This is a genomic window from Enterobacter cloacae complex sp. 2022EL-00981, assembly GCF_028737495.1.
GTDB lineage: Bacteria > Pseudomonadota > Gammaproteobacteria > Enterobacterales > Enterobacteriaceae > Enterobacter > Enterobacter cloacae.
Genome location: NZ_JAQZRK010000011.1, coordinates 57,672 through 115,342 on the forward strand (window position 1 = coordinate 57,672; position 57,671 = coordinate 115,342).

Sequence of the window (57,671 nt, forward strand, 5' to 3'; positions counted from 1 at the left end):
CGTCTTTGTGGCACGCAAATGTGGCTTCAACAAAGCAGACGAAATCACCATTGTGTTCTGCGGCTCGAAGAAAAGCCTGGCAAACGGCATCCCGATGGCCAACATTCTGTTCCCGACCTCGGTGATTGGGATGATGGTACTGCCGCTGATGATTTTCCATCAGATCCAGCTGATGGTCTGTGCAGTACTGGCGCGTCGTTATAAACGTCAGACGGAAAAACTGGCGCAGGAAGAGACCCGCGCCGCGAAGGCTTAAGGACGTTTCAGGGGCTGAACCAGCTGGGTCAGCCCCTCGGTTTTAATCAATAGCGTGATGGCCATCAGCTCGCCCAGTCGTCCCGCCGGGAATTCATCCTTTCGGGCAAACCACAGAAGGTACTCTTCCGGCAAATCAATCAGCCTGCGGCCCTTATATTTACCGAACGGCATCTCTGTATTGGCGATCTCGACGAGCTGCTCTTTTTCCACGTTACTCTCCCAGCAGACGCATCATTTCTGCTTCATCGATTACCTCAATCCCGAGCTCCTGCGCTTTTGCAAGCTTAGAACCGGCGGCTTCCCCGGCGATCACCAGATCCGTTTTCTTCGACACGCTGCCCGCCACTTTTGCCCCCAGCGCCACCAGACGCGCCTTCGCATCATCCCGTGAAAGCTGGCTGAGACTGCCGGTCAGTACTACCGTTTTACCGGCAAACGGGCTGTCGATCTCTTCGGCATTGACGACGACCGGCGCAGGCCATTTAATGCCCTGCTCCAGCAGTTTGCCGATGACGTCGCGGTTACTCTCTTCGGCAAAGAAGTTAAAGACGTGCGTGGCCACCACAATGCCGACATCAGGCACTTTTTGCAGCTCCTCGATGCTCGCTTTCTCCAGCGCGTCCAGCGTGCCAAAGTACGCCGCCAGACCTGCTGCGGTGGCTTCACCCACCTCACGAATACCAAGCGCATAGAGGAAACGGGCAAACGTGGTCTCTTTGGCGGCTTCCAGCGCATTCACTACATTCTGAGCCGACTTCGGCCCCATGCGGTCAAGACCGGTCAGCTTACCCGCCGTCAGTTTGAAAAGATCCGCAGGCGTATGGACATACTCTTTCTCAACCAGCTGGTCGATAATTTTGTCGCCCATGCCGTCAACGTCCATTGCCCGTCGGGAAACGAAGTGCTTGAGTGACTCTTTACGCTGCGCACCACAGATTAATCCCCCGGTACAGCGAGCCACCGCTTCGCCTTCCACACGCTCTACGTCTGAGCCACATACCGGGCAATGCGTCGGAAACACGATGGCGCGCGTATCATCAGGGCGTTCTGACTGAACCACGTTGACGACCTGCGGGATCACATCTCCCGCCCGGCGAATCACCACTTTGTCACCAATACGCAGGCCAAGACGATCGATTTCATCCGCGTTATGCAGCGTGGCGTTGCTCACCAGCACACCGGCCACGTGCACCGGCTCCAGACGCGCAACCGGCGTGATGGCTCCGGTACGGCCCACCTGGAACTCCACATCGCGAACAAAGGTCATCTGCTCCTGGGCCGGGAATTTAAACGCCACAGCCCAGCGCGGTGCTCGCGCCACAAAGCCTAGCTGCTCCTGAAGCGCAAGCGAGTTAACCTTGATCACCACACCATCGATATCAAAACCGAGCGTCGGGCGGTCTTCTTCAACCTTGCGATAAAACGCAAGAACCGCCTCCGGTGAGTCGCAAAGCTGCACGCGGTTGCTGACCGGCAAGCCCCACGCTTTAAACTGCAGCAAACGCCCGAGGTGGGTGTCCGGCAGCTCCCCTCCTTCCAGAATACCGACGCCATAGCAGAAGAAAGTAAGCGGTCGCTTCGCGGTAATACGCGGGTCCAGCTGGCGTAAAGAGCCTGCCGCCGCGTTGCGCGGGTTCGCAAACACCTTCCCACCGGTGCGACGCGCCTCTTCGTTGATTTTCTCGAAACCCGCCTGCGGCAGGAAAACTTCACCGCGCACTTCCAGACGAGCAGGAATATTGTCGCCGTGCAACTTCAGCGGGATCGCGCGGATGGTACGCACGTTGGTGGTGATGTCTTCCCCGGTGGTGCCATCACCGCGCGTTGCGGCACGGACCAGCACGCCGTTTTCGTAGAGGATGCTGACGGCCAGGCCATCCAGCTTCAGCTCACAGCACCAGGTCAGGGCGTCGCTGCTTTTGAGTCGATCCTGCACACGCTTATTAAAGGCGAGAAAGCTCTCTTCATCGAAGACGTTATCCAGAGAGAGCATCGGCACTTCATGACGTACCTGGCTGAACGCACCTAGCGGTTCAGCGCCGACACGTTGGGTTGGCGAGTCCGGGGTGATCAACTCCGGGTGCTGCGCCTCTAAATCGCGCAGTTCACGCATCAGGCGATCGTACTCCGCATCCGGCACTTCCGGTGCGTCCATCACATGATAAAGATATTCATGATGGCGAAGCGTGGTTCGCAGTTCAGTGATTTGTTGTTCGATTGAGTCCATATCGCACCATCAATGAGAAAAAACCCCCGACAGGCGGGGGTTGAGGAGGAGTTGAAGAAAACGCGTCGATTACGCGTTGGCTTCCTTAACTTCGCGGATGCGGTCCTGATACTCGCGCAGTTTCTGCGGCGTCATCATGCGACGCTGGTCGTCGAGTACCACACCACCCACTTCGTCAGCGATGTGCTGAGCGGACTGCAGCATCAGCTTAAAGTTTTGCAGTTCGTCACCGTAAGATGGAACCTGCATAAAGATCGTCACGCCCGGCGTTACGAAATCGCCCGTCATTTCAGGGTCGAAGGTACCAGGGTTAACCATGTTGGCCAGGCTAAACAACGCCGGGCCGCTACCGTCCGGGCTCAGGTGGCGATGGAAAATATTCATGTCGCCAAACTTGAAGCCAGCCTGTTGAATACTGTTAAGCAGCACGTCACCGTTCAGATGGCTGCCGTGATGTGCGGCCACGTTCATGATGATCACCGCTTCTTTACGCTGCGGTTTTTCAACAACCGGTTCTGGCTCTACAACGGGCTCTGGCTCAACCTGCGGTGCCGGGGCTGGCTGTGGTGCAGGCTGCGCCTGAACAGGCTGTTGCGGCGGTTGCTGTACCGGCTGAGCAGGCTGCGGTTGTACAGACTGCTGCACGGGTTGCTGTGGAACCGGCTGCGGCGCAGCTGGCTGCTGTTGAACAGGCTGCTGCGGCGGCTGACGCACCGGCTCTTCCACAGGCTGCGGCGCAGGCTGGCGCGGCTGTGCAGAAGCATACGGCGGTTGATACTGGTGCTGCGCAGTACGGGGGGCTTCATGCTCCCCATGAGCCGCGCCGGGCGCAGTATTGACCCGATGAACACGAACTTCACCCACGCCGTCGTCATCACGATCGTCGATGTCATATTCACTGTCATCGTCGTCACGACTGGACTTCATGCGCTTCAGTGGGCGATCGCGAAACATAGAAGAACGCTCTTTACGGCTGGTCCAGAAACCATGTACCAGTAAAGCGATTATGGCGATCGCGCCAACAATGATTAATATCAGACGCAAATCCTGCATCATTATATTCTCTGTTGTTCTAACACCTTGCCACCACGGCAAACATTTACTCACTAAGAGTATTTGCCGTTTACGTCAAGTGCAAGTGTGTGCAGAGCATTCACAGCATAAAGATGAACTAAATCGTGCTTTTTGCTGTTTTTTCGAACATTTCCGAACTGGTCATTGGTCCGTAACTGGATAATATAGGCGGGCAATTCCACTGGTTGTGAAAAAAGGAGTACAGCCTGGTTATGGTTTCAACATCATCTTCTCCCCCACGCAGCGGCGTCTGGTATTTTTCTCAGGGCTGGAAACTGGTCTCCCTGCCGGGTATTCGACGTTTCGTCATTCTGCCCTTGCTGATCAACATTATTCTTATGGGCGGCGCCTTCTGGTGGCTTTTCACGAAGCTTGAAAGCTGGGTCCCGGCCATGATGAGTTATGTACCTGACTGGCTGCAGTGGCTGAGCTATCTGCTGTGGCCACTCGCGGTGATTTCTGTGCTGTTGGTGTTCGGCTATTTCTTCTCAACGATTGCCAACTGGATTGCGGCGCCGTTTAACGGCCTGCTGGCGGAACAGCTCGAAGCGCGTCTGACCGGTGCCACACCACCGGACACGGGCGTACTGGGGATCATGAAAGATATTCCGCGCATCATGAAGCGCGAATGGCAAAAATTCGCCTGGTATCTCCCCCGTGCAATTGTACTGCTTCTCCTTTATCTGGTGCCCGGTATCGGCCAGACGGTGGCACCTGTGCTGTGGTTCCTGTTCAGCGCCTGGATGCTGGCTATTCAGTACTGTGACTACCCGTTTGATAACCACAAGGTGCCCTTCAAAGAGATGCGAACCGCTCTGCGTACGCAGAAAGTGGCCAATATGCAGTTTGGCGCGCTTACCAGCCTGTTCACCTTGATCCCCTTCCTTAATCTTTTCATCATGCCCGTTGCGGTGTGCGGCGCAACGGCAATGTGGGTCGACTGCTACCGTGCTAAGCACGCGTTATGGAAGTAATGCAAAAATGTGTAAACAAGGGATGGCTTATGCTATCCCTTATTCCATACTGATCCCCATTATTTCCTTGCAGTATATAGATATGCGAATTCCTTACTTCCCCCTACCTGCTTAGCAGGTATGCTGGGTCGGTATCCCAATTTCATACAGTTAAGGACAGGCCATGAGTAAGATTTATGAAGACAACTCGCTGACTATCGGTCATACGCCCCTGGTTCGACTGAACCGTATCGGTAATGGACGCATTCTGGCGAAGGTCGAATCCCGCAACCCGAGCTTCAGCGTAAAATGCCGTATCGGTGCAAATATGATTTGGGATGCCGAAAAACGTGGCGTGCTCAAGCCAGGCGTTGAGCTGGTGGAGCCTACCAGCGGCAACACCGGTATTGCGCTGGCCTATGTGGCTGCGGCGCGTGGCTATAAGCTGACGCTGACCATGCCTGAAACCATGAGCATCGAACGCCGCAAGCTGCTCAAAGCGCTGGGCGCAAACCTGGTGTTGACCGAAGGCGCGAAAGGCATGAAAGGTGCCATTCAGAAAGCCGAAGAGATTGTTGCCAGCGATCCGGCGAAATACCTGCTGCTTCAGCAGTTCAGCAACCCGGCAAACCCGGAAATCCACGAGAAAACCACCGGGCCTGAAATCTGGGAAGATACCGATGGCCAGGTTGATGTGTTTATCTCCGGCGTGGGTACCGGCGGTACGCTGACCGGTGTGTCACGCTATATTAAAGGCACGAAAGGTAAAAAAGACCTGATCACCGTGGCCGTTGAGCCGACCGACTCGCCGGTTATCACCCAGGCGCTGGCGGGTGAAGAGCTCAAACCGGGCCCGCACAAGATTCAGGGTATCGGCGCAGGCTTTATTCCGGGTAACCTGGATCTGAAGCTTATCGATAAAGTCGTCACGATCACGAACGAAGAAGCCATCTCGACGGCACGCCGCCTGATGGATGAAGAAGGTATTCTGGCCGGTATCTCTTCCGGTGCGGCCGTTGCGGCGGCGCTCAAACTTCAGGAAGATGAGTCCTTTACCAACAAGAATATTGTGGTTATCCTACCTTCGTCAGGTGAGCGTTACTTAAGCACTGCACTGTTTGCCGATCTGTTTACCGAGAAAGAACTGCAACAGTAATGCCAGCATGTTAATAACGCGTAAAAAAGCACCTTTTTAGGTGCTTTTTTGTGGCCTGCTTCAAAGTTTTACCCCTCCTGGCATTGATTCACCCCGTTGGGTCTGGTATTTAAACCAGCAATTATTTTGATGCGTGAAATTAATCAGCGAACGAAATACCCTTGCTGAATCGATTTTATGATTTGGTTCAAGTCTTGCTTTCGCTGCATAATGTTTAATGACGATCGAAACGTCAGCGCTAACAATACAGGCTAAAGTTCAGTCGCCAGGCTAGACTTTAGTTCCACAACACTAAACCTATAAGTTGGGGAAATACAATGTTCCAGCAAGAAGTTACCATTACCGCTCCGAACGGTCTGCACACCCGCCCTGCTGCTCAGTTTGTTAAAGAAGCGAAAGGCTTCACTTCTGAAATCACTGTGACTTCCAACGGCAAAAGCGCTAGCGCAAAAAGCCTGTTCAAACTGCAGACTCTGGGCCTGACTCAGGGCACCGTTGTCACTATCTCTGCTGAAGGTGAAGACGAGCAGAAAGCAGTTGAGCATCTGGTAAAACTGATGGCTGAGCTCGAGTAAGTTTCCGGGTTCTTTTAAATATCAGTCACAAGTAAGGTAGGGTTATGATTTCAGGCATTTTAGCATCCCCGGGTATCGCTTTCGGCAAAGCATTGCTGCTGAAAGAAGACGAGATCGTCATCGACCGGAAAAAAATTTCTGCCGACAAGGTTGATCAGGAAGTTGAACGTTTTCTGAGCGGTCGTGCCAAGGCATCTGCGCAACTGGAAGCAATCAAAACTAAAGCTGGCGAAACTTTCGGTGAAGAAAAAGAAGCTATCTTCGAAGGGCACATCATGCTGCTCGAAGATGAGGAGCTGGAGCAGGAAATCATAGCCCTGATTAAAGATAAAGGCATGACGGCCGACGCGGCTGCGCATGAAGTTATCGAAGGTCAGGCATCTGCCCTGGAAGAGCTGGACGATGAATACCTGAAAGAGCGTGCGGCTGACGTACGTGACATCGGTAAGCGCCTGCTGCGCAACATCCTGGGTCTGGCCATCATCGATCTGAGCGCGATTCAGGATGAAGTGATCCTGGTTGCCGCTGATCTGACCCCGTCTGAAACCGCACAGCTGAACCTGAACAAAGTGCTGGGTTTCATCACCGACGCCGGTGGCCGTACCTCCCACACCTCAATCATGGCGCGTTCTCTGGAACTGCCTGCCATCGTGGGTACCGGTAACGTCACCACTCAGGTGAAAAACGACGACTATCTGATTCTGGATGCCGTAAACAACGTGGTTTACGTCAACCCAACTAACGATGTGATCGAGCAACTGCGTACCGTTCAGGAGCAGGTTGCCACCGAGAAAGCGGAACTCGCTAAACTGAAAGACCTGCCAGCCATCACGCTGGACGGCCATCAGGTAGAAGTGTGCGCTAACATCGGTACCGTACGCGACGTCGATGGCGCTGAGCGCAACGGCGCGGAAGGTGTGGGTCTGTATCGTACTGAATTCCTGTTCATGGACCGTGACGCCCTGCCAACTGAAGAAGAGCAGTTTGCGGCGTACAAAGCGGTGGCTGAAGCCTGTGGCTCTCAGGCCGTTATCGTCCGTACCATGGACATCGGTGGCGACAAAGAGCTGCCGTACATGAACTTCCCGAAAGAAGAGAACCCATTCCTGGGCTGGCGTGCAGTGCGTATCGCTATGGATCGTAAAGAGATCCTGCGTGACCAGGTGCGTGCGATTCTGCGTGCCTCTGCTTTCGGTAAGCTGCGCATTATGTTCCCGATGATCATCTCTGTTGAAGAAGTGCGTGCACTGAAGAAAGAGATCGAGATCTACAAACAGGAACTGCGTGACGAAGGTAAAGCATTTGACGAGTCAATTGAGATCGGCGTAATGGTGGAAACACCAGCAGCCGCGACCATTGCGCGTCATTTAGCCAAAGAAGTTGATTTCTTTAGTATCGGCACCAATGATTTAACGCAGTACACCCTGGCAGTTGACCGTGGTAATGATATGATTTCACATCTCTACCAGCCAATGTCACCGTCCGTACTGAACTTGATCAAGCAAGTTATTGATGCTTCTCATGCAGAAGGTAAATGGACTGGCATGTGTGGTGAGCTTGCAGGCGACGAACGTGCTACACTTCTGTTGCTGGGTATGGGTCTGGACGAATTCTCTATGAGCGCCATTTCCATCCCGCGCATTAAGAAGATTATCCGTAACACGAACTTCGAAGATGCGAAGGTGTTAGCAGAGCAGGCTCTTGCTCAACCGACAACGGACGAGTTAATGACGCTGGTTAACAAGTTCATTGAAGAAAAAACAATCTGCTAATCCACGAGATGCGGCCCAAATTACTGCTTAGGAGAAGATCATGGGTTTGTTCGATAAACTGAAATCTCTGGTTTCTGATGATAAGAAAGACTCCGGAACTATTGAGATTGTTGCTCCGCTCTCCGGCGAGATCGTCAACATCGAAGACGTGCCGGATGTAGTGTTTGCTGAGAAAATCGTTGGTGATGGCATTGCTATCAAACCAACTGGCAACAAAATGGTTGCTCCAGTTGACGGCACCATCGGTAAAATTTTTGAAACCAACCATGCGTTCTCTATCGAATCTGATAGCGGTATCGAACTGTTCGTTCACTTCGGTATCGACACCGTTGAACTGAAAGGCGAAGGCTTCAAACGTATCGCAGAAGAAGGCCAGCGTGTTAAAGTTGGCGACCCGGTGATTGAATTCGATCTGCCACTGCTGGAAGAAAAAGCCAAGTCTACCCTGACGCCGGTTGTTATCTCCAACATGGACGAAATCAAAGAGCTGATCAAACTGTCTGGCAGCGTCACCGTGGGTGAAACCCCGGTTATCCGCATCAAGAAGTAATTCTTGCCGCACAGAAAAATGGCGCCTTCGGGCGCCATTTTTGTTTATGCGGGGAGGATAAGCTCGTCGTAACCTTTCGACTGCGTATAGATCATGACGTCAGTCACCCGATCGCCTGCCATGCGTATGGCGTCAGCAACGGTTTTCCCCCCCACGATACCGCTGACCAGTTCTGAACAGAACAGATCGCCCGTTCCTTTCAGATCCGTCTCGACGCGCGGGTGCGCGCTTACGGTAACGCCCTCTTTACTCACCAGCACGACGTGAATATTCTGCGGGTCGTCGGCCACTGGCGCACTGGTTATCGCCACCCATTTCAGCGTATCGGAAAGCAGCCCCTGCGCGGCGGCGATGGCACTCTCTGGCGTGCGGCACGGTTTACCGCTTAACACTTCCAGTTCGAATACGTTGGGCGTAATGCCCTGCGCCAGCGGCAGCAGATGCTCACGATACGCCTCAGGAATATCAGGTTTTACGTACATACCGCTGTCGATATCCCCGATCACCGGGTCAACCAGCACCAGCAGCTCCGGGTGTTGCACTTTGATCGTCTTCAGCCACTGCGCCAGCAGAACAATCTGGCTGGCGCTGCCCATGTAGCCCGTGGTGACCGCCTTAAGCTCGCGCAGGATCTCGCGCTCTTCCAGCGCCTTCAGGTAGCCGCTGAACCACTCATCGGGGATCACCCCGCCGTAAAAGGTGTCATAGTGCGGCGTGTTGCTGAACAGCACCGTCGGCACGGCGGTCACGTTAAGCCGGTGGGTACGAATATTGGGTACCGCAATGCTGTTCCCCACGCTGCCGTACACCACCTGCGACTGCACCGCGACAATATCGGTTTGCTGCGCCCGGGTCTTATCCCGGAATAAAATCATCTCCATGACGCTTAAATCCCCGCCCCCTGCGAATAACTCTCTTCGCCAAAGACGCCGGTAGACAGATAACGATCGCCGCGGTCGCAGATAATCGCCACCACCACTGCACCAGGGTTCTCCTGCGCCACACGCATCGCACCTGCTACCGCGCCACCCGAGCTAACCCCGCAGAAGATGCCTTCGCGTACCGCCAGCTCGCGCATGGTATTTTCCGCCTCGCGCTGATGAATATCCAGCACCTGATCCACCAGTTGAGCATTAAAAATGCCCGGCATGTATTCCGCAGGCCAGCGACGAATACCCGGAATGCTGCTCCCCTCTTCCGGCTGCAGGCCAACAATGGCGACCGGTTTTTCCTGCTCGCGCAGAAAACGCGACACGCCGGTGATGGTGCCGGTGGTGCCCATGCTGGAGACAAAATGGGTGATACGCCCGTCGGTTTGTTGCCAGATTTCCGGGCCAGTGGTCGTGTAGTGGGCGTAGGGATTATCCGGATTATTGAACTGATCCAGCAGTTTGCCTTCACCGCGCTCAGCCATCGCCAGCGCCAGGTCGCGCGCCCCTTCCATTCCCTGCTCTTTGGTCACCAGTATCAGTTCAGCACCGTAAGCCCGCATCGCGGCGCGGCGCTCCTGACTCATGTTGTCCGGCATCAGCAGCTTCATGCGGTAGCCTTTCAGCGCGGCAATCATCGCCAGCGCAATGCCGGTATTCCCGCTTGTGGCCTCAATGAGCACGTCGCCTGGCTTAATTTCACCGCGCTTCTCAGCCTGGACAATCATCGACAGCGCCGCGCGGTCTTTGACTGACCCCGCCGGGTTATTGCCTTCGAGTTTGACCCAGATTTCGCTGCCGTTGTCAGGCCCCATGCGCTGAAGCTTGACCAGTGGAGTGTTGCCGATGGTGTGTTCGAGTGTATTCACGATTTTTACTCAATAAAAAAGCCGGGTGGCGCTTCGCTTACCCGGCCTACAAGACGCAGTTTTAGCTGTAGGCCCGGTCAGCGCAGCGCCACCGGGCGATAAACATCCTAATAACCTATCAGGCTGACTCCGCCAGAGCAATATCCTCGCGCGTCTCGATGCGCTGGTTACCGTGATAAATACGGGCATGCTGCAGCCCCACAAACAGGCGTTCACCCCGGTGTGGCGCCTCTTCATCGCGCATTACCACCGTCAGCGGCTCGGTATACCAGCCCAGCGGTTGTACCACCATTTGTGTGTAGTGACCTTTAGGGCTAGCTTCCAGTACCTGCACCGGAAGCGGTGAATCCAGGCTGGTACGACGGCTGACATCCACTTCCCACGGGCGCAGGAACAGATCCACCGGCCCCTGATGGGCAGGCGTGTATCCCAGCGGCCAGCGGTGTGCCCCGACGTGGAATTGTCCGCCGCGTACGGTGCCCTGCAGACGGTTAACTTCGCCCATAAACTCCAGGACAAAACGGGTGGCAGGTTCACGCCAGAGCTGCTCTGGCTCGTCCACCTGCTCGATGTTCCCCTGGCTCATGACCACCACGCGGTCCGCAACTTCCATCGCCTCTTCCTGGTCGTGGGTGACGAAGACGCTGGTGAATTTCAGCTCTTCATGCAGCTGACGCAGCCAGCGGCGCAGCTCTTTACGCACCTGCGCATCCAGCGCGCCAAACGGCTCATCAAGCAGCAGTATTTGTGGCTCCACGGCCAGCGCGCGCGCCAGTGCGACACGCTGTTTCTGGCCGCCCGAAAGCTGCGCCGGGAAACGGTCAGCCAGGTGGGCCAGCTGCACCATTTCCAGCAGTTTGGTCACTTTCGCTTTGATGGTAGCCGCATCCGGGCGTTCGCGACGCGGCAGCACGGTCAGGCCAAACGCAATGTTGTCGAACACCGTCATGTGGCGAAACAGCGCGTAATGCTGGAACACGAAGCCGACTTTACGATCGCGGGCATGCAGGCGGCTCACGTCGGTGCCGTGAAAACGGATATGTCCGCTGGTCTGATGTTCAAGACCGGCGATGATACGCAGCAGCGTGGTTTTACCCGAGCCAGACGGCCCCAGCAGCGCCACCATTTGTCCGGAAGGGATATCCAGCGAGATATCATTCAGCACCTGGGTGCGACCAAAAGACTTCTTAATATTGGCAATCTCAATGCTCATGATTTCCCTCCTGATGCTGACGTTTTTCCTGATTTTCTAAACGCCACTGCACCACACTCTTCAAAAACAGGGTCAAAATAGCCATCAGCGTCAGCAACGCTGCGGCGGTAAAGGAGCCGATGGTGTTGTAGTCCTGCTGCAGCAGTTCAATCTGTAACGGCAGCGACAGTGTTTCACCTCGAATGGAACCGGATACAACCGACACCGCCCCAAACTCGCCAATTGCGCGGGCGTTGGTCAGCACCACCCCATAGAGCAGTGCCCAGCGAATATTCGGCAGCGTGACGCGGCGGAACATCTGCCAGCCTGACGCGCCCAGCAGCACAGCCGCTTCGTCTTCGTTGCTCCCCTGGCTTAACATCACCGGTACCAGTTCGCGTACCACAAACGGACAGGTTACAAAGATAGTCACCAGCACCATACCCGGCCAGGCAAACATCACCTGCAGGTTGTGCTCATCCAGCCAGCCACCCAGCGGGCCGTTAGAGCCGTAAAAGAGCAGGTAAACCAGACCTGCCACCACCGGTGAGACGGCGAACGGGATATCCAGCAGCGTCAGCAGCATCTGACGCCCCGGGAAGGTAAAGCGCGTCACCAGCCAGGCCAGCAGCGTACCGAATACCAGGTTGACCGGCACGGTGATCAGCGCAATCAGCACCGTCAGCCAAATGGCGTGCAGCATATCCGGGTCCGCCAGGTTTTCCAGCGCGGGCATAATCCCTTTGCTGAACGCCTGCACGAAAATATAGATTGTCGGTACCACGAGGATGAGAGCAGAAACCAGCACACCCGTACCAATCAAAAACCATTTACCCCAGTTGATGCGGGGCGCATCGTATCGCTTCAATTGAGTAACTTCCGCCATCAGTGACCTACCACACGTCGACCAAAGCGACTTTGCAGAGTGTTGATTGTGTAGAGCAGCAGCAACGATGCGGCAAGAATGACCGAGGCAATGGCGCTCGCTGCCGGGTAATCAAACTCCTGCAAACGGATAAAAATCATCAGCGACGTCACTTCCGTTTTCCACGCAATATTACCGGCGATAAAAATGACCGCACCGAACTCACCGAGGCTACGGGTAAACGACAGCGCCACTCCCGCCATCAGCGCCGGAGAAAGCTCAGGCAGGACAACTTTACGGAAGCTCTGCCAGCGCGTAGCCCCCAGCGTTTCTGCCGCTTCTTCATATTCCGGGCCTAACTCTTCCAGCACCGGCTGTACGGTACGTACCACGAACGGAATACTGGTAAAGGCCATCGCCACCGCGATACCGAGCCAGGTATAGGTCACTTTGATGTCAAACTTCGCCAGCCATTCGCCGTACAGACCGTTTACGGAGAAAAGTGACGCCAGCGTTAAACCGGCAACGGCCGTCGGCAGTGCAAACGGTAAATCCATTAACGCGTCGAGCAGCGTGCGGCCCGGAAAACGATAGCGGGTTAAAATCCACGCCATCAGCAGGCCAAACACGCCGTTAAAAAGCGAGGCCACAAACGCCGACAGCAGCGTCACTTTATAGGCCGCTACGACCTGTGGGTTGGTGACCACTTCCCAGTACTGGGACCAGCTCATCTGCGCAAGCTGCATCACCAGCGCGCTGAGCGGCAACAACAAAATCAGGCAGACGAACAGCAGGCTGGTTCCGAGGCTTAAGGTAAACCCCGGCAGCACGCGTTTAGTCGAGAGGGCAAACATTACTTACGCCCCGCCGCCAGCAATTTATCTAATTCACCGCCGCTGGCAAAATGCGTTTTCATCACCTCAGGCCAGGAGCCGAAATGATCCTCCACGCGGAACAGCGCGGTCTGGGGGAATTTATCTTTCAGTTTGTTCATCACGTCAGGGTTGTTCACGCGATAGTAGTAATCAGTAATGATGGTCTGCGCCTGTGGGCTGTACAGGTAGTTGAGATAGGCTTTTGCCGCTTTCTCAGTGCCGTTTGCCTGCACGTTTTTATCCACCCACGCCACCGGGAACTCGGCCAGGATGTTGGTTTTCGGGATAACGACTTCAAAGCCCTGTGCTTTATACTGTTTGCGGATGTTGTTCACTTCCGATTCAAAGCTAATCAGCACATCGCCCAGACCGCGTTCTGCGAAAGTCGTGGTTGCTCCGCGACCGCCGGTATCAAACACTTCGACGTTTTTCAGGAACTGGGTCATGAACTGCTCGGTTTTGGCTTTATCGTTACCGTCTGCTTTGTCCGCTGCACCCCACGCCGCCAGATAGGTATAACGCGCATTACCGGAAGTTTTAGGGTTCGGGAAAATCAGCTTTACGTCAGAACGAACCAGATCGCTCCAGTCGCGGATATTCTTCGGATTGCCTTTACGCACCAGGAAGCCCATGGTGGAGTAGAACGGCGAGCTGTTGTTTGGTAAACGGCTCTGCCAGTCGGCCGGGATGAGCTTGCCTTTGTCATGCAGGATCTGCACATCGGTCACCTGGTTATAGGTCACCACGTCCGCTTTCAACCCCTGGAGGATCGCCAGCGCCTGTTTGGACGAACCGGCGTGAGACTGTTTAATGGTCAGCTTGTCGCCGTTATTGTCTTTCGCCCATTGCTGCTCAAACGGCGGGTTAAGGGCGGCAAACAGCTCGCGGGAGACGTCATATGAACTGTTCAGCAGCTCAGTCGCCTGCGCCTGTGCCACCAGCAGTAAACCTGCCAGTGCCAGGGATCCTTTTTTCAGTACAGTAACGGCCATTGCGCACCCTTATAAATGTGATGACTATCTTATTGTCATAATATTTATAACGAGGTCGAAAGGAGTAACGGTTTTATATACCGTTTGGTGATTTACAAGCAGAAAAGGGAATAAGGGTGCGGCCTGTTGCCCTCACCCCAACCCTCTCCCAAAGGGAGAGGGAGAAAGGGAATTACAGCGCCAGCAGACGCTCAATGGATGGTGCGAAGTAATAGCCGCCGGTGACCGGTTTGGTGAAGCGCAGCATAGCGTCACGCTTGCCGTCGGTATCGCCGAACATGCTCAGCAGCTGTTGCTCAATATTGTACAGACGCGCACAGTAGGCGCAGAAATAAAGGCCATGGGTTCCGCTTGCAGTGCCATACGGCAGGCTCTGGCGAACAATCTTCAGCCCTTTACCGTCTTCCTTGAGGTCAACGCGGCTCAGGTGAGAGGTCACCGGGCGTACATCGCCGTCGATCTCTTCGTTGGCCTCTTTGGTACGGCCAATCATCATCTCCTGGTCCTGCACACTCATGCGGTTAAGTTGCTTAAGGTTATGCTCCCAGCGCTGAACAAATACGTAGCTGCCGCCGGCATCCACGCCATCCTTGATGACCGCCACTTCACGGCGCGTCTCTTCACCTGCCGGGTTTTCCGTCCCGTCGACAAAGCCGCTCAGGTCGCGCTCTTCCACCCAGCGGAAACCGTGGACTTCTTCCTGAACGTCAATGCTGTCACCAAACGCCGCTACCGCCGCCTGAGCAACGGAGAAGTTTACGTCGTGGCGCAGAGAGAGAATATGGATCAACACGTCGTACTGGGTTGCCGGTGCCAGGCCTTTGCCGTAAGGGATAAAGTCTTTGAGCTCTTCCGCCCCTTCGCCACCGCTCAGCTGACGCCAGACGTTATTGCCAAAGGCCACCACAGCGCCCAGATGGGCATCCGGGAATTTGGCCTGGAAGGTGGCCAGTTTATCCACAAAGACTTTGCTGGCCGCACGCAGGGCATCCACATCCCCTTTCACATTGGCTTCAATCCAAATCGCCGCGCGGCAATGTTCTGGCAAAATGCCACTCTGAACCTGAGACATCGCTCCTCCTGAAATAAAGATGCCACGACAACGTGGCATTGATGGCGGGTATTATACCCGGATTTCAGCGAGACGGATTGTTCAGGCGCAAATTACTGCTGCCAGATAATTTTGCTCACTTTCCAGTTTTTCAGCGTGTCGTCAGACGGCATTAAGCCTTCAGGACCGCTCCAGGTTCCGGTAAAGAGGTAGCTGATGTGCTGGCTGTCCGGCGCTTTACATTGCACCGCCACGCCATCGTCTGAAGGCGCGCTGGCGCAGTTGCCGAAAGCCTGTTTATAGAGATCGCTAAACGGCGTACCAACCTTCACGCCGCTCGCCGTCGGGATAGCATCGTCCAGCACGGCAATACGGTTTACCGTGCCTTTATCGCCGTTAATCACCAGCGCCAGTTTGTCTCCTTTCAGCGCTTCGAAGTAACGCACGATAGTGCCGTTTTCAGTTTTCATGCCGCTGCGCAGACGATAGTCGCTGCTCAGGGCCGCCTGAAGCGCGTCCTGATCCAGCGCCGTCGCGGCGGTAATGTTGCCCACGCCCTGCTCGGTCACTTCCAGCGAAGAGCCAAACCAGTTCCACGGATAAGCGGCCGACCAGTTAATGGAGGAGAGCGTTGAACAGCCGGTTAACGCCAGCGGGAGAGCGCATAAAAGTAAACGCAGCGATTTCATTGAAACGTCCTTACGTGTTAAATCAACGCTTGTTGGAGTGCAGCATCGGCAAAAAGTGCCGCGTTAATCTGACTCATGCGTAAAACAGGCGCGTAAGCGGGGGTTAGTCAGCAGCCACAGCAGCGCCACGATATCGGCCACCACCAGCGCAATGCCGATGCCCGTAAGCGGTTCACCGTACCACCAGAGCACAGGCTGCCAGCAGAGCAGCGCAATCTGGGCCAGGATCAGCAGCCAGCGAAGCGCACGCCAAAGCCGTGGGATCGCCTGTCGTCGGCCGCTGCACAAAAACGTCACCACCGCCGGTACGCCCGGTAACAGGCCGAGCCAAAAGGCGTCGTGATCGGGATAAAAGAGCGTCAGTAATGTATCGCCCTGCCCGCGGGACGCGGCGGCCATGACAAACAGCACCCAGGTGCGGGCCTGCAGCAGCAGTACGCACCAGAATAAGAAAGGCAGCCTGACACGCCCCTGCGCGTCGTAATCTGCCGGGTGGATCTCAATACTCTTCATCTTCGATCAGGCGTTTACCTAAGCTCAGCACGTCAGCGTGTTCATAGCCCAGACGTTCATACATGCCCAGCACCACGTCGTTATCTTCGCGCACCATGATCTGAATTTTCGGGCAACCGCGAGCGATCAGTTTTTTCTCAAGACGATTGAGCAGCGCATTGGCAATACCGCGCCCCCGGTATTCCGGGTGAACGCCCAGATAATAAGCAGAGCCGCGATGGCCGTCGTAACCGCCCATCACCGTGCCCACCACTTCGCCGTTCACTTCCGCCACCAGAAACAGACTGACGTCGTGATTCAGCTTACGCTCAATGTCCATCTCTGGATCGTTCCACGGACGCAGCAAATCGCAGCGCTCCCAAAGGGTGATCACCTCTTCGAAATCTTCCTGGCGAAAAACGCGTATCTCCATGGTATTAACCGCCTTTTCGGGTTTAAAAACAGTGATTATGGCGCGAACAGGGCATTTAGCCAATAACCGGGGAAAATCTCGCCAAAATTTGGCATAATGTCACTTTGTCACGTATTGAAATGAAAAGTAAAACAATTCTCAATAAGGACTGTCGTAACGCTAAACGCGATACGATATAACACCAGGACCGCAATTTTTACTATTCAGGCCGCATGAGCACATTCAAACCATTAAAAGCACTCACATCGCGTCGTCAGGTTCTCAAAGCGGGGCTGGCGGCCTTAACGTTAACGGGCATCGCACAGCAGGCTCAGGCAAAAGAAGAGAGCACGCTTAAAACCAGTAACGGACACAGCAAACCCAAAGCCAAAAAACCAGGCGCGAAGCGTCTGGTCATGCTCGACCCGGGTCACGGCGGCATTGATACCGGCGCCATTGGCAAAAACGGGTCAAAAGAAAAACACGTCGTGCTGGCAATTGCAAAAAATGTGCGATCGATTTTACGCAGCAACGGCATTGACGCCCGCCTGACGCGCACGGGCGACACCTTTATTCCGCTGTATGACCGCGTGGAAATTGCCCATAAGCATGGTGCCGATCTCTTTATGTCCATTCACGCGGATGGCTTTACAAACCCTTCCGCCGCGGGCGCGTCGGTGTTTGCCCTCTCCAATCGCGGCGCCAGTAGCGCCATGGCGAAATATCTCTCCGACCGTGAAAACCGTGCGGATGAAGTCGCCGGGAAGAAGGCCACCGATAAAGATCACCTGTTACAGCAGGTGCTGTTCGACCTCGTGCAGACCGATACCATCAAAAACAGTCTGACGCTGGGCTCGCATATCCTCAAACGGATTAAGCCGGTGCACCGTCTGCACAGCAAGAGCACGGAGCAGGCCGCGTTCGTGGTGCTGAAATCACCGTCGATTCCGTCCGTGCTGGTGGAGACCTCTTTCATTACTAACCCGGAAGAAGAGCGTCTGCTTGGTACCGCGGCGTTTCGTCAGAAGATCGCCAATGCCATCGCCTCCGGCATCATCAGTTACTTTAACTGGTTCGATAATCAAAAAGCGCACTCCAGGAAACGTTAATGAAACCGAATGCAAAGCGGGTAAAAACCTTCTTGCTGCAGTTGCAGGATGAGATTTGCCAGAAACTGGCCGCTGCAGATGGCGGTAATTTTCAGGAAGATAACTGGCAGCGCGAGGCCGGCGGCGGCGGGCGTAGCCGCGTGTTGCGAAACGGCGGTATCTTTGAACAGGCGGGCGTCAATTTTTCCCACGTTTACGGGGAAGCCATGCCCGCTTCTGCAACGGCGCATCGTCCTGAACTGGCAGGCCGCAGCTTCCAGGCGATGGGCGTTTCGCTGGTGGTACACCCGCACAACCCGTTTGTGCCAACCAGCCACGCCAACGTGCGTTTTTTCATTGCGGAAAAACCGGGGGCCGATCCGGTCTGGTGGTTTGGGGGCGGTTTCGACATGACCCCCTACTACGGCTTTGAAGAGGATGCCGTGCACTGGCATACGACCGCACGCGATCTCTGCCTGCCGTTTGGCGAAGACGTTTACCCGAAATACAAAAAGTGGTGCGACGACTACTTTTACCTTAAACACCGCGACGAACAGCGCGGTATTGGCGGGCTGTTCTTTGACGATCTGAACACGCCTGATTTTGATACCGCGTTCAGCTTTATGCGTGCGGTGGGCGAAGGCTATACCGACGCTTATCTGCCCATTGTTGAACGGCGTAAAAACAGCGACTACGGCGTGCGCGAACGTGAGTTCCAGCTTTACCGTCGCGGGCGCTACGTGGAGTTTAACCTGGTGTGGGATCGCGGGACGCTGTTTGGCCTGCAAACCGGCGGGCGTACGGAGTCGATTCTGATGTCAATGCCACCGCTGGTGCGCTGGGAGTACTGCTACGAGCCAAAAGAAGGCAGCCCGGAGGCTGCCCTGAGTGAGTTTATTAAGGTTCGGGACTGGGTTTAACTGCCGGATGGCGCTGCGCTTATCCGTCCTGGTCAACCCGTAGGTCGGGTAAGCGAACGCGCCACCCGACAAACATCACTTACAGCGGCTGCGTCTGCGCCTCAACCACCGCCAGCGCCACCATATTCACGATACGGCGTACAGAGGCAATCGGCGTTAACACATGCACCGGTTTTGCCACCCCCATCAGCACCGGCCCCACGGTCACCCCTTCAGAGCTCGAGACGCGCAGCAGGTTGTAGCTGATACGCGCCGCTTCCACGTTTGGCATAATCAGGATATTCGCTGAGCCTTTCAGCGGGCTGTCTGGCATACGTTCATTGCGGATGCTCTCCACCAGCGCGGCGTCGCCGTGCATCTCACCGTCAATCATCAGCTCCGGTGCGCGCTCGCGAACCAGCTCCAGCGTCTGTCGCATTTTGCAGGCCGCCGCAGATTTAGAGGAGCCGAAGTTAGAGTGCGACAGCAGCGCCACCTTCGGTTCGATACCAAAGCGACGCACGGTTTCAGCCGCCATCACGGTGATCTCCGCCAGCTCGTCCGGGGTTGGATCGTCGTTGACGTAGGTATCGGCGATAAAGGTGTTACCACTTGGCAGCAGCAGCGCGTTCATCGCACCGGCCGTGTGCACCCCGTCGCGATAGCCGAAGATCTCCTGCACTACGCTGAAGTGCTCGTGGTAATCACCGATGGTGCCGCAGATCAGCGCATCCGCCTCGCCGCGATGAACCATGATTGCGCCAATCACCGTGGTGTTGCTGATCACCGCCCGCTGCGCCTGCTCCTGAGTGATCCCGCGACGTTTCATGATCGCGTAGTATTCGCTCCAGTACTCTTTAAAGCGCGGGTCGGATTCATTGTTGACGATCTCAAAATCAACGCCCGGTTTGATCTGCAGGCCCAGCTTCTGGATACGCATCTCGATAACGCTCGGACGGCCAATCAGGATCGGCTTCGCCAGCCCTAAGGTGATCAGCTCCTGCGTGGCATGGAGCACGCGCGCCTCTTCCCCTTCCGCCAGCACCACCCGCTTCGCGTCGGCACGAGCCTGAGAGAAAATCGGCTTCATAAACAGGTTAGTTTTGTAGACAAACTCGGTGAGCTTATCCACATAAGCATCGAAATCGGTTATCGGGCGCGTCGCCACGCCGGAGTCCATTGCCGCTTTCGCAACCGCTGGCGCGATTTTGACAATCAGACGCGGGTCGAACGGTTTTGGAATGATGTAGTCCGGGCCAAAGCTCAGATCCTGATCGCCATAGGCTGAAGCCACCACTTCGCTCTGCTCGGCGTGTGCCAGTTCCGCAATGGCGTGCACCGCCGCGAGCTTCATCTCTTCGTTAATGGCCGTCGCGCCTACGTCCAGCGCCCCACGGAAGATGAACGGGAAGCAGAGCACGTTGTTTACCTGGTTCGGGTAGTCGGAGCGACCGGTACAGATGATGGCATCTTCACGCACCGCTTTCGCCAGCGGCGGCAGGATTTCCGGCTCGGGGTTCGCCAGCGCCAGAATCATTGGCGCACGCGCCATCTTCTTCACCATCTCCTGGGTCAGCACTTTCGGGCCTGAACAGCCCAGGAAGATATCCGCGCCGTCAATGACATCCTCAAGCGTACGCTTGCCGTCGTCGTCCACCGCGTAGGCCGCTTTGGTTTCCGCCATGTTAGGCTCGCGGTCTTTATAGATCACGCCTTTGGAGTCGCAGACCACAATGTTGTGTTTCTGCATCCCGAGCGCCACCAGCAGGTTCATACAGGCAATGGCCGCCGCACCCGCGCCGGAAACTACCATGCGCACGTCAGAAAGATTTTTCTCCACCACGCGCAGGCCGTTAAGAATGGCGGCGGTGCTGATAATCGCCGTCCCGTGCTGGTCATCATGGAACACGGGAATGTTCATACGTTCACGCAGTTTCTGCTCAATGTAGAAACATTCCGGCGCTTTGATGTCTTCGAGGTTAATACCGCCAAAGGTCGGCTCCAGCGCCGCCACGACGTTGATGAATTTATCGGGATCGTGTTCGTCCACTTCGATATCAAACACGTCGATACCGGCGAATTTCTTGAACAGAACGCCCTTCCCTTCCATCACAGGCTTACCGGCCAGCGCACCAATGTTGCCCAGGCCCAGCACCGCCGTACCGTTAGAGATCACGGCGACCAGGTTGCCGCGCGCGGTATATTTGTAAGCGGCCAGCGGATCTTTTTCAATTTCAAGACACGGTGCCGCCACGCCCGGCGAGTAGGCCAGCGCCAGGTCGCGTTGGGTTGCCAGCGGTTTTGTCGGGGAGACCTGAATTTTACCTGGGACAGGAAACTCGTGAAAATCGAGGGCACTCTGTTTTAACTGATCGTCCATCTTGTTATTCCTTTTACGTATCGGTCAGATAGTATCGCCGCAGGCTGCGGCATAAACTTTGAAGGCTGCCAAACTCTCACCATCACACATTAAAAATTGTTATCAATTTATAACAGCCATGTTACCCCTCTAAAAAGCAATGCCTCCCCCGTCTGCTATGCTTTTTTGTTAAGTCCATCATGATTTTTCCAGAAGTGTGAACTAACGCACTCGTCTAACGCTTTTATTTTCAAGGAGTCATGACTTATGAACCAACTTGACGGCATCAAACAATTCACTACCGTGGTTGCAGACAGCGGCGATATCGAGTCGATTCGGCACTACCAGCCTGAAGACGCAACCACCAACCCGTCGCTGCTGCTCAAAGCGGCAGGGCTTTCCCATTTTAGTCATCTGATTGATGACGCCATTGCCTATGGCAAACAGCGCGGCAAAACCCAGGAACAACAGGTTGCCGAAGCCAGTGACAAGCTGGCGGTTAATTTCGGTGCGGAAATTCTGAAAAGCATCCCGGGGCGCGTCTCTACCGAAGTCGATGCCCGCCTCTCCTTCGATAAAGAGAAGAGCATCAATAAAGCCCGCCGCCTCGTCGAACTCTACCAGGAGCAGGGGATCGACAAATCGCGCATTCTGATTAAGCTCGCCTCCACCTGGGAAGGCATCCGCGCGGCGGAAGTGCTGGAAAAAGAGGGGATCCACTGCAACCTGACGCTGCTGTTCTCGTTTGCGCAGGCGCGCGCCTGTGCCGAAGCGGGCGTATTCCTGATCTCACCGTTCGTCGGGCGCATCTACGACTGGTATCAGGCAAAACAGCCGATGGATCCGTACGTGGTAGAAGAAGACCCGGGCGTGAAGTCGGTACGTAATATCTACGACTATTACAAGCAGCACCGCTACGAAACCATCGTAATGGGGGCCAGCTTCCGCCGCACCGAGCAGATCCTGGCGCTGGCAGGGTGTGACCGCCTGACCATCTCCCCTGACCTGCTGAAAAAGCTGCAGGACAAAGAAGAGACGGTGATCCGTAAACTGGTGCCGACCTCCACCGTACTGCCCAAACCGAAAGCCATGACCGAAGCGGAATTCCGCTGGGAGCACAATCAGGACCCAATGGCCGTGGAAAAACTGGCGGACGGCATCCGCCAGTTCGCCGTCGACCAGCGCAAACTTGAAGATCTTCTCGCCGCCAAACTTTAACCTTGCCACGGAGTGAACTATGTCCCGTAAAGAGTTAGCCAATGCCATTCGCGCCCTCAGCATGGATGCCGTGCAAAAAGCCAATTCCGGCCACCCTGGCGCACCAATGGGCATGGCAGATATTGCCGAAGTGTTGTGGAATGATTTCCTGAAGCACAACCCTAACGACCCCACCTGGTACGATCGCGACCGTTTTATTCTCTCTAACGGCCACGCGTCGATGCTGCTCTACAGCCTGCTGCATTTGTCCGGCTACGATCTGCCGCTCGAAGAGCTGAAAAACTTCCGCCAGCTGCATTCGAAAACCCCCGGCCACCCGGAGATTGGCTATACGCCAGGGGTGGAAACCACCACCGGGCCGCTGGGACAGGGTTTAGCCAACGCCGTTGGGCTGGCCATCGCGGAACGCACGCTGGGTGCGCAGTTTAACCAGCCGGGGCATGACATCGTCGATCACTACACTTACGTCTTTATGGGTGACGGCTGTCTGATGGAGGGGATCTCCCATGAGGTCTGTTCGCTCGCGGGCACGCTGGGGCTGGGCAAGCTGATTGGCTTCTATGACCACAACGGCATCTCCATAGACGGGGAAACCGAGGGCTGGTTTACCGACGACACGGCAAAACGGTTTGAAGCCTACCACTGGCATGTGGTGCATGAAATTGACGGCCACGATCCCGAGGCGGTGAAAAAAGCGATTCAGGAAGCGCAAAGCGTGAAGGACAAACCGTCGCTGATTATCTGCCGCACGGTTATCGGCTTTGGTTCGCCGAACAAAGCAGGTAAAGAAGAGGCGCACGGTGCGGCGCTGGGTGATGAGGAAGTGGCGCTGACCCGGCAGAAACTGGGATGGAAATATCCGCCGTTCGAAATTCCGAAAGAGATTTACCGCGCATGGGATGCCCGTGAAGAGGGTGAAAAGGCCCAGCACGCCTGGAACGAGAAATTTGCCGCCTACAAAAAGGCCTACCCGGAGCTGGCGGCCGAATTCACCCGCCGCATGAGCGGAGGTCTACCGGAGGACTGGGAAGAGAAAACGCAGGCGCTGATTGAAAACCTGCAATCTAACCCGGCCAAAATCGCCACCCGTAAGGCGTCGCAAAACACCCTGAATGCGATTGGCCCAATCCTGCCTGAGCTGCTGGGCGGCTCGGCGGATCTGGCCCCCAGCAACCTGACCATCTGGTCTGGCTCGACATCGCTGAAAGAGGATATCGCCGGAAACTATATTCACTATGGCGTACGCGAGTTCGGCATGACCGCCATTGCCAACGGTATCGCTCATCACGGGGGATTTGTCCCCTACACCGCCACCTTCCTGATGTTTGTGGAATACGCCCGTAACGCCGCACGCATGGCGGCTCTGATGAAAGCGCGGCAGATTATGGTTTACACCCATGACTCCATCGGGCTTGGGGAAGACGGGCCAACCCACCAGGCCGTTGAACAGCTGGCGAGCCTGCGCCTGACGCCAAACTTCAGCACCTGGCGTCCGTGCGATCAGGTCGAGGCCGCGGTGGGCTGGAAGCTGGCAGTAGAGCGCCATAACGGACCGACGGCGCTGATCCTGTCACGTCAGAACCTGGCGCAGATTGAACGCACGCCGGAGCAGGTGAAAGACATTGCCCGCGGCGGTTACATTCTGAAGGACAGCGGCGGCAAGCCGGATGTGATCCTGATTGCCACCGGTTCCGAGGTGGAGATTACCGTCAAAGCGGCGGAGAAGCTGACTGCCGAAGGTCACGCGGTGCGCGTGGTTTCCCTGCCTTCAACCGACATCTTTGACGCACAGGATGAGGCATATCGTGAATCGGTCCTGCCATCCAGCGTGACGGCCCGCGTGGCAGTTGAGGCGGGCATTGCCGACTACTGGTACAAATATGTCGGGCTGAAAGGGGCCATTGTCGGCATGCGGGGATACGGTGAATCGGCGCCGGCCGACAAGCTGTTCCCGTATTTCGGTTTTACCGTTGAAAACGTCGTTGAGAAGGCGTTAAGTGTGCTTTAGTGCGGCCTGCGTGCCCGGTGGCGCTACGCTTACCGGGCCTACATGGTTCGAAACGTGGGCCGGGTAAGGTGTAACCGCCACCCGGCAAAACTAGCGTGTGATCCACAACGTGGGCCAGGCATCTGGCCCATTCCAGTTATCGCAGCTGGGCTCCTCGGCATAACGCACCAGACGGAAGCGCTGGCCGTCAAAGCGCCAGCGCGTCTGGATACCGCAGTCGGCAATCCCCCGCCCTAACGCCAGGGTGGTCAACTCACGCGTTTTCTCATCAAAGCGAGCGTTCATTAACTCCATTTCACTGCTGCCGCTGGACGGCGTAAACGGCAGACGCAGCCTGACGCTACGGGAAGAAAACGGTTTTTTACGTGATACCAGCCAGGCCAGATCGACGGTGTTATAGGCCCCCGCTTCGCAACTGACGATCAGCAGCGCTTTATCATCGGTAAGCGCAGTGACGCGCACTTCCCGACGGTTGGGGTCGAGCGAGCACTGGCTGTTATTCATCCGCCAGGTACCATAATCCAGCAGATCGTTCAGTTCGCTGTGGGAGAGCGGTGTCGGGGTGGGATTCACAACCGCCACCTTTTTCAGGGCCGGTGCGGGCGGCACGCTTAACGGCGGATCGTCACCTTTTTTAATCCAGGCGGTTTCACTGCCGACGCGCTTTTGCTGCGCATCGATAAACAACAGCGCCGCTTTCAGGCCACTGAGGGAGATCGCCTGCTTGCCATCACGCAGGGTTAGCGCTTTCCCTTCCTGGATATGCTTAAGAAATGCAGTGATGGTCGCAGCATCGTCCGTTTTCAGATGCCATGGCGTTAACTGCCAGTGCTGACGCTCCAGCGTCACGGGCACCCCATCCAGCAGCAGGCGCGGCGCAATTGCAGGCTCTTTGACAGACGGGTCTGAAAGACCGCCGAGATCGATACGTAACGAGGCATCGGTTTTCGCGCCAGCGCTGCGGCTAAGCGTCATCACCAGACCACGGTGTTCACCGGTGTTGCGTGCCAGGCAAAAATTCTGGTTATTGCAGGTCACCTGCCAGTCTGAGAATGATTGCTGTGCAGGCGCAGCCCACACCCGCGGTGCGGGGAGCACACAAATCAGGAAAAAAATAAAAACGCAGTAGCGCATGAATGGCACAATCCCGGAACGAAAACGCTTAACTGGGCAGTATCTTCGTGTTCCCGCCGGGGTTGCTCAATCGGATTTATCGGATAGATTTATCCGAAAAACAAACTACATCCGTTCGAAAGAGGGATCCATCAGCCCGGTTGTTTGTAAATACTGCAGTAATATTACAGCCTTACCATCTTTAATTTCCCCGGAACGGATCATCTCCAGCGCCTGGACAAACGGTATCTCCAGCACCTCGATATCTTCATCTTCCACGCCACCGCCCTGATGGATACGATGCGCATCGCTGTATTCGGCAATAAAGAAATGGACGATTTCCGTCACGCCGCCGGGTGACATAAACAGTTCGAAAACTTTTTTAACCTCACCCACTTCAAAGCCTGTCTCCTCGATGGCTTCTTTGCGGATACACACTTCCGGCTCATCGTCATCCAGCAGACCTGCGCAGGTTTCAATCAGCCGTCCGTCCGGATTGCCATTGACCCACGTCGCCACCCTGAACTGGCGGATCAGCACCACGCTCTGCTTTTCACGGTTATAAAGCAGAATGGTTGCCCCATTGCCGCGGTCGTAAACCTCACGTTTGTGGCGGATCACGTCCCCGTTATTACGCGTTAAATCATAGGTGATGTTACGCAGGACAAAGTAATTATCAGAAAGGATTTTGTCTTTGATAACGTCAATTTTCAGGGTCATACGGGCTCCACGACACAATGAGTCTGCCTATATTACGCCGTGAACCCCGCTTTGTCGCCCACCCGATTTAATGCGTTTTTAACGCGCTGACGCCCAGCCAGTCGAGGATACCCTGCGCAGCATGTCGCCCTTCCGCCATGGCGGTGACCACTAAATCTGCGCCGCGTACGGCGTCACCGCCTGCGAAAATTTTCGGGTTAGAAGTCTGATAGCGATAGCGGCTCTCCACCGAGGCGATAATTCGTCCCCAGCTATCCGTCTCTACGCCCTGCGCCTGCAGCCACGGCATCTCGTGTGGATTGAAACCAAATGCCATGATCACCGCATCCGCAGGCATCACAAATTCGCTCCCCGCTATCGGTACCGGCCGACGACGGCCCTGAGCATCCGCTTCGCCGAGTTCGGTACGCAGCATGCGAATGCCGTTGACCTGTCCGTCAGGTGCCAGAGTTAACTCCACGGGCTGAACGTTAAATTCAAACGCGGCGCCCTCTTCCTTCGCATTCTTCACCTCTTTTTTCGAGCCCGGCATATTGGCTTCATCCCGGCGGTAGGCACAGGTTACCTTTGCCGCACCGTGACGTAACGCGGTGCGGACACAGTCCATGGCGGTATCGCCCCCGCCGAGCACCACCACGTTCAGCCCCCGGGTGTCGATAAACGGCTCTTTGGTCGTCGCCTCAAGCTCCATCACGTGGCGGGTGTTTGCCACCAGGAAAGGTAACGCGTCATAGACGCCGGGCGCATCTTCATGCGCGATACCCGCTTTCATGGAACGATAGGTTCCCACACCAATAAACAGGGCGTCGTATTCGCGTTGCAACTGTGACAGCGGCACATCCTGTCCGACGTCGCAGTTCAGAACGAACTGGATCCCCATGGCCGTGAATATCTCCCTGCGCCGTGCGAGCAGCGATTTATCGAGCTTAAAGGCCGGGATACCAAACGTCAGCAAGCCGCCAATCTCCGGGTGCCGGTCATAGACCGTGACGCTCACACCGCTGCGCGCCAGCACGTCGGCACAGGCAAGCCCCGCAGGCCCCGCGCCGATCACCGCCACACGTTTATCAACCGGTGTCACGCCGCTCAGATCCGGCTTCCAGCCCATCGCCAGCGCCTGGTCAGAGATATAGCGCTCGATATTGCCAATGGTCACCGCGCCCGAGATATCACGCACGGTGCAGGCGCCTTCACATAATCGGTCCTGCGGGCAGACGCGGCCGGTAATTTCAGGTAAACAGTTGGTCTGGTGTGAAAGCTCAACCGCCCCGGCGATATCCCCCGCTTTAACGCGTTCAATCCACTGGGGGATATGGTTGTGCAGCGGACAGGTCCATTCACAAATGCTGTGTTCGCCGCACTTCAGGCAGCGCGACGCCTCACGCGCGGCCTGCTCTGCCCGAAACGGCAGGTAGATCTCCTGAAAATGGCTGACGCGTGCACTCGCGGCGAGTTTATCCGGCTCCCCGCGTCGCGGTGTGTTTCTCATCTGCTCATGGCGGGTGTGCGGCAGGTCTGGCCTTACCGCCTCGCCGTGCCAGGGCTGCGCCTCCTGACGGGCGGTGCGCTGGCGGCGGGTTTTCGCCAGGTTATTCAGTACGGCGGGCGTCGCCAGGGTAAGCACCTGTGCCGGACAATTTTCGATGCAGGCCGGGCCCTGTGGGCGCGTGTGGCAAAGATCGCATTTATGCGCCGAGGCTTTTACGTTGTCCTTGTCGAGAGGCGTAACAACGATCTCCATCGTGCCGAACGGACAGGCAACCACGCAGGCTTTACAGCCAATGCATTTTTGTTGATTCACCTGTACGCTGTCATCGCATTTGCTGATGGCCCCGTTAGGGCAGCTCTGCGCGCAGGGCGCATTTTCGCAATGGTGGCAGGTTACAGGCGTGCTCTTCGCGCCAGATTTCAGGACAGTGATGCGGGGATGAAAATGGCGTTCGCTCAGCACGTGTTGTTCATCGTTGTGCGCCATCACGCAGGCCACTTCGCAGGCACGGCACCCTATACACTGCTGGCTGTTGGCCATAATAAAACGATTCATAACGACACCTGTTTTTGGTTCAATAACCTTATTCTTTATAGGAATATTGTATTTACCCACGGCGGCGCTATCAGGCAATGTACAAATGCCCAGGAAGCCGAACTATCTCCAGTGAACCTGTGGCAGATCAATTTTTTTCAGGAAGCTGTTCTGTGACCGTTAAACGACCCGTTTCCGGAAGCCTGGCCCGGGCTTTCATTTCCATTATCGTGCTGTCCGTTCTGACCAGCACCGTCGCACTGTTCACGCTTGCCAGCAGCCAGCGGGATGCAGAAGCCATCAATATTGCCGGTTCCCTGCGAATGCAGAGCTACCGTCTGGGCTATGAGATGCAACGCAACAGCGACGCCCTGGCGGCGCATCGCGAGAGCTGGCAGCAGACGCTGAGCGCCCCTGCGCTACAGAAGTTGAGCCGCTGGTACGTGCCGGACGATGTTAAGGCGCGCTATCAGCAGCTGCATCTGGCATGGCAGGAGATGGACAACCACATCGCTCGCGGCGATATCGGGTGGTATCAGGCCCACATTGAAGACTTTGTCGGCCGGATTGACGCCTTTGTGCTCGCCCTTCAGCACTACACCGAACATAAAATCCGGGCGGTGATTCTGATCTCCCTGGCGGGCGGGATGGGCATCCTGATCCTGACGATCTTTACCCTGCGACGCATCCGCCGCCAGGTGGTGTTACCGCTGAATAATCTGGTGGCGGCCAGCGAGCGCATTGAGCGGGGGCAATTCGATACGCCTGCACCGGATACCGCGCTGCCAAACGAACTGGGCCAACTTTCCCGGGCGTTCAACCACATGTCTGCCGAGCTGCATACGCTGTATCGCTCGCTTGAACACTCCGTAGCGGAAAAGACGCAGCATCTGAATGAGGCGCATCAGCAGCTCGAGATGCTGTTTAAATGCTCTCAGGCACTGAATACCGGCCAGATAGACAGCCACTGTTTCCGGCATATTTTGCAGATAGTGCATGAGTACACGCAGATGAACTACCTGGAGTTGCGCACCAGCGACGACTGGCGGCTCAGTGAGGGTATCGAAGCAACCGGGAGCCCTGTCCAAACGCTGCCCGTGCTGATGCAGGATACCCTGTACGGGGAATTACGCTGGCAAAGCGAGACGGGCCACGTTCCTCTGCCGCTGATGGAAAGCGTGGCGACAATGCTCGGACGCGGACTGTATTTCAACCAGGCGCAAAAGCACTACCAGCAGTTGCTGCTGATGGAAGAACGCGCGACGATCGCCCGCGAGCTGCACGATTCCCTGGCGCAGGTACTGTCGTATTTACGTATTCAGCTGGCACTGCTGAAACGCGCTATCCCGCAGGAAAATGCCCCGGCGCAGACCATTATCACCGACTTTTCCCGCGAGCTTAACAACGCCTGGCATCAATTGCGGGAACTGCTTACCACCTTCCGCCTGACGCTTAACCACGCCAATCTGCCCGCGGCCCTACAGGAGTCACTGGACGGGTTACAGAGCCAGACGCAGGCAAAGCTGCACCTCGACTGCCGCCTCTCCTCGCTGGCGCTGGATGCCCAGAAACAGGTGCATTTGCTGCAGATCGTGCGTGAAGCGGTGTTGAATGCGATGAAGCACGCCCAGGCCAGCGAGATAACCGTCAGCTGCGTGACGTCTGCTGACGGCACCCACAGCGTCAGCATTCGCGATAACGGTATCGGGATTGGCGAAGCCAGCGAGCCGCCGGGACATTACGGGCTGAATATTATGCGCGAACGGGCGGCGCGACTTGGCGGAACGCTGCACTTTTCCCAGCCGCAAAACGGGGGGACGCTGGTGAGCGTGATCTTCCCGACAAACGGGGCCGGGAGGTAAATAACGGTAAAAGGTGAAGCGCAGAGAAAAGCGCATGATAATTTACACTATCTCCTTTATTTCTCCACGTTTGGTCTTCGTCTTGCCGCTAAAGTGATGCGGGCAATAAACAATAATGACGTGCAGCAAAACGAGGTCTCATTTTCATGGCGAATTTTTTTATCGATCGCCCCATTTTTGCCTGGGTACTTGCCATACTGTTGTGTCTGACAGGTGTCCTGGCCATTACTTCACTTCCTGTTGAGCAATATCCCGACCTGGCACCACCAAACGTGCGCGTCACGGCAAACTACCCCGGAGCTTCAGCACAAACGCTGGAAAATACCGTCACGCAGGTTATCGAGCAGAACATGACGGGTCTGGATAACCTGATGTACATGTCCTCGCAGAGTAGCGCCACGGGCCAGGCGACCGTCACCCTGAGCTTTACCGCCGGTACGGATCCGGACGAAGCCGTACAGCAGGTGCAAAACCAGCTGCAGTCGGCGATGCGTAAACTGCCTCAGGCGGTGCAGAATCAGGGGGTTACCGTACGTAAAACCGGTGACACCAACATCCTGACTATTGCGTTTGTCTCTACCGACGGCTCCATGGATAAGCAGGACATTGCGGACTACGTCGCCAGTAATATTCAGGATCCCCTCAGCCGTATTAACGGCGTCGGTGATATCGATGCTTACGGCTCTCAGTATTCAATGCGTATCTGGCTTGATCCGAATAAGCTGAACAGCTTCCAGATGACGGCAACCGACGTGACGGATGCCATTAAATCCCAGAACGCCCAGATTGCGGTGGGACAACTGGGGGGAACGCCCTCTGTCGATAAACAAGCGTTGAATGCCACCATTAACTCACAGTCGCTGCTTCAGACCCCGGAGCAGTTTCGCAACATTACCCTGCGCGTAAATCAGGATGGTTCAGAGGTCCGCCTGGGCGATGTCGCCACGGTAGAAATGGGGGCAGAGAAATATGATTATCTCAGCCGCTTTAACGGTAATCCGGCCTCCGGTCTGGGGGTTAAACTGGCCTCGGGTGCCAATGAAATGGCCACCGCGCAGCTGGTGCTGGATCGTCTGGATGAGCTGTCGCACTATTTTCCCCACGGGCTGGAATACAAAGTCGCCTACGAAACCACCTCCTTCGTTAAAGCCTCTATTGAAGATGTGGTGAAAACGCTGCTGGAAGCGATCGCGCTGGTCTTCCTGGTCATGTATCTGTTCCTGCAAAACTTCCGCGCAACGCTGATCCCGACCATTGCCGTTCCCGTGGTGCTGCTGGGTACCTTCGCGGTGCTTTACGCGTTTGGTTACAGCATCAACACCCTGACGATGTTTGCGATGGTGCTGGCGATTGGCCTGCTGGTGGACGATGCCATCGTGGTGGTCGAAAACGTCGAGCGCATCATGAGCGAGGAAGGGCTTTCCCCGCGCCAGGCCACGCGTAAATCGATGGGACAAATTCAGGGGGCGTTAGTTGGCATCGCGATGGTGCTCTCGGCGGTCTTTATCCCGATGGCGTTTTTCGGCGGCACAACTGGCGCCATTTATCGTCAGTTTTCAATCACCATCGTCTCCGCAATGGTGCTGTCGGTGCTGGTGGCGCTGATCCTCACGCCTGCCCTCTGCGCCACCCTCCTCAAGCCGCTACATAAAGGGGAGCAGCACGGTCAGAAAGGCTTTTTTGGCTGGTTTAACCGCATGTTCAACCGCAGTGCCGCGCGTTATGAAACCGCCGTCGGCAAGGTGCTGCACCGCAGCCTGCGCTGGATGATGATTTATGTTGTGCTGTTGGGCGGTATGGTGTGGCTGTTCCTGCATCTGCCGACTTCGTTCCTGCCGCAGGAAGACCGGGGGATGTTCATCACTTCGGTGCAGCTCCCGAGCGGGTCAACGCAGCAGCAAACGCTGAAGGTAGTTCAGAAGGTGGAGCAGTACTTCTTTACCAAAGAGAAAGATAACGTGGTGTCGGTCTTCTCCACCGTCGGCTCCGGCCCGGGCGGGAACGGGCAGAACGTTGCACGTATGTTTGTGCGCCTGAAAGACTGGGACGCACGCGATACGAAAACGGGCACCTCGTTTGCCATTATCGAACGCGCGACCAAAGCCTTCTCCCGTATCAAAGAGGCTCGCGTTTTTGCCAGCAGCCCACCGGCTATCAGCGGTCTCGGCAGTTCTGCCGGGTTTGACATGGAGTTGCAGGACCATGCCGGTGCGGGCCACACGGCGCTGATGGCGGCACGCGACAAGCTGTTAGAGCTGGCCGGTAAAGATCCGGGTCTGACCCGCGTCCGCCACAACGGTCTGGATGACAGCCCGCAGCTGCAGGTCGATATTGATCAGCGTAAGGCGCAGGCGCTGGGCGTTTCCATCGACGATATTAACGACACCCTGCAAACGGCGTGGGGTTCAAGCTATGTGAATGACTTTATGGATCGCGGTCGCGTTAAAAAAGTGTATGTGCAATCCGCCGCGCCATACCGCATGCTGCCGGACGATATTAACCGCTGGTATGTCCGCAACAATGCGGGCGGCATGGTGCCGTTCTCCGCCTTCGCCTCCTCGCACTGGGAGAGCGGTTCTCCGCGTCTGGAGCGCTATAACGGCTATTCCGCCGTTGAGATCGTCGGTGAAGCCGCGCCGGGCGTCAGCACCGGTACGGCGATGGACACCATGGAAAAGCTGGTGCAACAGCTACCCGCTGGCTTTGGTCTGCAGTGGACGGCCATGTCTTATCAGGAGCGGCTCTCCGGGGCGCAGGCTCCCGCGCTTTACGCGCTTTCGCTGCTGGTGGTCTTCCTCTGTCTTGCGGCGCTGTATGAAAGCTGGTCAGTCCCGTTCTCGGTCATGCTGGTGGTGCCGCTTGGCGTGATCGGCGCGCTGCTCGCCACCTGGATGCGCGGTCTGGAGAACGACGTTTACTTTCAGGTGGGGCTGCTCACCGTGATTGGGTTGTCGGCAAAAAACGCCATCCTGATTGTTGAGTTTGCCAATGAGATGAATGCGAAAGGCCATGAACTGATGGCGTCCACGCTGCATGCCTGCCGTCAGCGCTTACGTCCAATCCTGATGACCTCGCTGGCGTTTGTCTTCGGGGTGTTACCAATGGCAACCAGCTCAGGCGCAGGCTCCAGCAGCCAGCATGCAGTAGGTACAGGCGTCATGGGAGGAATGATTTCAGCCACGATCCTGGCCATTTATTTTGTGCCGCTGTTCTTCGTGCTGGTGCGTCGCCGCTTCCCGCTCAAGGAACGGCCTGAATAAGATAGTGAAAATAAAAAAGGCGGCTCAGTAGGCCGCCTTTTTACTGTGTGATTAATTCACACTATGGTTATTTTACTTATTTAAGTGCTCTTGCAATTCTTACTGAATGTCATTTACGAAGCATGCCTTCGATAAAATCTTTCCAGTTCCCCAGTTCACGTTCAATCATAACAACCTCTCTTATTATTATGCGCATTCTACGAAAACGTATCATCATTGTGAAGACAATTTAACCGATTGCTGTGATTGTACCCCGTCTGCGCGCTGGATTTATGATAAATATGAACGGAGAACCTTAAATTTTGTGTGACGGCCAGCAATATTTTGAAATAACCCTACGCACGGGTGAGTTTTATTTTACCCGCTGAGTTTACAGGCAATTTATACCTGATGGACATCTATGCTTAAATGATGAAAGAATATTCAGCGTACAGGTGTGAGTTGAATTAAAAAGAGGTGTTAATCCAGAGCGTTTCTGAATGTGTTATATTCCGTTTAAGGATATATCTTCGAATTTACTGAACATTTAATGGTCATAAGAACAAAAGGATTCAACATGGTTGTCATGTACGGCATTAAAAATTGTGACACGATCAAAAAAGCCCGTCGCTGGCTCGAAGCTAACAACGTCGAGTACCGCTTCCACGATTACCGTGCCGATGGGCTTGATGCAGAATTTCTGCATACCGCCATTAACGAACTGGGGTGGGACGCGCTGCTGAACACCCGCGGCACGACCTGGCGCAAGCTGGACGAATCACTGCGTGCCAGCATCAAGGATGCCAACAGCGCAGCAAATCTGATGCTTGAAATGCCAGCAATCATCAAACGCCCATTGCTCTGCGCGCCCGGGCAGCCTATGCTGCTGGGTTTCAGTGAAACCCTTTATTCCGACTTTTTTCGTTGAGGTGTAGTTTATGTCATGCCCGGTTATTGAGCTGACTCAGCAGCTTATTCGCCGTCCTTCCCTTAGCCCGGACGACGCAGGTTGTCAGGCATTAATGATTGAGCGCCTGCGTGCCATCGGTTTTACCGTGGAGCGAATGGATTTTGGCGACACCCAGAATTTCTGGGCGTGGCGTGGCCAGGGTGAAACGCTGGCCTTTGCCGGGCATACCGACGTGGTTCCCGCAGGTGATGCGGACCGCTGGATCAACCCTCCGTTTGAACCAACCATCCGCGATGGCATGCTGTTTGGCCGCGGCGCCGCAGACATGAAAGGCTCCCTGGCGGCAATGGTTGTGGCGGCTGAGCGCTTTGTCGCCCAGCACCCGAACCATAAAAACCGTCTCGCGTTTCTCATTACCTCTGATGAAGAAGCCAGCGCCCATAACGGCACCGTCAAGGTTGTTGAGGCCCTGATGGCCCGCAACGAGCGTCTGGACTACTGTCTGGTCGGCGAGCCGTCCAGTACCGAGGTGGTGGGCGATGTGGTGAAAAATGGCCGCCGCGGTTCGTTAACCTGTAACCTGACCATTCACGGCGTACAGGGACACGTGGCGTACCCGCATCTGGCCGATAACCCAGTTCACCGCGCAGCGCCGATGCTGAGTGAACTGGTAAGCATTGAGTGGGACAAAGGCAATGAGTACTTCCCGCCAACCAGCATGCAGATTGCGAACGTGAAGGCAGGAACCGGCAGCAACAACGTGATCCCGGGCGATTGTTTCGTTCAGTTTAACTTCCGTTTCAGCACGGAACTGACCGATGAGATGATCAAAGCGCGCGTTATCGCCCTGCTGGAAAAATATCAGCTGCGTTACACCGTGGACTGGTGGCTTTCCGGCCAGCCGTTCCTGACACAGCGTGGCAAACTGGTGGATGCGGTGGTGAACGCCATCGAGCACTATAATGAAATTAAGCCACAACTGCTGACGACGGGTGGCACCTCAGACGGACGCTTTATCGCCCGCATGGGAGCTCAGGTTGTCGAACTGGGGCCAGTGAACGCGACCATTCATAAAATCAATGAGTGTGTAAATGCCGCGGATTTACAACTGCTGGCCCGTATGTATCAACGTATTATGGAGCAAATCGTCGCCTGACGAGCGCTCTGAGAGGAATAGCGAATGGATTGGCTTGCAAAGTACTGGTGGATTCTGGTGTTAGTGTTTCTGGTAGGCGTATTGCTTAACGTGATTAAAGATCTTAAGCGCGTTGACCATAAAAAATTCCTCGCCAACAAGCCGGATCTTCCGCCTCATCGTGATTTTAACGACAAGTGGGATGACGACGACGACTGGCCGAAGAAAGACCAGAAGAAGTAATTCGCACTCCCTCTCCCCGTTGGGGAGAGGGAATGTTTCACTCATAAAAACTCAACAATATCATCATCGTCCGGCTTACCGCCGCTGAGCGCTTCATCAAAGTAGTGCTTCGGTACGGTATAGCGCAGATGGTCGAGCGCAAACTGCATGCTGCGATCGTCAATCGCATGACCCAGATCGTCAACGATATCCAGCGTCACATCCCCGCCTTCCCGGATCAGGGCTTCCTGCGCAGCTACGGCATGCGAAAGCTCAATCACCCGGTCTTCGCCACCGTGGATCAAGTGGATCGTTGTCTGCGTGGTCGCGCTCGTCGGTAGCGTCGCGAAACGGCCGTTAAAGGCAATCACGCGCGAAGCCAGACCCGGCTCTGCTTTCACGCTCTCCAGCGACATAATTGACCCCTGTGAAAAGCCAATCAGCGCGGTCGCGTCGGCACCAACGCCGCTCTGCTGCTGCCAGTAACGCACGGTTTCGATAAAGACAGGCATAATGGCATCAATGCGCGCCTGACGGTTCTCTTCCGTCACGCCCTGAACGGAGAACCACTGCCGTCCGTCAGGGCCACACGGCTCCACGCCGCCGATACTGACAATCAGCGCCTCAGGAAAAACAGGTGCAAACCAGCGACCAATCTCTCCCATATTGACGGCGTTATCGCCAACGCCATGAAACAGCAACAGTAACTGTTTAGCCGGTTTGTCGGGGCTTTGAACAACAAAATGATCGTGTTTCATGGCGGTCTCCTTAATTGATGACCTGGATTCTACGCCTTGCGGGGGGAATGACCATGCCACTTTACTGAAGAAGTCATTGAAAAAATTGCCATTGCAAAATGTCACTTTTGAGCTGCTGACTGCGTGCTTTATCAAGACATTCAAGGGCCTGCGCCGTTTCAGCGCGTAATCTTGCCAGCACCGCTTTTCGCCCGGTGAGCGACAGTTCAGCACTGAGCGCAGCGTCCTCTCTTCGTGCCTCAATTTTACCGCGCAGGGCCGGAAGCGGCAGATCCACGGCGAGCAGCAAACGCGTCAATGCGGCAACGGACGTAGCAAAGGGCCGGTGTGCAAAGGCAAAGCCTGCCAGCTCCAGCCAGTCGTCACTATTAAGGGTAGCTTCCCACTCATCTGCCACCGGGATCTTTTCGCCATTCCACAATGATAAGACGCGCGCATCGCGATGCAGGCGCAGCCGGGCCTGTTCACACAGACGATGCCCCGCCTCACTTTGCGGCAATAATGCCATTGCGGTATAGCAGCCGCTGCTGGCTTCGCGGTGGCTGCCTATCCGTACCAGCTCAAAGCCGCACTGCTGCCAGAAATGCCACAGCGCGTCGGTAAAGCCAAAGCTCACCGAGAGATAATCTTCCCCGCAGGCCTCGCGGATGAGCGCCCGGCCGATCCCTTCCCGTTGCCGGTGAGGGTGAACAGCGATGCGCGTGATCCGTCGACCTTTCAGCGTTGCTGCCAGAGGCGTGCCACCATGCGCGGCCAGAGACTGCGCGACAAGATTACCGCGAGGTCGACGAAAACCCGCCCATACTGCGCGACTTAGCGCCGGGCTTAACCCGCCTTCGTCTACCAGCCACAGCGCGCCCGCGATGACCGGGTCCGTTTGCGCGACGGCAACGTGCTGACCGGGGGCGTCCATCATACGGCGCAGATCCAGCGGCGAGGTACGGTAATGGGCCGCACAAAGCAGCTCGTAGACACTCGCGGCGAGTGCAGGCGTGTGCTCCCATGCGTCGGGGGCCAGAGAGGTCAGTTGCACCTCTCCTTTCGGCTGCTGGTCGATGAGCGTGTCGTCAAACAGCAGCGCGCTGGCGACCACCCGCTCAAGCGGACATCCCGCAGCCCAGCGAACGGGGGTGGATAAGGTATAACGCTGCAGGGCGCTGAACTGCGCGCAGAATTTAAGCAAAAACCCTCTTCCGGTTCCTTCATACCCTTGTACCGTCGTGGTTAACAGTACCCGTGGAAAGCGCGCAACCAGCTTCTCCAGCACAGGGCCGGGTATGGCCGCCGCCTCATCGACAATCAGCCAGTCGGCATGGTGTGAGGAGGCCAGCAGCACATCCGGTGCCATAAAGTGAAAATGTTCACCCGCAAACCGTGCGATGACCTCCGTTGCTCCCTTTGCCGGTGCGGTGACAACTGCTCTGCCCTCAATGCTGTTCAGCAGCATGCCGGCAAGCGCCGATTTTCCCCGCCCGCGCGGGGCGGTAACGGCCGCAACGCCTTTCGGCATTGCACGAAGTGCGTGCAGGATCTCCGCCTGCTCGCGCTGGGGTGCACCGTTAGCGGGTTGCCAGTCAGGGGCATCAGGAAACGGAGGAAGGGTTAACGGCTGGTTTTGCTGCCAGACGATTGCATCGGGATCGCGGGTAATCGTCTGACAAAAGTGGCGAATGAAATTCGGCGTGGGAATGGGTTCCGCGCTGTCGCTCCAGCGCAGGGAATCACTGTCGGGCGTGCCTGCCCACACCGCAAGCGGGGGAGCCAACAGCACCAGCAGGCTCCCGGCACGCAGCGTTCCGCTCAGGGCGGCAAAGGCTGAGACATCAAACCCGACGCGGGCATCAAAAACAGCATGCCGGAACTCGCGCCCCAGCAGCCCGCTTATCTCCCGGGAAGGGTTTTCATCCAGCCACACCCAATCCCCGGAAAGCGTATCACGCAGCGCCCCGGCCTGCGCCAGGGACCACTGCGCATCACCGCTGAGCACCACCAGCCGACGCTGGCCGGTGCGCTCAAGCTGGCTAATCAGTTGGTCAAACGCCACCATTACATGGCTTTACCGAAGGTATTGCACTGCGCCGGGTCACCGCTGTCAAAACCGCGTTTAAACCAGGTGTAACGTTGTTCTGACGTCCCGTGAGTGAAGCTGTCCGGCACAACCCGGCCCTGGCTCTGCTGCTGGAGACGGTCGTCACCAATGGCCTCTGCGGCATTTAACGCCTCTTCCAGGTCGCCAGATTCCAGCACGCCCTGCTTCTGCATGCTGTTACCCCAGACGCCCGCGAAGCAGTCCGCCTGCAGCTCCATACGCACGGAAAGGCGATTGACCTCTGCCTGCGAGGCGTTTTGCTGAAGCTGGCGAACCTTAGGCTCAATGCCCAGCAATTTTTGCACGTGATGCCCCACTTCATGCGCAATCACGTAGCCCTGAGCAAAATCACCGTCGGCACCGAGTTTGCGTTTCATGTCATCATAAAAAGAGAGATCGATATAGACGGTGCTGTCTGCCGGACAGTAGAACGGCCCCATCACCGACTGTCCGGTGCCGCAGCCGGTGCGGGTCGCACCACGGTACATCACCAGCTTCGGCTGTTGGTAGCTGCGCCCCATTTTCTCAAACTGCTGGCTCCACGTGTCTTCAGTGGTCGCGAGAATAACGGAGGTAAATTTGGCCGCTTCATCTTCATTTGGGTTGATGGAGCGCTGAGATTGCTGCTGTTGCTGCAGCGGCTGACCGGTCATTAACCCGGTGAGATCGACCCCGTAGTAACCCGCAACCAGCACCACAATAAGCAGAATGATTCCGCCTTTTCCGCTGGGTAAACGGAAACCGGGGCCACCCATGGAAGGGCCGCCACCGCTATCACCACGTCTGTCTTCTACATTGTCACTTTCACGACGCCCTTGCCAGCGCATAACTACCTCGAACTATTCCATTAATAATAGCTATGATCGTAGGCGGTTAACGGCAAGATTACCATAGGAAACAAAGGTAAGACGCCAAAGGATATGAACATCCTTTGGCGATGAGGGAGTTAGTCGAGCTTAACGCCTAAACGGTGAGCCACTGCTTCGTACGCTTCAATCAGGCCACCCAGGCTCTGACGGAAACGGTCTTTATCCATTTTATCCAGCGTTTCTTTGTCCCAAAGACGGCTGCCGTCCGGTGAGAACTCGTCGCCGAGTACCACTTCGCCTTTGAACAGACCGAACTCCAGCTTGAAGTCGACGAGGATCAGGCCTGCATCATCAAACAGTTTTTTCAGCACGTCGTTGGCTTTGTAGGTCAGCTCTTTCATGCGCGCCAGGTTCTCTTTGTTCACCCAGCCGAAGGTTTCACAGTAGGAGTCATTGACCATCGGATCGTGCATGGCGTCGTTTTTCAGGAACAGATCGAACAGCGGTGGATTCAGCTCGATGCCTTCCTCAATGCCCAGACGCTTCACCAGGGAGCCCGCGGCACGGTTACGAATGACGCACTCAACCGGAACCATATCCAGTTTTTTCACCAGACATTCCGTATCGGACAGCAACGCTTCCATCTGAGTCGGGATACCCGCTTCGGCCAGTTTGGTCATAATGAAGTGGTTGAACTTGTTGTTCACCATGCCTTTACGATCGAACTGCTCAATGCGTGCGCCATCCCCTGCTGACGTATCATTGCGGAACTCGAGCACCAACAGATCCGGGTTTTCCGTGCTGTATACGGTCTTCGCTTTGCCACGATACAACTCAGCTTGCTTCTGCATCTTGATTACTCCTGGTGTGATGATTTGTGTTCAAAACTGGGCATATTATGCCACGCACACGTTTGCGTAGCACGAAAATAAAAAGGGCTGGATTCACCAGCCCTCGTATTTATTTGCTGAATGCAGCCTGGAAGACCGCGACCAGCGCATCGTTCTGCGACTGGGTCAGCGTGTGACCTTTCGGATCGATAAACTGCAGGCTACTGCGGTTATCAAGGTCGCCTACCTGAATCTTGTAGTCGCCGGAAGCGAGCTGTGGATCGCGTGCGCCCAGCTCCTGCCATGCGCTGTCGGACAGCGGCTTATACGTTGCGGTTATGCTACCGGTTGAACGCGTGCTGTCGGTCACCTTCATGCCCACTTTCTCCAGCGTCGCTGGCAGGCGCTGCCAGGTCTGGTTGAATGGCGCACGAACAACCAGCATTGGCAGGCCGGTATCATCCGCGCCGCTCTGGACATCAAACGTCATGCCGTTGCGGTTCTGTGAGGCGTTAGCCGCGTCTGTGGCGTTCTTATCCAGACCCGCAGCAATCACGTTCAGCATTTCAGTGCTGTAACGCTGCATAGAGGCAGCATCCGCCACCGGTTTACCCGCCTGCTCCAGGTTCAACAGCTTAACGGTAACCGCCTGCTGATAGCCCTGCGGTTTAACGGAGACTTGATAACGACCACGGTACTGCTGGTCTTCATCCAGACGGTTCCACTCGATCCAGTCGGTGGTTAACGTCTGGCTGGCGTCATCACGCTTGTCAATCGTGTAGTTCTTCGACTGAATGACGCTCACCACCTGTGGCCACAGCGTGCTGCCACGTGCGCTTTCCACCATCAGAGACGCGGTATCACCGGTAAACTGGGTACGCGCCCCGCTCACCAGCGCCAGAGGCTGTGCTGGCGGACGAATATCAAGCGCTTTGCCCACCGGGCCGCTGCCGTTGGTCACGGGGATATTATAATCGCCGTTCTGAATCGGCAGGATCATGCCAGCCGGTGCATGAAGTTCAGCAAGCGGGGTCGCATCCAGATAGGATTCATCACCGCTCACCTGGCGCTTGTAGCGCGAGTCTGAACTACAGGCAGCGAGCAGCATAACAAGCGAAACACTCGCAACCTTCGCCAGGCGCGACTTCTGTACTGAATAAGCCATCAAATCTCCCTAAACTTTACAGCAAACCGGCATGCTTCAGCGCTGCAGTGACGATTTCACGACCGTGGTCGGTAATCGGTGTCATTGGCAGACGCAGCGTATCGGTTGCTACAAGTCCCAACTCCTTACATGCCCATTTCACCGGGATCGGATTGGGTTCGACAAATAATTTATTGTGCAACGGCATCAGACGTTTATTAATGAGACGGGCTTCATCAAAGTGACCTGCCGCCGCCAGCTTGCACATTTCCGCCATATCGCGGGCCGCAACGTTCGACGTTACGGAGATCACGCCATGACCACCGAGCTGCATGAAGTCCAGCGCGGTCGCATCGTCACCGCTCAACAGGATAAAGTCGTCTGAAACCAGCTCTTTGATCTGATGAACGCGGCTTAAGTTCCCTGTCGCCTCTTTAATCCCGATAATATTTTTTACTTTCGAGAGACGACCAACGGTTTCCGGCAGCATATCGCAGCCAGTACGGGACGGCACATTATACAGAATTTGTGGCAAGTCAGTATGTTCAGCGATGGCTTTGAAATGCTGGAACAAACCTTCCTGAGTAGGACGGTTGTAGTAAGGGGTGACCGTGAGACAGCCAACGACGCCGCTGTCGTTAAAACGTTGGGTCAGGCTAATCGCTTCTGCGGTTGCATTCGCGCCCGTTCCCGCGATGACCGGAATACGTCCGTCAGCCAGTTCGAGGGTCAACATCACCACATCGCCGTGCTCTTCGTGGCTCAGCGTTGCAGATTCACCGGTAGTCCCTACCGAAACGATCGCCGAGGTTCCATTGGCGACATGGTAATCAATCAGCTTCTTCATGCTTGACCGGCAGACATTACCTTTTTCATCCATCGGTGTTACAAGCGCGACAATACTTCCCGTGAACATGAGCCATCCTCTGTGCGAACAAGAGCCTCAATGGTACGTTTGGAACTGTAATAAAAGCAAGCGACCTGAGGCCCTCAGGCGGTTGTATGCATGTTTTTTTTATGCTTTGCTTAGGAAGACTTAACCAAGCAAAGGAAGAACAGGTTTGACAACCTCATCACAACATTACCTGGTTATCACTGCGCTGGGTGCTGACAGGCCGGGTATCGTGAACACCATTACCCGCCACGTGAGCAGCTGCGGCTGTAATATCGAGGACAGCCGTCTGGCGATGCTGGGCGAAGAGTTCACGTTTATTATGCTGCTGTCCGGGACATGGAACGCCATCACGCTTATCGAATCTACCCTGCCGCTGAAAGGCGCGGAGCTGGATTTGCTGATCGTGATGAAACGCACCAATGCGCGTCCGCGTCCGGCCATGCCTGCCACCGTCTGGGTACAGGTTGAAGTTCCTGATTCCCCTCATCTGATCGAGCGTTTTACCGCGCTGTTTGACAGCCATCAGATGAACATTGCCGAACTGGTTTCCCGCACACAACCGGCTGATGAGAGTGCCGTTCCTACCCTCTTTATTCAAATCACCGCCCACAGTCCTGCATCCCAGGATGCGTCAAATATCGAGCAAGCGTTCAAAGCCCTCTGTACAGAATTACACGCGCAAGGCAGTATAAGCGTCGTAAATTATTCGCAGCATGAACAGGATGGAGTTGAGTAATGAACCCACTGAAAGCCGGTGACATCGCACCGAAATTTAGCTTACCGGATCAGGATGGTGAGCAAGTAAATTTGACCGACTTCCAGGGACAGCGTGTTCTGGTCTATTTCTACCCGAAAGCCATGACCCCGGGCTGCACCGTGCAGGCCTGCGGCTTACGCGACAACATGGACGAGTTGAAAAAAGCCGGCGTGGAAGTGCTGGGCATCAGCACCGATAAGCCAGAAAAGCTGTCACGATTTGCTGAAAAAGAGCTGCTGAACTTCACGCTGCTTTCCGACGAAGATCATCAGGTCTGTGAGCAGTTCGGCGTCTGGGGCGAGAAGACGTTTATGGGCAAAACCTATGACGGCATTCACCGCATCAGCTTCCTGATTGACGCTGACGGTAAAGTGGAACATGTCTTTGACGACTTCAAAACCAGCAACCACCACGACGTGGTGCTGAACTGGCTGAAACAAAGTGCCTGAAAGTGAGTGTCGGGTGGCGGCTTCGCCTTACCCGACCTACAAGATAAATACAAAACGGCAACCTGGTTGCCGTTTTTAGTGTTTTCCCCCTCTCCCCCGTGAGAGAAGGGCATCAGGCCGCACAAAAACTACTTCTCCTCCACCGCTGGCACATCCGGCCATGCATGGACGACAGCTTTAATCAGCGTCGCCAGCGGAATGGCAAAGAACACGCCCCAGAATCCCCACAGCCCGCCGAAAATCACCACCGATAAGATAATCACCAGCGGATGCAGATTCACCGCTTCTGAGAACAGCACCGGCACCAGCAGGTTGCCATCCAGGGCCTGAATAATCAGGTACACCGCGAAGCAACTCCAGAACTCGGTGCCCAGGCCAAACTGGAACAGCGCGACCCCAACAACCGGAATGGTGACCACAAAAGCGCCAATATACGGAATAAGGACCGACAGCCCCACCAGCACCGCCAGCAGCAGCGAGTAGTTAAGCCCGAAGATCAGGAAGCCAATCCAGGTCGCGACCCCAACCACAATCATCTCCAGCACCTTGCCGCGAATGTAGTTGGTGATCTGCTGGTTCATCTCTTCCCACACCTGCCCGGCCAGCCCGCGATTACGCGGCAGAATACGCCGCACGGCGTTGAGCATCTGGTCTTTGTCCTTCACCAGGAAGAACACCATCAACGGCACCAGCACCAGGTAGACGGCGAGCGTAAGGAGCCCAACCAGCGACGCCAGGGAGTATTTCACCACCGAATCGCCCATGGTCATGATGCGGGCGCGCATGTTTTCGGCCATCGCATCGATGATCCCCGCGTCCATCAGCGCCGGATAACGACGCGGCAGCGTGGCGGCAAAATCAGAAAGCTTATTTAACATGCCGGGCATATCGCGGATCAGGTTGATCCCCTGCTGCCAGGCGACGGGCATGACCACAAACGCCATCAACAGCAGAATGCCAACAAACAGCACCAGCACGATGCTGGTCGCCCAGCGTCGGGAGCAACCGATATTTTCCAGCCGCGCGGTTGGCCACTCCAGCAGATAGGCCAGCACAATGGCCACCAGCAGTGGTGCCAGAAGGCCGCTGAAGAAGAACAGAATACCGAACCCGGCAACCAGAATAACCAGCAAAGCAATGGCTTCCGGGTCGCTAAACCGGCGCCGGTACCACTGCATTAACATTTCGAGCATACAACCCTTCCCTGAATCGAATGACGGGAGTCAGAAGGTGAATTGTATCTAACTGTCACAAAAAAGACTTTCGCTTTTTGTATCGCTGTCACAATCCGCAAAAGCCTGATGAATGGGATTTTCTTCATGCCACAACACGGCTACACTCGCAGGGCAGTGGAGATGAACGATATGCGGGTTCATCGGTCAAATTAGCACATCCAAAATACAGGACAGTGGTTATGTTCAGGCAGTTGAAAAAAACAGTGGTTGCGACACTGATTGCCGCCGTAACGGTCGGTCAGGTGTTGCCAGCTTTCGCTGACTCGTCCGATTCATTGCCGGACATGGGCACCACAGCAGGAAGCACGCTCTCCATTGGTCAGGAGATGCAGATGGGTGATTACTATGTTCGCCAGTTGCGCGGCAGTGCTCCGCTGATCAATGACCCATTGCTGGTGCAGTACATTAATGGTCTGGGGATGCGCCTGGTCGCGCACGCCAACTCGGTAAAAACCCCCTTCCACTTCTATTTAATTAATAACGACGAAATCAACGCCTTCGCCTTCTTTGGCGGTAACGTGGTGCTGCATTCGGCGTTATTCCGTTATTCCGATAACGAAAGCCAGCTGGCGTCGGTCATGGCGCACGAAATTTCCCACGTGACCCAGCGCCATCTGGCCCGTGCGATGGAAGACCAGAAACGCAACGCGCCCCTGACCTGGGTGGGTGCGCTGGGCTCTATTTTGCTGGCGATGGCCAGCCCGCAGGCCGGGATGGCCGCATTAACCGGCACGCTGGCAGGCACGCGCCAGGGGATGATCAGTTTCACCCAGCAAAACGAACAGGAAGCGGACCGCATTGGCATCCAGGTGTTGCAGCGCTCGGGCTTTGACCCACAGGCCATGCCCAGCTTCCTGGAAAAACTGCTCGATCAGGCGCGCTACTCGTCACGTCCACCCGAAATTCTGCTCACCCACCCGTTACCGGAAAGCCGTCTGTCCGATGCGCGTAACCGTGCCAATCAGATGCGTCCGGTGGTGGTGCAATCCTCACAGGATTTCTACATGGCGAAAGTGAGAACGCTGGGCATGTACAATTCCGGGCGCAACCAGCTCACCAGCGACCTGCTGGATGCCCTGGCAAAAGGCAACGTGCGCGAGAAGAACGCGGCGCAATACGGCCGTGCCCTGCAGGCGATGGAAGCCAGCAAATACGACGAAGCGCGAAAAACGCTGCAACCGTTGCTGGCCGCCGACCCGAATAACCCGTGGTATCTCGATCTCTCCACGGATATCGATCTGGGGCAGAAGAGACCTGCCGATGCGATTAACCGCCTGAAAGGTGCCAAAGAGGTGCGGACCAACCCGGTTCTGCAGCTTAACCTGGCGAACGCTTATCTGCAGGGCGGCCAGCCGGGTGAAGCGGCCACCATTCTGAACCGCTACACCTTCGACAATAAAGACGATCAAAACGGCTGGGATCTGCTCGCTCAGGCAGAAGCCCAGCTGGGCAACCGCGATCAGGAACTGGCGGCACGCGCCGAAGGATTTGCCCTGGTGGGGCGTCTGGATCAGGCCATTTCGATGCTCAGCAGCGCCAGTTCACAGGTCAAACTTGGCAGCCTGCAACAGGCCCGTTACGATGCGCGTATCGATCAGCTGCGCGCGCTACAGCAGCGCTTCAAGCCGTACGAAAAGATGTAAAAAGGAAGAAAATATGACTGACGCGGTAAAAATCTACCATAACCCTCGCTGCTCCAAGAGCCGCGACACCCTCAGCCTGCTGAAATCCAACGGCGTAGAGCCTGAAGTAGTGCTGTATCTGGAGACACCACCAGACGCGCAGACGATCCGCCAGCTCCTGCACATGCTGGGCATGGGAAGTGCACGTGAGTTGATGCGCCAGAAAGAGGATCTCTATAAGTCACTTAACCTGGACGACCCGCGTCTCACTGAAGCTGAGCTCGTACAGGCGATGGTTGACAATCCGAAGCTCATTGAACGCCCGATTGTGGTGGCAAACGGCAAGGCGCGCATCGGGCGTCCGCCGGAAGATGTGCTCGACATTCTTTAAGCCTCGCGCCGCAGCCCTTCCAGAAAGGCCTGCGGCGTACTTTCCCCCAGCTTTTTCTGCGCTTTACCCCGGTTGTAAAACTCGCACAAGGTCATCAATAGCGCCCCCGCCGGTTCCACATTCACCCGCGGAATAATATCGCGTAAGGGCACCATCACCTGAAGTGCACTGCAGGTACGTTGATGTGCCTTCACCGCAATGTCGTTAACAGCCAGCGTCGCCTCAAAACCAAAAGTCTCAATAGATTGTATAGCAGCCGGACACGCCGCCAGCACCTCCTGCGTCCAGGTATTCAGTCGTTGAGGCGACAGTCCCGCATAAAGCCGGGCATAGCACCAGCCGCTCACCGGCTCTCGCGCCCAAAGCAAATGCTGCTCCCCGCCGTCGTCCATATGCAGCGACAAAGGCAAATGGTGCAGTTCCAGTGCATGGGGCGTAATACCCGCTTTCAGCGCCTTTTTCCCCTGCAAGGGGGCCCCTTTTTGCTTTGCAGCGGCCGGTTTGAGATAGCGGTTCAGGGTGGCGCGGGAAACAGCGATCCCCAGGACGTCGTTGACCATAAGCAGCAGGTCATCCAACGGCGCGCCCAGGATGTCACGCAGGGCATTCACCAGCGCAACCTGCTCTTGTCTCATCGCTTTGTGTATCACTTTGGGCGCCGTATGGTTATCCGACACCTGGTCGCGATTGCGCCAGCGTCTGACGGTAGTGACCGAAATCCCCAGCTCTACGGCCAGCTCTCTGTCGCTCTTATCCGACTGTTGAAGATAACGACGGATGCGCGGCGTCGTGGTCGCATTGGCGTGCAGTTTGATTTCCATCGCAACAAACTCCAGAACTAATCTTATGAGATTTATAATACACCAGCGATTGCTTTGTGACCGATTTCACCTTTCGCTCGCCGCGCTTCACTGATAATCCCCAGAGATAACATAAACAACACCTCTCAATCTTGTACGGAGTTCACAATGAACAATGTTCTGGGATTTCTTGAAGCAAAACTGATGCCGCTGGCGGCCAAAACGGCCCAGCAGCGTCATCTTGGTGCCATTCGCGGTGCCTACGTTTCATTCATGCCGTTTATCATCGTCGGCTCTATCCTGCTGGTGATCTCCTCCTTTCCCAATCAAACCTATCAGCAGTTTATGTCTCAGGCGTTTGGGGAAAGCTGGAGCGCGATTATCGAAATCCCGTTCAACGCGGTGTTCTCGACCATGTCGCTGTTTATCAGCTTCCTGGTCGCCTATCGCCTGGCTGAACACTATGGCGAAGACCGTATCTCCTGCGGCATTCTGGCGCTGGTCGCCTTTCTGATCCTGACCCCTTTTATCAAAGTGGCGGAACAGGGTGGCATCACCGTCATGCCGGTAGAGTGGATTGGCAGTAAAGGGCTATTCGTGGCGATGATTGGTTCCCTGCTTTGGACGGAGCTGTTCTGCTGGCTGAAGCGCAAAAAACTGGTTATCAGAATGCCGGATGGCGTGCCGCCTGCGGTGCAGGAGTCGTTCGCGGCGCTGATCCCTGCCCTGCTGGTGATGATCCTGGTGCTGGTTATCCGCATCGGCTTTGAAAACACCCACTACAACACCATCCACCAGTTTATTTACGAGGTGGTGGCAACCCCGGTTCGCCACTACGGTACCTCCTATTTTGGCGCGCTGATGACGGTATTCAGCATCACCATTCTGTGGTCTGTGGGCATTAACTCCGGTTCGATGATCAACGGCATTATTCGCCCGCTGTGGATGGAGAACCAGACCGATAACATCGCCGCCATTCAGGCCGGCGCCACCCCACCGCACATTATTACCGAACAGTTTTTTGACATGATCTGGATGGGCGGCGCAGGGGCCACGCTGTCGCTGGTGATTGCGATGCTGATTTTCGCCCGCAGTAAAAACATGCGCGAAGTGGCACGCCTGGGCGCGGGGGCCTCGGTGTTTAACATCAACGAGCCGATTCTGTTCGGCCTGCCGGTGATCATGAACCCGATCATGCTCATTCCGTTCAATCTGGTGCCGCTGGTGCTGGTCACCGTGCAGTACGTGGCAATGAAAATTGGTGCGGTCGCCGTCACCACCGGGGTGTTTATCCCCTGGACGCTGCCGCCTGTTATCAGCGGTTTTATCGTCACCGGGCATCTCAGCGGCAGCATCATGCAGCTTATCAACCTGCTGATTGGCGCCATGCTGTATCTGCCATTCATGCGTATCGTGGATAAACAGTACCGCGCCGCGGAGATTGCCACCGTGACGCAAACCGACACCACCCTTGCAAAACAGGAGTAAAGCATGTGGGGAATTATCGCCACCTGGCGAATGGCGCTTGAAGGCGTCACCGAGTCGGCCTCTGCGCTGGCAGCAGGGAAACCGGTGGCTGCCGCGGTCGTGGATGCCGTTGCCGCCGTCGAGGACTTCCCGTTCTATAAATCGGTCGGCTACGGCGGGCTACCAACCGAAAATGGCGAGGTGGAACTGGACGCCGCCTACATGGACGGCGACACGCTGGCGTTTGGCGCCGTGGGAAATCTGGTGGATATCGCCAACCCGGTACGCGTGGCGCAGGCGTTAAGCCGCCAGCGCTATAACAGCCTGCTGGTCGGCCAGGGCGCACGCGAGTGGGCATTGAGCCAGGGTTTTGCCGACAAAACGATGCTCACCGACCGGGCCATGCAGCACTACCGCAAGCGCTGCCGGGAGACGCTGGATAAAGGCTTAAGCCCCTACGATGGCCATGACACGGTCGGGATTATCGGTCTCGACAAACAGGGATCCATGAGCGTGGCGACCTCCACCAGCGGCCTGTTTATGAAAAAGCGCGGCCGACTTGGCGATTCGCCGATCATCGGCTCCGGCTTCTACTGCGACAGTGAAACCGGCGCCGCCACCGCCACGGGCGTGGGCGAAGATCTGATGAAAGGCTGCACCAGCTACGAAATTGTTCGCCGCATGGCGCAGGGGATGTCTCCGCAGCAGGCGGCAGATTCCGTGGTGTTCGAGCTGGAAGACAGGCTGATGTCGCGCTTTGGCCGCGCGGGGGATCTCTCCGTGGTATGCATGAATAACAAAGGTGAATTTGGCGCCGCCACCAACATTAAAACGTTCTCCTTTGTGGTGGCGACGGCACGCCAGCCGCTGACCGTGTTTCGCGCCGAACGCCTGCGGGAAAAAACGCACTATCAGGCGGTGGATGATGAATGGATGCAGGCCTATGCCGCACGGATCCGCGCACCGATTGAGGAGTAATGATGATGACGTATCAGCTGATAACCGCCCTTTCTGACGTAAAACCACACGGCCACCTCATCGCCCGCAGCTCGTCTACGCTGTTGCCGGACACGCCACTGATTGCGGAAATGCGCGGGCAAGATGTCGTTGCCGACACCCGTTTTGGCTGTGCGCCTTTTGCGCGCATCACGCTGGTGCCGGATGCTCTCTGGCAGGATAGCCTTTCCGAAGGATTGCTTACGGCACTCCGTCCGCTGCTGACCACGCCCGTCAGTACCGACGTGGTCCTGGATGTCACCCACATTGACGACGTTGTGCTGCAACAGGTCCTGCGTTTTCTTTTTAATCAGTCGCACAGGCTTAGCGATCTGCAGCTGAAGAAAGCGGACGATGTCACTTTGCGCGTTGAGCACGTTACCGCCCTCTGCCTGCCAGAACAGCAGGCGCGGCTGGACGTTATCTTCCGCCAGCAGCTCGCCATTGGCCGTGGAATGGTCGCCGCACGCCGTCTGGCCGATATCCCCTCCGACCGCTGCACGCCGCAGTTTATGGTGCAGGAGGCGCAGACGCTGTGCGCGGCCTTCCCTGCCCTGCGCTGTGAAGTGCTGGATGAAAAGCAGATCGTTGAGCAGGGTCTGGGGCTGCTTCACGCCGTTGGCAAAGGCGCCTCCTGCCCGCCACGACTGCTGGCTATTCACTATGACGGTGTTTCTGACGGCCCGGTGCGCTGCTATGTTGGTAAAGGCATTACCTTCGATACCGGCGGCCTGTGGCTCAAGGATGGCGCGGGCATGTACACCATGAAATATGACATGTGCGGGGCAGCGAACGTGCTGGGGCTGATGCTGACCGTTGCAGAGCTGGCGCTCCCCGTGCGCCTCATGGGCGTGCTGGCGCTGGCAGAAAACGCCATCGGCCCGGACGCCATGCAGCCTGGCACGGTAGCCAGAGCCTGCAACGGCACCACGGTCGAAATCAACAATACCGATGCCGAAGGCCGACTGGTGCTGGCAGAGGCTATCGCCTGGACCAGCCAGCGCCATCCGCAGGCGCGCTACATTATCGATATGGCAACGCTGACAGGTGCGGTGGTCAAAGCGCTGGGATATGAGCTGAGCGGGTTGATGACCCAGGACGAGCCACTGCGCCAGGCGCTGACGCAGGCAGGAAAACAGAGCGGAGATGAAGTGTGGTCCCTGCCGCTGGATGCGCGGCTGAAAAAGCAGACCGACAGCGCCATCGCCGATCTGTGCAATACGCCGCCCAACAATGCGGCGATCAGTGCCTCGGCGGCGTGGCTGCTGCATCACTTCTGCCCGCCGACAATCCCGTGGGCGCATCTGGATATTAGCGGTACGGCGCTGTGGCGTGAGGGTGGCAGAAGCGTGGCCTCAGGGAGGCCGATTCCGCTGCTGGTGGAGCACCTGATGGGAGATCTCTAGCCGGGTGGCGGCTACGCCTTACCCGGCCTACTCGATCCCGTAGGCCCGGTAAGCGCAGCGCCACCGGGCAAAAAAACTCAAAGCTTCAGAATATCTTTCACAAACGGAATGGTGAGCTTGCGCTGGGCGGTAATGGAGGCGCGATCGAGTTGATCGAGCGTATCAAACAGCGTGCGCATTTCCCTGTCCAGACGCTTGAGCAGGAAGCGCCCTACGTCTTCCGGCAGTTCAAATCCGCGCAGTCTGGCGCGCAGCTGAAGCGCCTGGAGTTTGTCTTCATCTGACAGCGGTTGCAGTTTGTAGATTTGCCCCCAGTCGAGTCGGGAGGCCAGATCCGGCAGCCCCAGATTCAGCTGGCGCGGCGGACGATCGCCGGTGATCAGCAGCCGGGTTTTGCCCGACTCCAGGATACGGTTATAGAGGTTAAAGATCGCCATTTCCCACGGCTCATCCCCCGCCACGCATTCGATATTATCGATGCAGACCAGGGAGAGATGTTCCATTCCCTCCAGCACGTCAGGCACAAACCAGGTACGTTTATCCAGCGGTACATAGCCTACCGCATCCCCCCGCGCTGAAAGCTCAGCACAGGCGGCATGCAACAGATGACTGCGTCCCGCGCCTTCGCGTGACCAGATATAGATGTATCCGCTGTGATCCTGGCGCAGCACGTTCTGCAGTGCAGCCAGTAAAGAGGGGTTATCACCCGGCCAGAAACTCGCGAAAGTTTCGTCGTCAGGGAGATAGAGTGGCAGAGAGAGCTGTGCCGGTCCGTTCAGAAGTACCTCAACCAGATCTTACATAAAATCGGAACGGAGTTTAGCACGGAACCTGCCAGGAGAGAACCGGGCGGATCGTCCACCCGGTTTTACGATCAGTGTGACGCTTTTTCGCTTTCGTCAGCGTCCAGCACCACCTCTTCAGGGCGGATCACGGAAATCAGCTTGAAAATCAGGCTCAGGCCCACACCAACGATGGTCGCCAGCGCCATGCCTTTCAGCTCGGCCGCGCCGATGTGTACCTTCGCGCCGCTCACGCCGATGATCAGGATAACGGAAGTCAGGATCAGGTTCTGCGCTTTGCTGTAGTCCACTTTGGACTCAATCAGCACGCGAATACCAGATGCGCCAATTACGCCGTACAGCAGCAGAGACACGCCGCCCATCACCGGAACCGGGATGATCTGGATCGCTGCCGCCAGTTTACCCACGCAGGAGAGCAGGATTGCGATGATTGCCGCACCGCCGATAACCCAGGTACTGTAAACGCGAGTGATCGCCATGACGCCAATATTCTCACCGTAGGTGGTATTTGGCGTGGAGCCAAAGAAACCGGAGATGATCGTCGAGAAGCCGTTTGCAAACATCGAACGGTGCAGACCCGGGTCGCGGATCAGGTCACGTTTAACGATGTTCGCCGTCACCACAAGGTGGCCAACGTGTTCAGCAATAACCACCAGCGCGGCAGGCAGAATAGTGAAGATAGCAAACCATTCAAAGCGTGGCGTATAGAAGGTTGGCAGGGCAAACCAGTGCGCCTGAGCAATTGGCGTGGTATCGACAACACCCATCACGAAGGAGAGTGCATAACCCGCCAGCACGCCGATCAGGATCGGGATAATCGCCATAAAACCGCGGAACAGCACGGAGCCAAATACCGTCACGCCCAGCGTCACCAGTGAGATGATGATGGTTTTAGAGTCCGGCGACTGCCCATCAGCAGGCAGCAGGCCAGCCATATTCGCCGCCACGCCTGCCAGCTCCAGACCGATGACGGCAACGATGGCCCCCATCGCCGCCGGTGGGAACATCACGTCCAGCCAGCCGGTACCGGCCTTCTTCACAATGAAAGAGACCAGGCAGAACAACACACCGCACATGATAAAGCCGCCCAGCGCCACTTCATACCCCAGGGGCAACAGCAGCAACACCGGCGAGATAAAGGCAAAGCTCGACCCCAGATACGCCGGGATTTTACCTTTACAGATAAAGAGGTACAGCAGCGTCCCGATACCATTGAACAACAGCACGGTAGCCGGGTTAATGTGAAACAGGATTGGCACCAGCACGGTTGCGCCAAACATAGCGAACAGGTGCTGCAAACTAAGCGGGATAGTCTGTAAAAGCGGCGGTCTTTCACTCACCCCGATAGCACGGCGCGTCATAGTGTTTTCCTCTGAGATGGTTAGTTATGTGTGTTTTATTCAAAAAAAAGCCGACTTTCAAAGTCGGCTTATTTATCGTTATTCGATTATTTCGTACCAAAGATCTTATCGCCGGCATCGCCCAGCCCCGGGATGATGTACCCGTGCTCGTTGAGCCCCTGGTCGACAGACGCGGTGTACAGCTCCACATCCGGGTGTGCTTTTTCCAGCGCCGCGATCCCTTCCGGTGCCGCAACCAGCACCAGCACTTTGATGCTGCTGCAGCCTGCTTTTTTCAGCAGGTCGATGGTGGCAATCATTGAGCCGCCGGTCGCCAGCATCGGGTCAACCACCAGCGCCATACGCTCGTCGATGTTAGACACCAGCTTCTGGAAGTACGGAACCGGCTCCAGGGTTTCTTCATTACGGTAGATCCCCACCACGCTGATACGCGCGCTCGGTACGTGCTCCAGCACGCCTTCCATCATGCCAAGACCAGCACGCAGGATTGGCACCACGGTAATTTTCTTACCTTTGATCTGCTCAACCTGCACCGGGCCGTTCCAGCCTTCGATGGTCACTTTTTCCGTTTCGAGGTCAGAGGTCGCTTCGTAGGTCAGCAGGCTGCCGACTTCAGATGCCAGTTCGCGAAAACGCTTCGTGCTGATGTCATGCTCACGCATCAGGCCCAACTTGTGTTTAACGAGTGGGTGTTTCACTTCCACAATCTTCATTCTCTTTCTCCTCTGAGGTGGCATCCGCAAAAAAATCGCGGGATTATACCGCTTTTTTCGGATTAGGCCATACCCATCTTGCTTGACGTATATCAAGCAAAGTGATTTAGAGACAAAAAAAACCGGAGGCGAGACTCCGGCTTGGGTGCGGGGTTCTGCCCGGTGGCGCTGCGCTTACGTGTAGTGTAGGTCGGGTAAGCGTAAGCGCCACCCGACAATTACAGGTTGTCGCCGTTGCTCGCAATCACCTGCTTATACCAGTCAAACGACTTTTTCTTGCTGCGGTTCAGCGTGCCGTTCCCTTCGTTGTCTTTATCAACAAAGATAAACCCGTAACGTTTCTTCATCTCGCCGGTGCCGGCAGAAACGAGATCGATACAGCCCCACGGGGTGTAGCCCATCAGATCCACGCCATCTTCCACCACCGCTTTTTTCATCTCGCGGATGTGCGCCGAGAGATAATCAATGCGGTACTGGTCGTTCACCGTGCCGTCGCTCTCCTGCACGTCAATCGCGCCGAAGCCGTTCTCAACGATGAACAGCGGCAGCTGGTAGTGATCCCAGAACCAGTTCAGGGAGTAGCGCAGGCCAACCGGGTCAATCTGCCAACCCCAGTCAGATTTCTGCACGTACGGGTTGGAGACCAGACTCTTGCTTTCATCGTAATCCAGTTCCGGGTTGTCCGCCGTCGCTTTGGTGGCGAAGGACATGTAATAGCTAAAGCCGATGTAATCCACGCAGCCCTGCGTCAGCGCCACTTTGTCTTCTTCGGTAATGTCCAGCGTGAAACCACGACGCGCAAAGTAGTTAAGCAGATGCTGCGGATACTTGCCGCGCACGTGAACGTCGGTGAACCAGTAGCGACGATGCATCGCGTTCATCGCCATCATGATGTCGTCAGGCGCGCAGGTCAGCGGATAAATGGGGCACATGGCAATCATGCAGCCGATCTGCAGGGAAGGATTAATCTCGCGCCCGGCTTTTACCGCCAGCGCGCTGGCCACCAGCTCATAGTGCGCGGCCTGGAACATCACCGGCTCACGGTCTTCACCCGGCGCATACTTCAGCCCGGAGTTGGTAAACGGCGCAAAATCTTCGTGGAAGTTAGCCTGGTTGTTGATCTCGTTAAAGGTCATCCAGTACTTCACCTTATGCTGATAGCGCTGGAAGACCGCTTTTGCGAAGCGGACAAAGAAGTCGATCAGCTTACGGTTGCGCCAGCCGCCGTACTCGGTGACCAGATGATACGGCATCTCAAAATGCGACAGGGTGATAACCGGTTCGATGCCGTATTTGAGGCATTCATCGAAAAGGTCATCGTAGAATTGAAGGCCCGCTTCGTTCGGCTCCAGCTCATCCCCTTTCGGGAAAATACGCGTCCAGGCAATGGAGGTACGGAAGCATTTGAACCCCATCTCCGCAAAGAGTTTGATGTCTTCTTTATAGCGATGGTAAAAATCGATGGCTTCGTGGTTCGGGTAGTTTTTTCCTGGCAGCACGCCATCGGTGATTTCACGCGGCACGCCGTGGGCGCCAGCGGTCATAACATCGGCGACGCTTACGCCTTTACCGCCCTCTTTCCAGCCACCTTCCAGCTGGTGCGCGGCCACCGCGCCGCCCCACAGAAAACCTTCTTTAAATCCTGACATACTCTTTCCCTCATTCGATGTTGCTGATTGCTGACGGATACTGCTGTCTGAAGTGGTAAACCGCGCCGACAAGACCGGCCCGGTTGCCGTGGCTGACGACATCGGCGATATCCGCGATGCCAAACCACGCAAGATGGGTGCGAAGCAGATCCATAAACCCGGGCCGCTCCGCGATACCGCCGCCAATGAAGATGGTCTGCGGGTCGAACACATTCGCCAGGTTGTAGAGCCCTGTCGCAATGCCGTTAAGAAAATCATCCACCAGGCGGCGGCATACGGTGTCGCCTGCGTCATAGCCATCAAAAATGGCCTCGCCGGTGACGCTCTCAAGCGTCAGACCGTGAAAATCGGCATAGCGCTTGCGAAGCGTGCGTAACGTACAGTTTTCATTCATGGAGTGGCGGGCCACGCGCCGTGAGTCTGCCCTTTCCGTAAGCATGTAGCCGAACTCTCCGGCGCGAAAACGCGCCCCGTGAACCAGCCTGCCATTGCAGAAAATCGCCCCGCCGATCCCGGTGCCGATGGTCAGTACCAGAAAGTTATCGATATCCTTCGCCTTGCCCTGCTAGCGCTCCGCCAGCAGCACGCAGTTAGCGTCATTCTCGACGGTAACCGGTAAACCCGTTTTCGCCTCAAGCCAGCCTTTCATTGCGAACTGGTCGAAGCGGCGAATGGCCCCGCCCATCTCAATAAAGCCGGTATGCGGATTAACATACCCCGGCGCGCTGATGGCGATCCCCTTAAGCCCGGGATGGGCCGTTACCCAGTTCAGCATCTGCGCAAGAATGGCGTCACCGTCGCTGTTCCTGATGGCGGCCTTATCCGTTTGCAGTAGCTCTCCCTGCGCTGTCGCAATGCCCATTTTTAACGCGGTGCCACCGATATCAAATGCGGCGATGTTCATGGCCTTCATTCCTCCAAAATGAAACTGAAACCGGTTTCATTTCATGATGTTCATTCCCTGAACCGCATGCAAGCAGATCGCCGAAACCGGTTTCATTTTCGTGAACGGAGTCAAGTTTGCGCGCCGCCGGGGGCGGAGCAGAAAAAAAGATCCTCGCGCCGAGAATAGGCTCGCAAACGTTTGCCTGGACTGTTAGAATTGCGCCGATTTTTCTTACTAGCTATGCAATCGCGTGGGGACTTGAGCCGTGACCAACAAAACTTCTCTCAGCTACAAAGATGCCGGTGTTGATATTGACGCAGGTAATGCGCTGGTTGACCGAATCAAAGGTGTGGTGAAAAAAACCCGCCGCCCGGAAGTGATGGGTGGTCTGGGTGGCTTCGGCGCACTGTGCGCGCTGCCGCAAAAATATCGTGAACCTGTTCTGGTCTCGGGTACTGACGGTGTAGGCACAAAACTGCGCCTGGCGATGGATTTAAAACGTCACGACACGATCGGTATCGATCTGGTCGCGATGTGTGTAAACGACCTGGTGGTACAAGGCGCTGAGCCGCTGTTCTTCCTCGACTACTACGCGACAGGCAAACTGGATGTGGATACCGCGGCCAGCGTGATCAACGGTATTGCCGAAGGCTGTCTGCAGTCTGGCTGCGCGCTGGTTGGCGGTGAAACCGCAGAAATGCCAGGCATGTATCACGGCGAAGATTATGACGTCGCAGGCTTCTGCGTGGGTGTGGTAGAAAAATCAGAAATTATCGACGGCAGTAAAGTGGCTGATGGTGATGTGCTGATTGCGCTGGCCTCCAGCGGCCCGCACTCTAACGGCTACTCGCTGGTGCGTAAAATCCTCGAAGTAAGCGGTTGCG

53 protein-coding genes and 1 pseudogene (2 of these 54 cut by a window edge) are annotated in these 57,671 nt (G+C 56.0%); 23 read left to right on the forward strand and 31 right to left on the reverse strand.

Translation table 11 applies throughout. From position 1 onward, the window contains the following. Positions 1-256 carry the 3' portion of a bile acid:sodium symporter family protein gene (locus PUZ33_RS11700; protein ID WP_029883927.1) on the forward strand. 740 nt of this gene lie to the left of the window's left edge, so 256 of the gene's 996 nt are visible here — the last part of the coding sequence; the start codon falls outside the window, past its left edge; the stop codon is at positions 254-256. Here the strand turns inward: PUZ33_RS11700 and PUZ33_RS11705 are convergent. The 3 genes from PUZ33_RS11705 to zipA form a co-directional block, all read right to left on the reverse strand. Beyond that, positions 253-468 carry a DUF3820 family protein gene (locus tag PUZ33_RS11705; protein WP_003861328.1) on the reverse strand — a complete coding sequence of 72 codons (216 nt, stop codon included), beginning with the start codon at positions 466-468 and terminating at the stop codon, positions 253-255. The genes PUZ33_RS11700 and PUZ33_RS11705 overlap by 4 nt on opposite strands. Position 469: 1 nt before the next feature. Beyond that, the gene (gene ligA, locus PUZ33_RS11710; RefSeq protein WP_013098195.1) at positions 470-2,485 is read right to left on the reverse strand and encodes an NAD-dependent DNA ligase LigA; all 2,016 of its coding nucleotides are present in this window, start codon (positions 2,483-2,485) and stop codon (positions 470-472) included. 69 nt (positions 2,486-2,554) lie between these two features. After that, positions 2,555-3,541: a cell division protein ZipA gene (gene zipA / locus PUZ33_RS11715; protein ID WP_013098196.1), complete on the reverse strand. Its 987-nt coding sequence runs from the start codon at positions 3,539-3,541 to the stop codon at positions 2,555-2,557. A 230-nt stretch (positions 3,542-3,771) separates the two neighbouring features. Between zipA and cysZ the strand changes: the two genes are divergently transcribed. The 5 genes from cysZ to crr all read left to right on the forward strand — a co-directional run bounded on the left by cysZ (position 3,772) and on the right by crr (position 8,565). Next, positions 3,772-4,533 carry a sulfate transporter CysZ gene (cysZ, locus tag PUZ33_RS11720; RefSeq protein ID WP_013098197.1) on the forward strand — a complete coding sequence of 254 codons (762 nt, stop codon included), beginning with the start codon at positions 3,772-3,774 and terminating at the stop codon, positions 4,531-4,533. 163 nt (positions 4,534-4,696) lie between these two features. Beyond that, positions 4,697-5,668, forward strand: a complete 972-nt coding sequence (cysK, locus tag PUZ33_RS11725; RefSeq protein ID WP_013098198.1) for a cysteine synthase A — start codon at positions 4,697-4,699, stop codon at positions 5,666-5,668. 317 nt (positions 5,669-5,985) lie between these two features. Further along, positions 5,986-6,243, forward strand: a complete 258-nt coding sequence (gene ptsH / locus PUZ33_RS11730; protein WP_000487600.1) for a phosphocarrier protein Hpr — start codon at positions 5,986-5,988, stop codon at positions 6,241-6,243. A gap of 44 nt (positions 6,244-6,287) precedes the next feature. After that, positions 6,288-8,015 carry a phosphoenolpyruvate-protein phosphotransferase PtsI gene (ptsI, locus tag PUZ33_RS11735; protein ID WP_013098199.1) on the forward strand — a complete coding sequence of 576 codons (1,728 nt, stop codon included), beginning with the start codon at positions 6,288-6,290 and terminating at the stop codon, positions 8,013-8,015. Positions 8,016-8,055: 40 nt separating this feature from the next. Beyond that, positions 8,056-8,565 carry a PTS glucose transporter subunit IIA gene (crr, locus tag PUZ33_RS11740; protein ID WP_003861316.1) on the forward strand — a complete coding sequence of 170 codons (510 nt, stop codon included), beginning with the start codon at positions 8,056-8,058 and terminating at the stop codon, positions 8,563-8,565. Positions 8,566-8,609: 44 nt separating this feature from the next. Here the strand turns inward: crr and pdxK are convergent, their stop codons facing one another. From pdxK to PUZ33_RS11790, 10 genes are all read right to left on the reverse strand, one after another. Continuing rightward, on the reverse strand, positions 8,610-9,446 hold the full coding sequence (pdxK, locus tag PUZ33_RS11745; RefSeq protein ID WP_048972563.1) for a pyridoxine/pyridoxal/pyridoxamine kinase: 837 nt from the start codon (positions 9,444-9,446) through the stop codon (positions 8,610-8,612). A gap of 5 nt (positions 9,447-9,451) precedes the next feature. Further along, positions 9,452-10,363 carry a cysteine synthase CysM gene (gene cysM / locus PUZ33_RS11750; protein WP_013098201.1) on the reverse strand — a complete coding sequence of 304 codons (912 nt, stop codon included), beginning with the start codon at positions 10,361-10,363 and terminating at the stop codon, positions 9,452-9,454. Positions 10,364-10,481: 118 nt separating this feature from the next. Further along, positions 10,482-11,576: a sulfate/thiosulfate ABC transporter ATP-binding protein CysA gene (cysA, locus tag PUZ33_RS11755; RefSeq protein WP_013098202.1), complete on the reverse strand. Its 1,095-nt coding sequence runs from the start codon at positions 11,574-11,576 to the stop codon at positions 10,482-10,484. After that, positions 11,566-12,441 carry a sulfate/thiosulfate ABC transporter permease CysW gene (gene cysW / locus PUZ33_RS11760; RefSeq protein WP_013098203.1) on the reverse strand — a complete coding sequence of 292 codons (876 nt, stop codon included), beginning with the start codon at positions 12,439-12,441 and terminating at the stop codon, positions 11,566-11,568. Before cysW ends, cysA begins: the two co-directional genes overlap by 11 nt. Next, a complete protein-coding gene (gene cysT, locus PUZ33_RS11765) occupies positions 12,441-13,274 on the reverse strand; it encodes a sulfate/thiosulfate ABC transporter permease CysT (RefSeq protein ID WP_013098204.1) in 834 nt (277 codons plus the stop codon). The genes cysW and cysT overlap by 1 nt, the downstream gene beginning before the upstream one ends. Then, complete coding sequence (locus PUZ33_RS11770) at positions 13,274-14,287, reverse strand: sulfate ABC transporter substrate-binding protein (RefSeq protein ID WP_062676712.1); 1,014 nt, start codon at positions 14,285-14,287, stop codon at positions 13,274-13,276. Before PUZ33_RS11770 ends, cysT begins: the two co-directional genes overlap by 1 nt. A gap of 172 nt (positions 14,288-14,459) precedes the next feature. Beyond that, complete coding sequence (locus tag PUZ33_RS11775; protein WP_013098206.1) at positions 14,460-15,359, reverse strand: Dyp-type peroxidase; 900 nt, start codon at positions 15,357-15,359, stop codon at positions 14,460-14,462. 92 nt (positions 15,360-15,451) lie between these two features. Next, positions 15,452-16,027, reverse strand: coding sequence for an RpoE-regulated lipoprotein (locus PUZ33_RS11780; RefSeq protein WP_013098207.1), 576 nt, complete (start codon positions 16,025-16,027; stop codon positions 15,452-15,454). A gap of 63 nt (positions 16,028-16,090) precedes the next feature. After that, complete coding sequence (locus PUZ33_RS11785) at positions 16,091-16,540, reverse strand: DUF2919 domain-containing protein (RefSeq protein ID WP_014832841.1); 450 nt, start codon at positions 16,538-16,540, stop codon at positions 16,091-16,093. Beyond that, positions 16,527-16,952, reverse strand: coding sequence for a GNAT family acetyltransferase (locus PUZ33_RS11790; protein ID WP_014832842.1), 426 nt, complete (start codon positions 16,950-16,952; stop codon positions 16,527-16,529). Before PUZ33_RS11790 ends, PUZ33_RS11785 begins: the two co-directional genes overlap by 14 nt. Positions 16,953-17,164: 212 nt before the next feature. Between PUZ33_RS11790 and amiA the strand changes: the two genes are divergently transcribed. Together amiA and hemF are read left to right on the forward strand one after the other, a co-directional pair. Then, positions 17,165-18,040 (forward strand): N-acetylmuramoyl-L-alanine amidase AmiA, encoded by an 876-nt coding sequence (gene amiA / locus PUZ33_RS11795; RefSeq protein ID WP_013098210.1) that lies wholly within the window; start codon positions 17,165-17,167, stop codon positions 18,038-18,040. Continuing rightward, positions 18,040-18,939 carry an oxygen-dependent coproporphyrinogen oxidase gene (hemF, locus tag PUZ33_RS11800; protein WP_013098211.1) on the forward strand — a complete coding sequence of 300 codons (900 nt, stop codon included), beginning with the start codon at positions 18,040-18,042 and terminating at the stop codon, positions 18,937-18,939. The genes amiA and hemF overlap by 1 nt, the downstream gene beginning before the upstream one ends. Before the next feature lie 79 nt (positions 18,940-19,018). On the opposite strand, the gene maeB is transcribed toward hemF, so the two are convergent. Further along, positions 19,019-21,298, reverse strand: a complete 2,280-nt coding sequence (gene maeB, locus PUZ33_RS11805; RefSeq protein ID WP_013098212.1) for an NADP-dependent oxaloacetate-decarboxylating malate dehydrogenase — start codon at positions 21,296-21,298, stop codon at positions 19,019-19,021. Positions 21,299-21,544: 246 nt separating this feature from the next. Here maeB and tal point away from each other — a divergent pair, with 246 nt between their 5' ends. Further along, the gene (gene tal, locus PUZ33_RS11810) at positions 21,545-22,495 is read left to right on the forward strand and encodes a transaldolase (RefSeq protein ID WP_013098213.1); all 951 of its coding nucleotides are present in this window, start codon (positions 21,545-21,547) and stop codon (positions 22,493-22,495) included. A gap of 19 nt (positions 22,496-22,514) precedes the next feature. After that, positions 22,515-24,503 (forward strand): transketolase, encoded by a 1,989-nt coding sequence (gene tkt / locus PUZ33_RS11815; RefSeq protein ID WP_013098214.1) that lies wholly within the window; start codon positions 22,515-22,517, stop codon positions 24,501-24,503. 90 nt (positions 24,504-24,593) lie between these two features. Here the strand turns inward: tkt and PUZ33_RS11820 are convergent, their stop codons facing one another. The 3 genes from PUZ33_RS11820 to aegA form a co-directional block, all read right to left on the reverse strand. Further along, positions 24,594-25,637, reverse strand: coding sequence for a DUF1176 domain-containing protein (locus PUZ33_RS11820; RefSeq protein WP_020689967.1), 1,044 nt, complete (start codon positions 25,635-25,637; stop codon positions 24,594-24,596). 105 nt (positions 25,638-25,742) lie between these two features. Next, positions 25,743-26,336 carry a GDP-mannose pyrophosphatase NudK gene (gene nudK, locus PUZ33_RS11825; protein ID WP_020689968.1) on the reverse strand — a complete coding sequence of 198 codons (594 nt, stop codon included), beginning with the start codon at positions 26,334-26,336 and terminating at the stop codon, positions 25,743-25,745. Between the two features lie 67 nt (positions 26,337-26,403). Continuing rightward, positions 26,404-28,380 (reverse strand): formate-dependent uric acid utilization protein AegA, encoded by a 1,977-nt coding sequence (gene aegA, locus PUZ33_RS11830; RefSeq protein WP_058680692.1) that lies wholly within the window; start codon positions 28,378-28,380, stop codon positions 26,404-26,406. Between the two features lie 152 nt (positions 28,381-28,532). Here aegA and narQ point away from each other — a divergent pair, with 152 nt between their 5' ends. Both narQ and acrD read left to right on the forward strand, forming a co-directional pair. Next, positions 28,533-30,221, forward strand: a complete 1,689-nt coding sequence (gene narQ / locus PUZ33_RS11835) for a nitrate/nitrite two-component system sensor histidine kinase NarQ (RefSeq protein ID WP_058680691.1) — start codon at positions 28,533-28,535, stop codon at positions 30,219-30,221. A 146-nt stretch (positions 30,222-30,367) separates the two neighbouring features. Further along, positions 30,368-33,481 (forward strand): multidrug efflux RND transporter permease AcrD, encoded by a 3,114-nt coding sequence (acrD, locus tag PUZ33_RS11840; RefSeq protein ID WP_029882269.1) that lies wholly within the window; start codon positions 30,368-30,370, stop codon positions 33,479-33,481. Positions 33,482-33,590: 109 nt separating this feature from the next. Here acrD and ypfM read toward each other — a convergent pair whose 3' ends face one another. Continuing rightward, positions 33,591-33,650, reverse strand: a complete 60-nt coding sequence (gene ypfM, locus PUZ33_RS11845) for a protein YpfM (RefSeq protein WP_015572204.1) — start codon at positions 33,648-33,650, stop codon at positions 33,591-33,593. Positions 33,651-34,037: 387 nt separating this feature from the next. Here ypfM and PUZ33_RS11850 point away from each other — a divergent pair, with 387 nt between their 5' ends. Genes PUZ33_RS11850 through PUZ33_RS11860 form a run of 3 tightly spaced genes read left to right on the forward strand, consistent with a single transcriptional unit; the run spans position 34,038 to position 35,748 of the window. Further along, the gene (locus PUZ33_RS11850; protein ID WP_020689972.1) at positions 34,038-34,388 is read left to right on the forward strand and encodes an ArsC family reductase; all 351 of its coding nucleotides are present in this window, start codon (positions 34,038-34,040) and stop codon (positions 34,386-34,388) included. Between the two features lie 10 nt (positions 34,389-34,398). After that, entirely contained in the window at positions 34,399-35,526 is a 1,128-nt protein-coding gene (gene dapE / locus PUZ33_RS11855) for a succinyl-diaminopimelate desuccinylase (RefSeq protein WP_058651783.1), read from the forward strand. Positions 35,527-35,550: 24 nt separating this feature from the next. Further along, positions 35,551-35,748, forward strand: coding sequence for a YpfN family protein (locus PUZ33_RS11860; RefSeq protein ID WP_013098222.1), 198 nt, complete (start codon positions 35,551-35,553; stop codon positions 35,746-35,748). A 41-nt stretch (positions 35,749-35,789) separates the two neighbouring features. On the opposite strand, the gene ypfH is transcribed toward PUZ33_RS11860, so the two are convergent. The 6 genes from ypfH to dapA form a co-directional block, all read right to left on the reverse strand. Further along, positions 35,790-36,485, reverse strand: a complete 696-nt coding sequence (gene ypfH / locus PUZ33_RS11865; protein ID WP_014832854.1) for an esterase — start codon at positions 36,483-36,485, stop codon at positions 35,790-35,792. Positions 36,486-36,558: 73 nt separating this feature from the next. Beyond that, positions 36,559-38,532 (reverse strand): tRNA(Met) cytidine acetyltransferase TmcA, encoded by a 1,974-nt coding sequence (locus PUZ33_RS11870; protein ID WP_058680690.1) that lies wholly within the window; start codon positions 38,530-38,532, stop codon positions 36,559-36,561. Further along, positions 38,532-39,401, reverse strand: a complete 870-nt coding sequence (gene ypfJ, locus PUZ33_RS11875) for a KPN_02809 family neutral zinc metallopeptidase (protein ID WP_029882266.1) — start codon at positions 39,399-39,401, stop codon at positions 38,532-38,534. Before ypfJ ends, PUZ33_RS11870 begins: the two co-directional genes overlap by 1 nt. Before the next feature lie 119 nt (positions 39,402-39,520). Continuing rightward, the gene (gene purC, locus PUZ33_RS11880; protein WP_008501631.1) at positions 39,521-40,234 is read right to left on the reverse strand and encodes a phosphoribosylaminoimidazolesuccinocarboxamide synthase; all 714 of its coding nucleotides are present in this window, start codon (positions 40,232-40,234) and stop codon (positions 39,521-39,523) included. A gap of 109 nt (positions 40,235-40,343) precedes the next feature. After that, the gene (bamC, locus tag PUZ33_RS11885) at positions 40,344-41,378 is read right to left on the reverse strand and encodes an outer membrane protein assembly factor BamC (RefSeq protein WP_013098226.1); all 1,035 of its coding nucleotides are present in this window, start codon (positions 41,376-41,378) and stop codon (positions 40,344-40,346) included. Between the two features lie 16 nt (positions 41,379-41,394). Next, complete coding sequence (gene dapA, locus PUZ33_RS11890; protein WP_013098227.1) at positions 41,395-42,273, reverse strand: 4-hydroxy-tetrahydrodipicolinate synthase; 879 nt, start codon at positions 42,271-42,273, stop codon at positions 41,395-41,397. 145 nt (positions 42,274-42,418) lie between these two features. Between dapA and PUZ33_RS11895 the strand changes: the two genes are divergently transcribed. Next, entirely contained in the window at positions 42,419-42,988 is a 570-nt protein-coding gene (locus tag PUZ33_RS11895) for a glycine cleavage system transcriptional repressor (RefSeq protein WP_013098228.1), read from the forward strand. Further along, complete coding sequence (gene bcp / locus PUZ33_RS11900) at positions 42,988-43,458, forward strand: thioredoxin-dependent thiol peroxidase (protein WP_013098229.1); 471 nt, start codon at positions 42,988-42,990, stop codon at positions 43,456-43,458. Before PUZ33_RS11895 ends, bcp begins: the two co-directional genes overlap by 1 nt. Before the next feature lie 128 nt (positions 43,459-43,586). Here the strand turns inward: bcp and PUZ33_RS11905 are convergent, their stop codons facing one another. Beyond that, on the reverse strand, positions 43,587-44,651 hold the full coding sequence (locus PUZ33_RS11905; protein WP_013098230.1) for an AI-2E family transporter: 1,065 nt from the start codon (positions 44,649-44,651) through the stop codon (positions 43,587-43,589). A gap of 221 nt (positions 44,652-44,872) precedes the next feature. On the opposite strand from PUZ33_RS11905, the gene bepA reads away from it, so the two are divergent. Together bepA and arsC are read left to right on the forward strand one after the other, a co-directional pair. Continuing rightward, positions 44,873-46,336, forward strand: a complete 1,464-nt coding sequence (gene bepA / locus PUZ33_RS11910; RefSeq protein ID WP_013098231.1) for a beta-barrel assembly-enhancing protease — start codon at positions 44,873-44,875, stop codon at positions 46,334-46,336. 13 nt (positions 46,337-46,349) lie between these two features. Continuing rightward, positions 46,350-46,706, forward strand: a complete 357-nt coding sequence (gene arsC, locus PUZ33_RS11915; RefSeq protein WP_013098232.1) for an arsenate reductase (glutaredoxin) — start codon at positions 46,350-46,352, stop codon at positions 46,704-46,706. On the opposite strand, the gene PUZ33_RS11920 is transcribed toward arsC, so the two are convergent. Then, a complete protein-coding gene (locus PUZ33_RS11920) occupies positions 46,703-47,527 on the reverse strand; it encodes a hypothetical protein (RefSeq protein ID WP_058680689.1) in 825 nt (274 codons plus the stop codon). The two genes, arsC and PUZ33_RS11920, sit on opposite strands and share 4 nt — an antisense overlap. 147 nt (positions 47,528-47,674) lie before the next feature. On the opposite strand from PUZ33_RS11920, the gene celB reads away from it, so the two are divergent. The 3 genes from celB to PUZ33_RS11935 are packed head-to-tail and all read left to right on the forward strand — an operon-like array spanning position 47,675 to position 51,375. Continuing rightward, entirely contained in the window at positions 47,675-48,994 is a 1,320-nt protein-coding gene (gene celB / locus PUZ33_RS11925; protein WP_058680688.1) for a PTS cellobiose transporter subunit IIC, read from the forward strand. Positions 48,995-48,997: 3 nt separating this feature from the next. Continuing rightward, the gene (locus PUZ33_RS11930; RefSeq protein ID WP_023620392.1) at positions 48,998-49,951 is read left to right on the forward strand and encodes a N(4)-(beta-N-acetylglucosaminyl)-L-asparaginase; all 954 of its coding nucleotides are present in this window, start codon (positions 48,998-49,000) and stop codon (positions 49,949-49,951) included. A 2-nt stretch (positions 49,952-49,953) separates the two neighbouring features. Further along, the gene (locus tag PUZ33_RS11935) at positions 49,954-51,375 is read left to right on the forward strand and encodes a leucyl aminopeptidase family protein (protein ID WP_058680687.1); all 1,422 of its coding nucleotides are present in this window, start codon (positions 49,954-49,956) and stop codon (positions 51,373-51,375) included. A 77-nt stretch (positions 51,376-51,452) separates the two neighbouring features. On the opposite strand, the gene PUZ33_RS11940 is transcribed toward PUZ33_RS11935, so the two are convergent. From PUZ33_RS11940 to bglK, 5 genes and pseudogenes are all read right to left on the reverse strand, one after another. Next, positions 51,453-52,154: a DnaA inactivator Hda gene (locus tag PUZ33_RS11940; protein ID WP_211944493.1), complete on the reverse strand. Its 702-nt coding sequence runs from the start codon at positions 52,152-52,154 to the stop codon at positions 51,453-51,455. Positions 52,155-52,249: 95 nt separating this feature from the next. Beyond that, positions 52,250-53,539, reverse strand: a complete 1,290-nt coding sequence (gene uraA, locus PUZ33_RS11945; protein WP_013098238.1) for a uracil permease — start codon at positions 53,537-53,539, stop codon at positions 52,250-52,252. A gap of 86 nt (positions 53,540-53,625) precedes the next feature. Next, positions 53,626-54,252 carry a uracil phosphoribosyltransferase gene (gene upp, locus PUZ33_RS11950; protein ID WP_003860560.1) on the reverse strand — a complete coding sequence of 209 codons (627 nt, stop codon included), beginning with the start codon at positions 54,250-54,252 and terminating at the stop codon, positions 53,626-53,628. Positions 54,253-54,470: 218 nt separating this feature from the next. Continuing rightward, on the reverse strand, positions 54,471-55,901 hold the full coding sequence (locus PUZ33_RS11955; RefSeq protein WP_058680686.1) for a 6-phospho-beta-glucosidase: 1,431 nt from the start codon (positions 55,899-55,901) through the stop codon (positions 54,471-54,473). 10 nt (positions 55,902-55,911) lie between these two features. Beyond that, positions 55,912-56,805, reverse strand: a pseudogene (gene bglK / locus PUZ33_RS11960) (beta-glucoside kinase BglK). A 247-nt stretch (positions 56,806-57,052) separates the two neighbouring features. Here bglK and purM point away from each other — a divergent pair. Further along, positions 57,053-57,671, forward strand: the 5' portion of a protein-coding gene (purM, locus tag PUZ33_RS11965) for a phosphoribosylformylglycinamidine cyclo-ligase (protein WP_013098241.1). The gene runs 419 nt beyond the window's last position; only the first 619 of its 1,038 coding nucleotides appear in the window; it begins with the start codon at positions 57,053-57,055; its stop codon lies beyond the right edge, outside the window.

Bases quoted from the DNA above. Each gene is read 5' to 3' on its own strand.
- cysA (WP_013098202.1), bottom strand. From the start codon at position 11,576: ATGAGCATTGAGATTGCCAATATTAAGAAGTCTTTTGGTCGCACCCAG.
- ligA (WP_013098195.1), bottom strand. From the start codon at position 2,485: ATGGACTCAATCGAACAACAAATCACTGAACTGCGAACCACGCTTCGC.
- PUZ33_RS11780 (WP_013098207.1), bottom strand. From the start codon at position 16,027: ATGAAATCGCTGCGTTTACTTTTATGCGCTCTCCCGCTGGCGTTAACC.
- tal (WP_013098213.1), top strand. From the start codon at position 21,545: ATGAACCAACTTGACGGCATCAAACAATTCACTACCGTGGTTGCAGAC.
- upp (WP_003860560.1), bottom strand. From the start codon at position 54,252: ATGAAGATTGTGGAAGTGAAACACCCACTCGTTAAACACAAGTTGGGC.
- cysK (WP_013098198.1), top strand. From the start codon at position 4,697: ATGAGTAAGATTTATGAAGACAACTCGCTGACTATCGGTCATACGCCC.
- PUZ33_RS11955 (WP_058680686.1), bottom strand. From the start codon at position 55,901: ATGTCAGGATTTAAAGAAGGTTTTCTGTGGGGCGGCGCGGTGGCCGCG.
- PUZ33_RS11930 (WP_023620392.1), top strand. From the start codon at position 48,998: ATGTGGGGAATTATCGCCACCTGGCGAATGGCGCTTGAAGGCGTCACC.
- zipA (WP_013098196.1), bottom strand. From the start codon at position 3,541: ATGATGCAGGATTTGCGTCTGATATTAATCATTGTTGGCGCGATCGCC.
- dapA (WP_013098227.1), bottom strand. From the start codon at position 42,273: ATGTTCACGGGAAGTATTGTCGCGCTTGTAACACCGATGGATGAAAAA.
- PUZ33_RS11850 (WP_020689972.1), top strand. From the start codon at position 34,038: ATGGTTGTCATGTACGGCATTAAAAATTGTGACACGATCAAAAAAGCC.
- ptsI (WP_013098199.1), top strand. From the start codon at position 6,288: ATGATTTCAGGCATTTTAGCATCCCCGGGTATCGCTTTCGGCAAAGCA.
- PUZ33_RS11870 (WP_058680690.1), bottom strand. From the start codon at position 38,532: ATGGTGGCGTTTGACCAACTGATTAGCCAGCTTGAGCGCACCGGCCAG.
- bamC (WP_013098226.1), bottom strand. From the start codon at position 41,378: ATGGCTTATTCAGTACAGAAGTCGCGCCTGGCGAAGGTTGCGAGTGTT.
- maeB (WP_013098212.1), bottom strand. From the start codon at position 21,298: ATGGACGATCAGTTAAAACAGAGTGCCCTCGATTTTCACGAGTTTCCT.
- ypfH (WP_014832854.1), bottom strand. From the start codon at position 36,485: ATGAAACACGATCATTTTGTTGTTCAAAGCCCCGACAAACCGGCTAAA.
- crr (WP_003861316.1), top strand. From the start codon at position 8,056: ATGGGTTTGTTCGATAAACTGAAATCTCTGGTTTCTGATGATAAGAAA.
- dapE (WP_058651783.1), top strand. From the start codon at position 34,399: ATGTCATGCCCGGTTATTGAGCTGACTCAGCAGCTTATTCGCCGTCCT.
- PUZ33_RS11905 (WP_013098230.1), bottom strand. From the start codon at position 44,651: ATGCTCGAAATGTTAATGCAGTGGTACCGGCGCCGGTTTAGCGACCCG.
- purC (WP_008501631.1), bottom strand. From the start codon at position 40,234: ATGCAGAAGCAAGCTGAGTTGTATCGTGGCAAAGCGAAGACCGTATAC.
- PUZ33_RS11920 (WP_058680689.1), bottom strand. From the start codon at position 47,527: ATGGAAATCAAACTGCACGCCAATGCGACCACGACGCCGCGCATCCGT.
- PUZ33_RS11935 (WP_058680687.1), top strand. From the start codon at position 49,954: ATGATGACGTATCAGCTGATAACCGCCCTTTCTGACGTAAAACCACAC.
- aegA (WP_058680692.1), bottom strand. From the start codon at position 28,380: ATGAATCGTTTTATTATGGCCAACAGCCAGCAGTGTATAGGGTGCCGT.
- hemF (WP_013098211.1), top strand. From the start codon at position 18,040: ATGAAACCGAATGCAAAGCGGGTAAAAACCTTCTTGCTGCAGTTGCAG.
- celB (WP_058680688.1), top strand. From the start codon at position 47,675: ATGAACAATGTTCTGGGATTTCTTGAAGCAAAACTGATGCCGCTGGCG.
- nudK (WP_020689968.1), bottom strand. From the start codon at position 26,336: ATGACCCTGAAAATTGACGTTATCAAAGACAAAATCCTTTCTGATAAT.
- bcp (WP_013098229.1), top strand. From the start codon at position 42,988: ATGAACCCACTGAAAGCCGGTGACATCGCACCGAAATTTAGCTTACCG.
- tkt (WP_013098214.1), top strand. From the start codon at position 22,515: ATGTCCCGTAAAGAGTTAGCCAATGCCATTCGCGCCCTCAGCATGGAT.
- amiA (WP_013098210.1), top strand. From the start codon at position 17,165: ATGAGCACATTCAAACCATTAAAAGCACTCACATCGCGTCGTCAGGTT.
- cysW (WP_013098203.1), bottom strand. From the start codon at position 12,441: ATGGCGGAAGTTACTCAATTGAAGCGATACGATGCGCCCCGCATCAAC.
- uraA (WP_013098238.1), bottom strand. From the start codon at position 53,539: ATGACGCGCCGTGCTATCGGGGTGAGTGAAAGACCGCCGCTTTTACAG.
- PUZ33_RS11790 (WP_014832842.1), bottom strand. From the start codon at position 16,952: ATGGAGATACGCGTTTTTCGCCAGGAAGATTTCGAAGAGGTGATCACC.
- ptsH (WP_000487600.1), top strand. From the start codon at position 5,986: ATGTTCCAGCAAGAAGTTACCATTACCGCTCCGAACGGTCTGCACACC.
- cysT (WP_013098204.1), bottom strand. From the start codon at position 13,274: ATGTTTGCCCTCTCGACTAAACGCGTGCTGCCGGGGTTTACCTTAAGC.
- bepA (WP_013098231.1), top strand. From the start codon at position 44,873: ATGTTCAGGCAGTTGAAAAAAACAGTGGTTGCGACACTGATTGCCGCC.
- acrD (WP_029882269.1), top strand. From the start codon at position 30,368: ATGGCGAATTTTTTTATCGATCGCCCCATTTTTGCCTGGGTACTTGCC.
- ypfJ (WP_029882266.1), bottom strand. From the start codon at position 39,401: ATGCGCTGGCAAGGGCGTCGTGAAAGTGACAATGTAGAAGACAGACGT.
- PUZ33_RS11860 (WP_013098222.1), top strand. From the start codon at position 35,551: ATGGATTGGCTTGCAAAGTACTGGTGGATTCTGGTGTTAGTGTTTCTG.
- arsC (WP_013098232.1), top strand. From the start codon at position 46,350: ATGACTGACGCGGTAAAAATCTACCATAACCCTCGCTGCTCCAAGAGC.
- cysZ (WP_013098197.1), top strand. From the start codon at position 3,772: ATGGTTTCAACATCATCTTCTCCCCCACGCAGCGGCGTCTGGTATTTT.
- PUZ33_RS11785 (WP_014832841.1), bottom strand. From the start codon at position 16,540: ATGAAGAGTATTGAGATCCACCCGGCAGATTACGACGCGCAGGGGCGT.
- pdxK (WP_048972563.1), bottom strand. From the start codon at position 9,446: ATGGAGATGATTTTATTCCGGGATAAGACCCGGGCGCAGCAAACCGAT.
- PUZ33_RS11775 (WP_013098206.1), bottom strand. From the start codon at position 15,359: ATGTCTCAGGTTCAGAGTGGCATTTTGCCAGAACATTGCCGCGCGGCG.
- PUZ33_RS11770 (WP_062676712.1), bottom strand. From the start codon at position 14,287: ATGGCCGTTACTGTACTGAAAAAAGGATCCCTGGCACTGGCAGGTTTA.
- PUZ33_RS11820 (WP_020689967.1), bottom strand. From the start codon at position 25,637: ATGCGCTACTGCGTTTTTATTTTTTTCCTGATTTGTGTGCTCCCCGCA.